The 47,153-nt window shown below is 59.8% G+C and carries 41 protein-coding genes and 1 tRNA gene (1 of these 42 only partly in view); 21 read left to right on the top strand and 21 right to left on the bottom strand.

Translation table 11 applies throughout. The features are described 5' to 3' along the window. Nucleotides 1-344: 344 nt before the first annotated feature. The gene (locus ICL81_RS11520) at nucleotides 345-791 is read left to right on the top strand and encodes a hypothetical protein (protein ID WP_188035014.1); all 447 of its coding nucleotides are present in this window, start codon (nucleotides 345-347) and stop codon (nucleotides 789-791) included. Nucleotides 792-976: 185 nt separating this feature from the next. Here ICL81_RS11520 and ICL81_RS11515 read toward each other — a convergent pair whose 3' ends face one another. Then, complete coding sequence (locus ICL81_RS11515; RefSeq protein WP_188035013.1) at nucleotides 977-1,189, bottom strand: NINE protein; 213 nt, start codon at nucleotides 1,187-1,189, stop codon at nucleotides 977-979. Between the two features lie 149 nt (nucleotides 1,190-1,338). On the opposite strand from ICL81_RS11515, the gene ICL81_RS11510 reads away from it, so the two are divergent. The 3 genes from ICL81_RS11510 to ICL81_RS11500 all read left to right on the top strand — a co-directional run bounded on the left by ICL81_RS11510 (nucleotide 1,339) and on the right by ICL81_RS11500 (nucleotide 2,942). Next, the gene (locus tag ICL81_RS11510; protein WP_188035012.1) at nucleotides 1,339-2,310 is read left to right on the top strand and encodes a hypothetical protein; all 972 of its coding nucleotides are present in this window, start codon (nucleotides 1,339-1,341) and stop codon (nucleotides 2,308-2,310) included. A gap of 70 nt (nucleotides 2,311-2,380) precedes the next feature. Beyond that, nucleotides 2,381-2,755, top strand: a complete 375-nt coding sequence (locus ICL81_RS11505) for a PH domain-containing protein (protein WP_188035011.1) — start codon at nucleotides 2,381-2,383, stop codon at nucleotides 2,753-2,755. 110 nt (nucleotides 2,756-2,865) lie between these two features. After that, nucleotides 2,866-2,942, top strand: a tRNA-Asp gene (locus ICL81_RS11500). 220 nt (nucleotides 2,943-3,162) lie between these two features. Here ICL81_RS11500 and ICL81_RS11495 read toward each other — a convergent pair. Beyond that, entirely contained in the window at nucleotides 3,163-3,519 is a 357-nt protein-coding gene (locus ICL81_RS11495; RefSeq protein ID WP_188035010.1) for a hypothetical protein, read from the bottom strand. A 113-nt stretch (nucleotides 3,520-3,632) separates the two neighbouring features. After that, complete coding sequence (locus ICL81_RS11490; protein ID WP_188035009.1) at nucleotides 3,633-4,547, bottom strand: LysR substrate-binding domain-containing protein; 915 nt, start codon at nucleotides 4,545-4,547, stop codon at nucleotides 3,633-3,635. A gap of 147 nt (nucleotides 4,548-4,694) precedes the next feature. Between ICL81_RS11490 and ICL81_RS11485 the strand changes: the two genes are divergently transcribed. The 4 genes from ICL81_RS11485 (at nucleotide 4,695) to ICL81_RS11470 (ending at nucleotide 12,483) form a co-directional block, all read left to right on the top strand. After that, on the top strand, nucleotides 4,695-8,264 hold the full coding sequence (locus ICL81_RS11485; protein WP_188035008.1) for a proline dehydrogenase family protein: 3,570 nt from the start codon (nucleotides 4,695-4,697) through the stop codon (nucleotides 8,262-8,264). A 58-nt stretch (nucleotides 8,265-8,322) separates the two neighbouring features. Continuing rightward, the gene (gene putP / locus ICL81_RS11480; protein WP_188035007.1) at nucleotides 8,323-9,819 is read left to right on the top strand and encodes a sodium/proline symporter PutP; all 1,497 of its coding nucleotides are present in this window, start codon (nucleotides 8,323-8,325) and stop codon (nucleotides 9,817-9,819) included. A 93-nt stretch (nucleotides 9,820-9,912) separates the two neighbouring features. Then, on the top strand, nucleotides 9,913-10,275 hold the full coding sequence (locus tag ICL81_RS11475) for a hypothetical protein (protein ID WP_188035006.1): 363 nt from the start codon (nucleotides 9,913-9,915) through the stop codon (nucleotides 10,273-10,275). Nucleotides 10,276-10,473: 198 nt separating this feature from the next. Continuing rightward, nucleotides 10,474-12,483: an LPXTG cell wall anchor domain-containing protein gene (locus tag ICL81_RS11470; RefSeq protein ID WP_188035005.1), complete on the top strand. Its 2,010-nt coding sequence runs from the start codon at nucleotides 10,474-10,476 to the stop codon at nucleotides 12,481-12,483. Nucleotides 12,484-12,565: 82 nt separating this feature from the next. Here ICL81_RS11470 and ICL81_RS11465 read toward each other — a convergent pair whose 3' ends face one another. Genes ICL81_RS11465 through ICL81_RS11455 form a run of 3 tightly spaced genes read right to left on the bottom strand, consistent with a single transcriptional unit; the run spans nucleotide 12,566 to nucleotide 15,818 of the window. Further along, complete coding sequence (locus tag ICL81_RS11465) at nucleotides 12,566-14,446, bottom strand: carbohydrate-binding domain-containing protein (protein ID WP_188035004.1); 1,881 nt, start codon at nucleotides 14,444-14,446, stop codon at nucleotides 12,566-12,568. Then, nucleotides 14,443-15,261 carry a polyphosphate polymerase domain-containing protein gene (locus ICL81_RS11460; RefSeq protein ID WP_251382130.1) on the bottom strand — a complete coding sequence of 273 codons (819 nt, stop codon included), beginning with the start codon at nucleotides 15,259-15,261 and terminating at the stop codon, nucleotides 14,443-14,445. The genes ICL81_RS11465 and ICL81_RS11460 overlap by 4 nt, the downstream gene beginning before the upstream one ends. Continuing rightward, nucleotides 15,258-15,818: a DUF4956 domain-containing protein gene (locus tag ICL81_RS11455; RefSeq protein ID WP_188035003.1), complete on the bottom strand. Its 561-nt coding sequence runs from the start codon at nucleotides 15,816-15,818 to the stop codon at nucleotides 15,258-15,260. The genes ICL81_RS11460 and ICL81_RS11455 overlap by 4 nt, the downstream gene beginning before the upstream one ends. A gap of 164 nt (nucleotides 15,819-15,982) precedes the next feature. On the opposite strand from ICL81_RS11455, the gene ICL81_RS11450 reads away from it, so the two are divergent. The 5 genes from ICL81_RS11450 to ICL81_RS11430 all read left to right on the top strand — a co-directional run bounded on the left by ICL81_RS11450 (nucleotide 15,983) and on the right by ICL81_RS11430 (nucleotide 21,808). Continuing rightward, complete coding sequence (locus ICL81_RS11450) at nucleotides 15,983-17,281, top strand: sensor histidine kinase (protein ID WP_188035002.1); 1,299 nt, start codon at nucleotides 15,983-15,985, stop codon at nucleotides 17,279-17,281. Further along, on the top strand, nucleotides 17,278-18,012 hold the full coding sequence (locus ICL81_RS11445; protein WP_188035001.1) for a response regulator transcription factor: 735 nt from the start codon (nucleotides 17,278-17,280) through the stop codon (nucleotides 18,010-18,012). The genes ICL81_RS11450 and ICL81_RS11445 overlap by 4 nt, the downstream gene beginning before the upstream one ends. 90 nt (nucleotides 18,013-18,102) lie before the next feature. Continuing rightward, nucleotides 18,103-18,720: a TetR/AcrR family transcriptional regulator gene (locus tag ICL81_RS11440; protein WP_188023264.1), complete on the top strand. Its 618-nt coding sequence runs from the start codon at nucleotides 18,103-18,105 to the stop codon at nucleotides 18,718-18,720. Between the two features lie 116 nt (nucleotides 18,721-18,836). Further along, complete coding sequence (locus tag ICL81_RS11435) at nucleotides 18,837-20,153, top strand: MFS transporter (protein WP_188035000.1); 1,317 nt, start codon at nucleotides 18,837-18,839, stop codon at nucleotides 20,151-20,153. After that, nucleotides 20,150-21,808 carry an amidohydrolase gene (locus ICL81_RS11430; RefSeq protein WP_188034999.1) on the top strand — a complete coding sequence of 553 codons (1,659 nt, stop codon included), beginning with the start codon at nucleotides 20,150-20,152 and terminating at the stop codon, nucleotides 21,806-21,808. The genes ICL81_RS11435 and ICL81_RS11430 overlap by 4 nt, the downstream gene beginning before the upstream one ends. Before the next feature lie 73 nt (nucleotides 21,809-21,881). Here ICL81_RS11430 and hisD read toward each other — a convergent pair whose 3' ends face one another. Continuing rightward, on the bottom strand, nucleotides 21,882-23,198 hold the full coding sequence (hisD, locus tag ICL81_RS11425) for a histidinol dehydrogenase (RefSeq protein WP_188034998.1): 1,317 nt from the start codon (nucleotides 23,196-23,198) through the stop codon (nucleotides 21,882-21,884). Between the two features lie 71 nt (nucleotides 23,199-23,269). On the opposite strand from hisD, the gene ICL81_RS11420 reads away from it, so the two are divergent. Beyond that, nucleotides 23,270-24,181 (top strand): LysR family transcriptional regulator, encoded by a 912-nt coding sequence (locus ICL81_RS11420; protein WP_188034997.1) that lies wholly within the window; start codon nucleotides 23,270-23,272, stop codon nucleotides 24,179-24,181. A 74-nt stretch (nucleotides 24,182-24,255) separates the two neighbouring features. On the opposite strand, the gene ICL81_RS11415 is transcribed toward ICL81_RS11420, so the two are convergent. From ICL81_RS11415 to ICL81_RS11405, 3 genes are read right to left on the bottom strand one after another with little or no spacing between them, the layout of a single operon-like run. Continuing rightward, a complete protein-coding gene (locus tag ICL81_RS11415; protein WP_370566883.1) occupies nucleotides 24,256-25,140 on the bottom strand; it encodes an amino acid ABC transporter ATP-binding protein in 885 nt (294 codons plus the stop codon). Next, a complete protein-coding gene (locus tag ICL81_RS11410; protein WP_188023259.1) occupies nucleotides 25,133-25,786 on the bottom strand; it encodes an amino acid ABC transporter permease in 654 nt (217 codons plus the stop codon). The genes ICL81_RS11415 and ICL81_RS11410 overlap by 8 nt, the downstream gene beginning before the upstream one ends. Nucleotides 25,787-25,845: 59 nt before the next feature. Further along, on the bottom strand, nucleotides 25,846-26,658 hold the full coding sequence (locus tag ICL81_RS11405) for an ABC transporter substrate-binding protein (RefSeq protein ID WP_188034996.1): 813 nt from the start codon (nucleotides 26,656-26,658) through the stop codon (nucleotides 25,846-25,848). 186 nt (nucleotides 26,659-26,844) lie between these two features. Between ICL81_RS11405 and ICL81_RS11400 the strand changes: the two genes are divergently transcribed. Further along, a complete protein-coding gene (locus tag ICL81_RS11400; protein ID WP_188034995.1) occupies nucleotides 26,845-27,213 on the top strand; it encodes a DUF2200 domain-containing protein in 369 nt (122 codons plus the stop codon). 9 nt (nucleotides 27,214-27,222) lie between these two features. Here ICL81_RS11400 and ICL81_RS11395 read toward each other — a convergent pair whose 3' ends face one another. The 9 genes from ICL81_RS11395 to ICL81_RS11355 form a co-directional block, all read right to left on the bottom strand. Beyond that, entirely contained in the window at nucleotides 27,223-27,969 is a 747-nt protein-coding gene (locus ICL81_RS11395; protein ID WP_188034994.1) for an alpha/beta fold hydrolase, read from the bottom strand. Between the two features lie 47 nt (nucleotides 27,970-28,016). Further along, nucleotides 28,017-28,445: an ester cyclase gene (locus ICL81_RS11390; RefSeq protein ID WP_188034993.1), complete on the bottom strand. Its 429-nt coding sequence runs from the start codon at nucleotides 28,443-28,445 to the stop codon at nucleotides 28,017-28,019. Between the two features lie 99 nt (nucleotides 28,446-28,544). Further along, nucleotides 28,545-29,438: a MurR/RpiR family transcriptional regulator gene (locus tag ICL81_RS11385; protein ID WP_188034992.1), complete on the bottom strand. Its 894-nt coding sequence runs from the start codon at nucleotides 29,436-29,438 to the stop codon at nucleotides 28,545-28,547. After that, nucleotides 29,435-30,256, bottom strand: coding sequence for a phosphonate ABC transporter, permease protein PhnE (phnE, locus tag ICL81_RS11380; protein WP_188034991.1), 822 nt, complete (start codon nucleotides 30,254-30,256; stop codon nucleotides 29,435-29,437). The genes ICL81_RS11385 and phnE (ICL81_RS11380) overlap by 4 nt, the downstream gene beginning before the upstream one ends. After that, nucleotides 30,253-31,065 (bottom strand): phosphonate ABC transporter, permease protein PhnE, encoded by an 813-nt coding sequence (phnE, locus tag ICL81_RS11375; protein WP_251382128.1) that lies wholly within the window; start codon nucleotides 31,063-31,065, stop codon nucleotides 30,253-30,255. The genes phnE (ICL81_RS11380) and phnE (ICL81_RS11375) overlap by 4 nt, the downstream gene beginning before the upstream one ends. Before the next feature lies 1 nt (nucleotide 31,066). Continuing rightward, nucleotides 31,067-31,903 carry a phosphonate ABC transporter ATP-binding protein gene (gene phnC, locus ICL81_RS11370; RefSeq protein WP_188034989.1) on the bottom strand — a complete coding sequence of 279 codons (837 nt, stop codon included), beginning with the start codon at nucleotides 31,901-31,903 and terminating at the stop codon, nucleotides 31,067-31,069. 15 nt (nucleotides 31,904-31,918) lie between these two features. After that, nucleotides 31,919-32,935, bottom strand: coding sequence for a phosphate/phosphite/phosphonate ABC transporter substrate-binding protein (gene phnD / locus ICL81_RS11365; protein ID WP_188034988.1), 1,017 nt, complete (start codon nucleotides 32,933-32,935; stop codon nucleotides 31,919-31,921). A gap of 8 nt (nucleotides 32,936-32,943) precedes the next feature. Continuing rightward, nucleotides 32,944-33,645 carry an HAD family hydrolase gene (locus ICL81_RS11360; protein ID WP_188034987.1) on the bottom strand — a complete coding sequence of 234 codons (702 nt, stop codon included), beginning with the start codon at nucleotides 33,643-33,645 and terminating at the stop codon, nucleotides 32,944-32,946. An 83-nt stretch (nucleotides 33,646-33,728) separates the two neighbouring features. Then, a complete protein-coding gene (locus tag ICL81_RS11355) occupies nucleotides 33,729-34,427 on the bottom strand; it encodes a hypothetical protein (RefSeq protein ID WP_188034986.1) in 699 nt (232 codons plus the stop codon). A 266-nt stretch (nucleotides 34,428-34,693) separates the two neighbouring features. On the opposite strand from ICL81_RS11355, the gene ICL81_RS12235 reads away from it, so the two are divergent. The 3 genes from ICL81_RS12235 (at nucleotide 34,694) to ICL81_RS11340 (ending at nucleotide 41,779) form a co-directional block, all read left to right on the top strand. Further along, the gene (locus tag ICL81_RS12235) at nucleotides 34,694-37,591 is read left to right on the top strand and encodes a Calx-beta domain-containing protein (RefSeq protein ID WP_188034985.1); all 2,898 of its coding nucleotides are present in this window, start codon (nucleotides 34,694-34,696) and stop codon (nucleotides 37,589-37,591) included. 192 nt (nucleotides 37,592-37,783) lie between these two features. After that, a complete protein-coding gene (locus ICL81_RS11345; protein WP_188034984.1) occupies nucleotides 37,784-40,768 on the top strand; it encodes an Ig domain-containing protein in 2,985 nt (994 codons plus the stop codon). Nucleotides 40,769-40,873: 105 nt separating this feature from the next. Next, nucleotides 40,874-41,779: a hypothetical protein gene (locus ICL81_RS11340; protein WP_188034983.1), complete on the top strand. Its 906-nt coding sequence runs from the start codon at nucleotides 40,874-40,876 to the stop codon at nucleotides 41,777-41,779. Between the two features lie 28 nt (nucleotides 41,780-41,807). Here ICL81_RS11340 and ICL81_RS11335 read toward each other — a convergent pair whose 3' ends face one another. Both ICL81_RS11335 and ICL81_RS11330 read right to left on the bottom strand, forming a co-directional pair. Beyond that, nucleotides 41,808-42,716 (bottom strand): carbonic anhydrase, encoded by a 909-nt coding sequence (locus ICL81_RS11335; RefSeq protein ID WP_215394796.1) that lies wholly within the window; start codon nucleotides 42,714-42,716, stop codon nucleotides 41,808-41,810. A 169-nt stretch (nucleotides 42,717-42,885) separates the two neighbouring features. Continuing rightward, entirely contained in the window at nucleotides 42,886-44,709 is a 1,824-nt protein-coding gene (locus ICL81_RS11330; RefSeq protein ID WP_188034982.1) for an alkaline phosphatase family protein, read from the bottom strand. 435 nt (nucleotides 44,710-45,144) lie between these two features. Between ICL81_RS11330 and ICL81_RS11325 the strand changes: the two genes are divergently transcribed. The 3 genes in view from ICL81_RS11325 to ICL81_RS11315 are tightly spaced (each overlapping or abutting the next) and all read left to right on the top strand, a layout consistent with a single transcriptional unit that may run on beyond the window. Next, nucleotides 45,145-46,146: a metal ABC transporter substrate-binding protein gene (locus ICL81_RS11325; protein ID WP_188035021.1), complete on the top strand. Its 1,002-nt coding sequence runs from the start codon at nucleotides 45,145-45,147 to the stop codon at nucleotides 46,144-46,146. Continuing rightward, on the top strand, nucleotides 46,143-46,886 hold the full coding sequence (locus ICL81_RS11320; protein WP_188034981.1) for a metal ABC transporter ATP-binding protein: 744 nt from the start codon (nucleotides 46,143-46,145) through the stop codon (nucleotides 46,884-46,886). Before ICL81_RS11325 ends, ICL81_RS11320 begins: the two co-directional genes overlap by 4 nt. Next, nucleotides 46,883-47,153, top strand: partial view of a metal ABC transporter permease gene (locus tag ICL81_RS11315; RefSeq protein WP_188034980.1) — the start only. Its footprint extends 620 nt past the window's final position; only the first 271 of its 891 coding nucleotides appear in the window; its start codon is at nucleotides 46,883-46,885; the stop codon falls past the right edge of the window. The genes ICL81_RS11320 and ICL81_RS11315 overlap by 4 nt, the downstream gene beginning before the upstream one ends.

Here is a 47,153-nt window from a genome sequence, read left to right as displayed (position 1 = left end):
ATCACGCAATGGGTGGTGTTACTGATTTCCGGCACGGTTAATGGTGCCGGGGTAAGACGGTCCTTGTTTAGGGGCGTGTTTATGCGGCTAGATCAGGATTCGTTACACACGTTTTGTCCTATAACCCCTTCGTAGGCCTCTTTCTGGACTCAATCCCTCGAGATTGATCGTTTCTCTCGAGATGAGCCCTTTCTCGCGCATGAAACTCATGGTTTCGGCAGAATGCCCCGGTTTCGTGGGTTTCGGTAGCCGCCGAAGTGAGTTTCCTTTTCTCATTGGATACTCCGATTCAGCCCGTGTGTCATGGAGCAAAAACAGCAAGCCGTTGCTGAGATAATTCAAAGATGAAGAAGCTTGTTGTAATCGGGTTTGTGTCTTTGTTCGCGCTCACTGGGTGCTCTTCAACGTCTAGCGCACCGTTGACTGAAGGTAGCACTGCATCGCGGGAAGAAGAGACTGCTGCACCGGCAGCGCTCGACCTCAATGGGGCCTGGGAGCAGTCCAATAAGAAGAGTGAAGAAAACTACCACGCTGCAGAAATCATCGACGGTGTTATTACGGTGAATTGGATCGCCCCTGATTCGCGTTCACTGTACTGGGTAGGCTCAGTGCCCAGTGAAAACACGGACGAGGCATTCTCGTGGACGTCGCAGGGCGATACCGAGACAATGGCAAGCGCATTGATGGCTTCAAGCGAGGACACGAAGGAGTTCTCATACGCGGATGGTGTACTCAGCTATGAAGTCACTGCGGTGGGAACGACGATGACTATCAAAATGGAGCGCAAGTAGTCCCACGCGCAAATTTCGGGTCTCTCCCTTCCTGGGCTACGCGTCTCAAATGCAGTTGCTCTGAGAGCCGCTTTCGACCTTCCCTTCCCGCGACGAAGAGCTATCTTCGAAGGAAAAACCTTAGAACGCTAAAGGCCTCAGGGCGCGTCCCAATGTCCGCGCTCTGCGGCCTTGGGCATGTCGGGCTACATCTGCCTATTGACTCGCTCTACCTGTCGACCGATGGTGAACAGATCATAGATGGTGCCGATGAAGAAGAGGCCACCAGTGAAGAACCAAAGCAGTCCTCGGAAGATTCGACCCAGGTAGAAATGCTGCAGCCCCGCACACAAGATAAACCCGAGCAGGGTGAGTCCGAAGGCGATGCCCTTTTCTTTGTGGTTGAAAGTTTTAGCCATATCTGGATTATTCCTTACCGGGCACCGCCGCGGGTGAGTGATTTGTGAGTGCGGCTTCGCGTTCCAGGTTGATCATTGCCGTGCAGAGTATCTTGTTCCTAAACAACGCCCTCAGTGGGTGAATAGCTGAGGACGAGGGTGAGGAGCACATGCAAGACCGGGAAAATACGCCGAAGCGGATCGAACGTGACGACGAGCCGTTCGTGTTTGAACCCGAACCAGAACCTCAGGTCGGCATCCAACACGAGGAATTCACGGGACCGCTGAAGTGGTACCGGATCCTCGGGATTTCGATCGCCATTTTCCTGCTGGTTGCTGCGGTCGTGGCCGTTCCACTCGCGCTGCACTTCGCGAACAAGACTGAGTACCAGAGTGATTTCGAAAGTCTGACAAAGATTCGCACAACGATTGCCAACAATGAGGCGACTCGTGATGCGGCTCATGAACTCCATGGAGCGGCGTACCAGGAAGCCACCAAGCTCGCGGCTGACCTGCAGAACTGGGGATCCGCCAATGCAACTGCCCTCGGAAAGGAAGAGGCAAAGGCCCTCGCTGAAGAGGGCAAAGCGCTCCAAGCGATTCTTGATGAGGCGAAGCCAGCGAGCGATGGCGCAGATCTCTCTGCTGCGCTGAGCGCCCTGCGCGAAGACGAAGCAGCGTATGCAGCTGCCAACCTCCCCGCGAGCCTCATCGATTGGTCGGCGGATCAGGCGGCAAACGTGCTCGGCGTGCTCCCGGTGGCCGAGGTAGAGGTCGAATTCACTGAGACCTACAGCAAAGACAAGCTCGAGAAGCTCCGTACTGCACTTGACGAGGCAAAGGCCGAAGAAAAGACCTCGGCGGCAGAAAGTAACACTGCGATCGAAGAAGTTCGGGCGCTCTCCAAATCTGTGCAGACCGTTCGACCTGCGCTCGTTGCCGCAACGAAGGCACTGCCAAGCAAAATTGCTGGACTCAAGCTTGCGTATGCAAAGGGTGATATCAAGCCTGTCGAAGTCGCCGCAAGTAAGGCGGCTGAGCTGTCTGCTGATTCGAACGCGACGGCGGCAGACCTGAACACTGCCCTCGCCGGGTACTTTGCAGCCGTGAACACAGTGGCAAAGGAGCACTCCGCCAAGTAGCAATGGCAGATAGCATCTTGAATGCTCAGGGAACGGCAAATGGCAACCTGTCAGAACTTAGGAGACCCTCTTGGAAAATCAACCTGCACTGAATTGGACGCTCCGAAACGAGATTCCAGTTCCTCAAGATGTGTTGGCTCTTCTTGCCGAAGGTGAACAGGCTGTTGCCGCGTTCCAGACTTTCCGAGACTCGGCGACGTTCACGACGAAACGACTTATCGTTAAGGACGCGCAGGGGATCACCGGTAAGAAAGTAGAGATCTACTCGCTGCCGTACAGTTCAATCAACATGTGGTCATCTGAGAACGCCGGTGGCATTCTGGACCGCGATGGAGAGATCGAACTTTGGACGCGTGCAGGTCACATCAAAGTAAAACTCGGCAAGGGAGCCGATGTTCGTCGAATCGATAGCCTCATTGCATGGGCCGTGTTGAACTCCCACTAAACGCAGTGCGAAGCGCTGCGTATCTCCGCCCAGATTTTCCAATATTCGGCGTGGCGAACTCCCCTGGATTTGAACCATGAAGGATTTACCGGATAAGCTCTTACCTGTTCGGCCCTGTAGCGCAGTTGGTTAGCGCGCCGCCCTGTCACGGCGGAGGTCGCGGGTTCAAGTCCCGTCAGGGTCGCCAATGCGACGAAAAGCCCCTCGAAAGAGGGGCTTTTCTGATTTTGTGTGCCTGATTGCAAACCTCGTCGGGCCAACCCCTCGAAACAGACGGTTTCTGCCGAGATCACCCCTTTCATGCGCATGAAGAGCCTTGTTTCGGCAGAAACGCCCCTTTTAGCGGGGTTGGTAGAGTTTCCGGGCCGCGGGGTTGGCGGGATTGGGCGCAGTGGGAAAGCAGAGAGCTAGCCGAGCCGCTCCCTGATCCGCGCCCCGAGTGCGTCAGCATCCTGCACCGTGAGCACCACGCGTGCGTAGGCGGCTCCTGGTTTCAGCTCGAGCCGCAGCGACGGGCCGAACCCAGAGACGTTGAAATACATCTTCTCGCCGTCGCGAAAGAATGTGCCGACACGCTTTGCGCCCATGTCGAGGCCGATGCGGGTGGCGAATCCGAGTGGGTACCGCTTCTGATCCGCGTGGACAGACTCGATGTCGGCGTAGGGGATTGCGATCGAGCGACGCAGACCCCAGATGGCATCCATGCCGCGGGGCACGATCGTCACCGAATGATTGCCCAGAATGACACGATTTCTGTTGGTCACGGAGATCCTCTCGGTTGTCCTGCTGCGGTGAAGCACACAGGGCGTGCCTCGATGGTGCCACTAATACGGTCAGAATGACAAGAATTACGCTGAATGGGGAATGGCTGACCTCGTCACTCGAACACCAGGTAGTTTGCCTCGGCTGCCAGCGCCGTACGTACCGCCTGCAACGCTGGACTCTGCGCGCGTGACTTCCGAGCGGCCGTGAAAATAGTGCGAGTTGGCGACCCTGGGAGGTCGAGCATGCGCATCTGGGTGTCAGCGCCGACTCTGGCGAGGCCTGGGAGCAACGCTACGGCCTCGCCAGCTTCGATGAGACGCTGGTGCGCCTGCAGATCAGCGGTTTCGAAGCGGACATCTGGCTCAAATCCAAGCTGACGGCAGGCTTGTTCAGCCCAGTGCCTTGTCGCTGCGCCCTGTGGCTCCATGACCCACGCGGCAGTGGTGAGATCCGCGATCCCTGCCACGTGATCGTAGCGCCCGCCAGCCGCACCGAGCGGCGGGATTCCGAGGCGGATCGGGTCGCTCGTGAGATCCACACGATCGAGCCCCGTGAAGTGCGCTGTGGAGTGATCGGGGTACTGCTCAGCAATCACCAGATCGAAGCCGCGAGCCCATGTCTCTTGCAGCGCGGCTCCAGGTTCGTACTGCATCACCTCGACGCGGAGCTCTGGGTGAGCTGCGCGGATGCGCCGCAGTGCACCGGGAACGACCGTGAGCATCGCCGTTTGAAACGTGGCAACGCGAACCGTGCCGATCACTTCGTCACGCACGCGCTGCATGGCGGCCTCTGCCTGTTCAAGACTGGCGAGGAGCGATTCGGTTTCGGCAACGAGTACTTCGCCCGCTGGCGTGAGTTCGAGAGAGCGCCCGACGCGGCGCAAAAGCTGCACTCCAACCTCGCGTTCAAGAATGCCGAGCTGCTGTGAAACCGCAGACGGACTGAAATTGAGCGCCAAAGCAACCGACGAAATGGTTCCTCGAGCATGGAATTCCCAGAGCAACCGAAGTCGCTTAATCTCAAGCACAGCAACACCTTTCACGACATTGTGAAGTTTTTCTTCACCTTATCTTAAAGATTCTGTCGCTGTACTTCATGCTTTCCACCTGGTCACACTGGCTTGTACCCACCAGTGCCGGCACAGTTGCCGCGCAGTGTTCAAGAAAGGCCTTGAATGAACAGCATCCGTCCCCAGGACCTCGCCGACTCCGCAATTGCGCTTGTAGAGCGGTGGATCAGGGAAGCAGCGGCGTTCCCCACTGACCCCTCGGCAGAGCGGTTGGCGGGTGTGCTCAGAGATCCGAATGGGCTTGAATTCACTGTCGGATTTGTCGACGGAGTGGTAAGGCCAGAAGATCTCAACGCGGCGGCGAAGAAGCTCAACGAGCTGACGCCTCTGACCCCGCAGTTTCTCCCTGCCCCGCTGCGGGCTGCAATCTCGCTGGGTGGTGCCCTGGCAAAACCGATGCCGGGTGTTGTCGTGCCGATCGCCCGAAACGTTCTGCGCCGCATGGTGAGCCACCTCATTATCGATGCGAGCGAAGCGAAGCTCGGCCCCGCGATTGCGAAGATTAAGCGCGAGGGCGTTCGGCTCAACATCAACCTCTTGGGTGAAGCCATTCTCGGCGAACGTGAGGCAGCGCGTCGGCTGGCGGGCACGCACACGCTCCTCGCTCGGGACGATGTGGACTATGTCTCGATCAAGGTGTCGTCAACGGTCGCCCCGCACAACCACTGGGCCTTTGACGAGGCAGTTGAACAGATTGAACAGCAGTTGCGGCCGCTGTTTGAGCGGGCCGCTGCAGCAGTCCCGCACAAGTTCATCAATCTCGACATGGAGGAATACAAAGACCTCGACCTCACTATCGCGGTCTTCACGCAAATGTTGGACCGCCCCGAATTTCTCACGCTTGAGGCTGGCATTGTGCTCCAGGCGTACCTCCCAGATGCGCTAGCCGCGATGATGCGCCTACAAGAGTGGTCTGCGGATCGTGTTGCGCGCGGTGGTGCGCCCATCAAAGTGCGGGTGGTGAAGGGGGCCAACCTGCCGATGGAACACGTTGAAGCAGAGGTCCACGGTTGGCCCGCCGCGACGTGGGAAAGTAAGCAGGCCTCGGACACGAGTTATAAAGCCGTTCTCGACTACGCGCTGACGTCTGATCGGGTGCGCAATGTACGAGTGGGCGTCGCAGGCCACAACCTCTTCGACATCGCGCTCGCGTGGCTCCTGGCGAAGGAACGCGGTGCCGAGTCTGGCATCGAATTCGAGATGCTGCTCGGCATGGCCACGGGCCAAGCAGAGGCCGTTCGTCGGGAAGTCGGGTCGCTGCTGTTGTATACGCCGGTGGTGCACCCGCAGGAGTTTGATGTCGCGATTGCATACTTGATCCGTCGACTGGAGGAAGGCGCGAGCCCAGAGAACTTCATGTCGGCAGTGTTTGAGCTTGACCACAACAAGACGTTGTTCGAGCGAGAGAAGGCGCGTTTCCGGGCATCCCTCGGTGCGCTCGAAGCTATTACTGCTGACGGAAATGACAACAACTATCGGGTACCTACCCCGAACCGTACGCAGGACCGACGCAAGTTCGATGAAGTCGAACTTGAGGCTCGCATCGCTGCCCGTGTACAGGCAGGCCGGAAGGGACGGTTTGAAAACGTTCCTGACTCCGATGCGGATCTTCCCGGCAATCGCGAATGGGGTGCCCAGATTGCGAGTCGAATGACCTCGTCAACACTCGGGGTAGATACCGTTGACGCGTCAACGCTGCAAGACGCAGCGGCCGTTGAATATGTCATCGACCGGAGCGAGCAGGCCGCTGCTGGTTGGCAGGCGCTTGGCGCAGACGAGCGGGCGCGCATTCTGATTCGCGCTGGCGAGTACTTGGAGCGGCGCCGTGGGGACCTCCTCGAAGTCATGGGCTCCGAATGCGGGAAGACACTTGACCAGGGTGATCCCGAGGTGTCTGAGGCGATCGACTTTGCAAACTACTACGCGATGCTCGGGCAGCAGCTCGACAACGTCGACGGTGCGAAGTATGTTCCGAGCTCGGTGACTGCGGTGATTCCACCGTGGAACTTCCCGGTTGCGATCTCTGCCGGTGGAACTTTTGCTGCGCTCGCTTCAGGATCCGCCGTCATTCTGAAACCCGCAGCAACCGCAGCTCGATCGGGCGCCGTGATGGCGGAAGCCTTGTGGGAGGCGGGAGTGCCGCGCGATGTGTTGCAGTTTGTGCAGTTTGATGAGCGCGAGCTTGGCAGTGTGCTGGTCGCAGACGAGCGGGTTGACCGGGTGATTCTCACGGGTGCGTACGAAACAGCTGTGAAGTTCCGCGGATTTAGGAAAGACATGCAGGTGCTTGCTGAGACGAGCGGCAAGAACGCGATCATCGTGACGCCAAACGCTGACCTCGATTTGGCCGCTCGCGACGTCGCCCAGTCAGCATTCGGCCACGCTGGCCAGAAATGTTCAGCGGCATCGCTTGTGGTGCTTGTGGGCTCAGTGGCCAATTCGAAGCGCTTCCGCGGGCAGCTGCTCGACGACATCGCATCGTTGCACGTCGGTACGCCGGAGCAGCTCGGCACACAGATGGGTCCGGTGATTACCGCGCCGGCGGGCAAACTGTTGCGCGGACTCACCCAGCTCGGGGCGGGGGAAACCTGGCTTATTCAGCCGGAGCCAGTGGCAACTGAAAGCTCCCTCGCGCGTGATCGCAATGGTGAACATCGGCTCTGGAGCCCTGGCGTGCGCGACGGCGTACAGCCGGGCAGTGAGTTCCATCTCACTGAGTACTTCGGTCCGATTCTTGGCATCATGACTGCAAAGACTCTCGACGAGGCAATCGATCTGGTGAACGCAACAGACTATGGCCTGACGAGTGGCTTGCATTCGCTTGACGCCGATGAGCTGGAGACCTGGCTTAGTCGTGTCGAGGCGGGCAACCTGTACGTGAACCGCGGGATTACCGGAGCTATCGTGCGACGCCAGTCATTCGGCGGGTGGAAGAAGTCAGCAATTGGCGCGGGGACGAAAGCTGGCGGACCGAACTACTTGTACGGACTTGGCGCGTGGGAGGACGCCCCAGTGCGCGGGGAAGAACTCCCGCTGTCACCACTCGTTTCCCAACTGCATCGCGCCGCCGTTGCCACAGTAACCGCCGGCGGCTCCACGAGCGAAGCTGATCACACTTGGCTCCGGACTGCATTTAGCTCTGATGCTGCCGCACTCGCGAGTGAGTTTGGTGTCACGCATGATGAATCGGGGTTGCAGGCTGAACGTAATATTCTGCGCTACCTCCCGCATGATCACGTCCTCATGCGCCTGACAGCTGACGCGTCAACTTCACATGTGCTGCGAGCACTTGGTGCGGCGCTTGCGGCCAAAGCCATGCCGCTCGTGAGCTCTGAGGCCGAACTGCCGGACGCCGTGCGTGCAACGCTTCAGGCAGCAAAGGTCCTCGTGGTCGTGGAGAGCCGCGACAGCTGGCAGAAACGAATCGCCTCGGTCGCTGCGGTCGAGGGCCCTGCAGCGGGATGCCGCGTCAGACTCGTAGCTGGGGCGTCACGTGAGGCGGCCCTTGCTGACATCTACGAAGCGTCGGGTGGCAAGCCTGATATCGCAGTGTACGGCCGTCCTCCGGTGTCGGCTGGTCGGGTGGAAATGCTGCCGTTCCTCCGCGAACAAGCGGTTTCCCTCACTGCACACCGCTTCGGCACGCCATACAAGTTCTCAGAAAACGTGATCTAACACGGTCATGCGGTCGGCCACCGTCGGCCGCATGACAAACCCTAGAAAGGTGACAACGATGTCCGACCAGATATACCTGTACATCGCCCTCGGGCTGTACTTCTCGCTGATGCTACTCATCGGCTTCCTCGCGTTCCGAAAGACGAACTCACACGAGGGCTACATGCTTGCAGGCCGCGGGCTTCCACCCTGGGTTGCGGCGCTCAGCGCAGGTGCATCTGACATGTCGGGCTGGCTCATCATGGGCCTTCCTGGAGCGATCTACGCGACAGGACTTATCGAAGGCTGGATCGCGGTCGGCCTACTCATCGGTTCCTATCTCAACTGGCGAATCGTCGCACCCCGACTTCGTGCCTACAGTGAGGTTTCCCGGAACTCGATCACTATTCCGAGCTTCTTCGAAAACCGCTTGCGCGACAAGACGCACGTGCTTCGCATCGTTTCGAGCATCATCATTCTGGTGTTCTTCACCATTTACGCATCGAGCGGCATGGTAGCTGGCGGCGTCTTCTTCGAGAGCGCATTCGGCGGCGACTACATCATTGGCATGCTGCTCGTCACCGTCGTGACGCTCGCGTATACGCTCTTCGGCGGCTTCCTTGGAGCATCCCTCACCGATGTGGTGCAGGGACTCATGATGGTCGTTGCACTCATCGTTGTTCCAATCATCGCAATCATCAACATCGGCGGCCTCAGCGAGACCGCAACCATCGTCGAGTCTGTTGGCGCAAGCAACCTGGCCATTTTCGGGGGCGCGGATCTCGGCGCAAGTGCCGCCACCCTCATCGTCGTTTCTGGCCTGGCATGGGGCCTCGGGTACTTTGGTCAGCCGCACATCATCGTGCGGTTCATGGCGCTGCGGAGCCCCGCAGAGGCCGCCAGTGCTCGTCGCATCGGCACAAGCTGGCAGCTCTTGTCATTGGCCGGCGCGGTGGTCTGTGGTCTTGTCGGCATTGCCTACTTCGCAAAGACCGGTGGCGAACTAGGTAACCCAGAGACCGTTGTGCTGTTGATGTCACAGACGCTGTTGCATCCGCTCGTTGCAGGCCTCGTGCTCGCCGCAGTGCTGGCCGCAATTATGAGCACGCTGTCGAGTCAGCTCATCGTGTGCTCGTCGGCCCTGGTCGAAGACATCTATCGGCTTGCGCGTAAGCCAGCTCCGAGCGAGAAGACACTGGTGGTGCTTGGCCGGGGAGGCGTGCTGCTCGTGGCAATCATCGCCGCACTGCTCGCGATCAGCCCGAATGACAACATTCTCGGACTCGTGTCGTTTGCCTGGGCAGGTTTTGGCGCAGCTTTCGGTCCGATCGTTCTGCTGAGTCTGCTGTGGCGCAAACTCACGAACAAGGGTGCGATCGCGGGCATGGTGACGGGTGCGCTCGTTGTCTTCATCTGGAAGCAGCTGGGCACCGGGCTGTACGAGCTGTTGCCCGCATTCGTTCTTGCGACAGTTGTCTCAGTCATCGTGAGCAAACTCACGTACAAGCACAACGCTGAGATCGAGCGCGAATTCGCTGACACAGGCACGCTGCTCGTTGCTTCAAAAGAACGGTAACGGCCGGCGTCATCTGGCGTAATGCTTCTCCCGGGTCGGGTGGTGATCCATAGACTCAGGCTGTCATCCCACCCGACTCAACGAGGAGAAGATATGTCTTTTGATCCGCTCATGCAGACCGCAACTCTGGCAGATATCGAGCCCACTATGTACGGTCGTATTTCGAAGCGCGCGGCTGAATTAAACGGTGTGGATGTGACCCAGGTCACGTTCCACGTCGACGCGAAGTGGAGTGAAGATCTCAAGCCGGTGGCTGGCACGGAACTGTGCGAGCTGCCGCATGTCGCGCTCGTGACCGCGGGCACCCTTGGTGTCGAGATGCAGGACGGCTCCTACCAGGAGTTCTCGGCAGGAGACGCGATGCTGCTTCCGCCCGGACATGATGCGTGGTCGGTCGGTGGCGAAGACTGTACCTTCGTGGAGTTCTCACGCGGAAACGACTACTACGCCGAGTAGTTCGATAACCATTCAGAACTCAGGGGGCGAGCTGCCGAGGCAGCTGGCCCCCTGTCGTATTTGCGCCATGGCGAGTTTTCGCCATGGAACACAGCGCATTTCGCAAGACAACCAGTGTTGTTTCCCAATACCGTTTGCAAGGGTTTTGCCGTCAGCAAGGTGATGCCTATGCCGCAAACATGAGGGATGCTTACGAACATGGTTTTGAAGAAGGGCTTCTGGGTAGCCGGTGCCACCGCAGCATTGCTGCTAGCCGGCGCAGGAACTGCTCAGGCGACACCGACCGCAGTTGGACCATTGCTGCCAAACACCGGTCCAGCTGCTGGTGGAACACGTGTAGTTGTTGAAGTCCCGCAGGGACCGACGTGGGTGTCTGTGGAAACAGGTCGTAGCCACGGTCTTGGCCTTGCCACTGACGGCCTGCTGTACACCTGGGGAAATGATAGTCAGGCTGGTGAGGCCAACCTCTCTCCACAGCGGATTACCACGCCTGAGGGCGTGAAGTTCACCCAGATTGCAGTTGGAACGGTCGGCAACGCGGCCATCGCTGAAGACGGCACGGTGTATGTGTGGGACGCCTTTTCTGGCAACGGAACAAACGACACCGCGGACGTGCCAACCGCTGTTGAGCTTCCAGGAGGTGTCACTGCAGTCCAGGTCGGAGTCGGACGAAACTACGTGAGCGTTCTCGCGGAGGACGGCCTGATTTATGGCTGGGGCGTCAACTCCGAAGGCGTGCTTGGCACGGGTACAACGCGCGCGAGCTACACCCCGGTGGCTGCAACTATGCCCGCAGGGGTTACGAAGTTCGCAAAGATCTCAGCTGGTGGCGAGCACATGCTGGCGCTGACCGACGAGGGCGCACTCTACGGTTGGGGAAATGGCATGTACGGTGCGCTGTCGACCGACGGAAGCGTTGCCTTCCAGCTCACGCCGGCGTTGCTTGTAAGTGACCACGTTCCTGCCGGTACCAAAGTTGTGAACATTAGTGCTTCGCTTGGCGACGGCTCCGGAACTTCCTTGATCACTAAGGAAGATGGTTGGGGCGCCGGCACAGGTCGTCACTCTTATGGGCAGGCGGGTGTTGAAAATAGGACCAGCGAAGTCTATGGTTTCACCCGTGCAACCCCCACGTTGCCGCAGTTCGCAGCGGAGCTCGTCGGTTCCAACGAATTCAGTGCTGCGCTGAGTAGTGAGGGATTCCTATACGTGTGGGGCGATAGCCCCGCGACGCGTTATGACGAAAGCTACAGGCCGTACGAACCTGCGTCAGCACGCCTGCCTGAGGGCCTCCCGAAGCTGCACGATCTTCGTGCTGGCATGGATTCGATTACCGCGATGGGTGACGACGGCGAGGCGTACCTCTGGGGTACGAACCCTGGCGGCGAGACCAGTGGCCTTCCGGTGGCGCTTGATACCCCGGAAGCTGTAGTCACTGGCGTCGACTTCGGGGGAGAAGCGGCAACCGATATCGAACAGATTGATGCGACTCACTGGGAAGTGACTGCTCCTGCTCATACGCCGGCGCAGGTTGATGTGACCACGGAATGGGCCGTCGGCGGTGCTGCACAGAAACCCATCGTTAATGAAACCTATGGCTACGTCGGTGCACCCACACTCGCTGAACTCAAAGACGTGAAGGTACGTCTCGGTGAAACCGCGAAGTTTGAGCTATCGCTGACTGGATTCCCGAACCCCACAGTCGAATGGCAGGTCGACATGCCAGGAGATGCGAATGTTTCACGCGCTGCGGTACGGGGCGCCGAAAACTGGCAGCCGGTTTCTATTGATAAGGCTGCGTCGGTCGCCGCCGACGGTTTGAGCATGAATGTCATTGCCAATAAGGCGCATGATGGTATCCGCTTCCGTGCGGTTGTCACGAACTCTGAGGGAAGCGCAACGACGAATGCCGCGACTCTGGTACTTGATACGAGTGACGAGAACGGCGGCAACGGCGGCAATGGCAATGGCGGTAACGGTAACGGAAACGGTACTGACGGCGGCAGCACTGGCGGCGGATCTGGCACCAACGGTGCAAGTTCCAACGGCGGGGCAGCTGGCACAGGTTCCGTCACTAATGCAGCCGCCAACAATGGTGGATCGCTCGCTCGTACCGGTGGCGCAGAAATGCTGTGGCTCGTGCTTGGCGGTGCAGCAATTGCCGCGGCCGGTGGCACGGTGCTGGTGGCACGTCGCCGCCGCGCATAGCGATGTAGACGCGTAACGCGCAGAGAGGGGCGGGGAGCGCAGCAATTCGCTGCGCTCCCCGCCCCTCTCTGCGCTGTCATCTCTACGACTGCACCACGTCAGCGATATTCGTCGATCCCGCTTGCTCATCGTTCGGGCGTTCAGGCGCACCCTCTGGACGCTCACCGTCGAAGCCCTCGGGCGGCTCCGGCATATCGTCGGGACTCATGCCGTCGGGAAGCGCTGGGCGCTCGCCGTCGGTCGGGGGAGTGCCACCTGGGCCACCGGCGTTGTCGCCACCAGGGCCACCTTGGCCGCCCATGCCGCCTCCACCAGGACCGCCCATGCCGCCCTCGCCAGCGACTGCATCGCCGATTGATTCGCCGTCAACCATGACCGAGTAGGTCTCGCCCTCGACGATCTTGTTATTTGAGAGAATGACCGATGCGGCTGCCTTCAACGAAGTGAACTTACCGACCTCGGTACCTGACGCGTCAACGATGGTGCCGGTCGCACCTGCTGCAAGCGTTGCCTTGATGACGACCCAGTCCTGGTCGCCAGCTGAAGGTGTCTGCTCCATGTCGCCAGGACCGAAGGCCCACACGGTGCCTCCATCCACGGTCATGTCGCCATTGGCATCGAGTGAGCCGTTGCCACCGCGAGTGGGGCCATAGACGGTGGTAGTTCCGCCGGTGATGGTGAGGCTTCCGTTCGAATCGAGGCCGTCTCCTTCGGCATTGACGGTGACCTTGCCGCCGCTGATGTTTAAGACTTCGCCGCTGTCCTGGAACTCACCGCCACCGCCACCAGGTGCGGTTTCGGGGGCGGTCTCGGTTTTGGCTTCGGCCTCTGTCTCGGTTGCGGGCGCCGTCTCAGCTTCGGCCTCAGCGGCATCTGCAGCTGATTCGCCGGCCATGAGCGCCTGCAAATCTGCCATGCCCGAGGCGTTCATGCCGTCATCGCTCGCGGTTACCTTGATCTTGCCAGCGCTGATGCCGATGCTGGCCGCCTCGATGCCCTCGTTCGACTTCGACACGGTCACGGCGGGCTCGCTGGCGTCAGCCTCGGCATCGTCGAGTACGCCGATCGACACGATCGCCTCGCCCTTGATACCGTCATCCGCTGCGGCTACGTTGACCGTGCCGCCCGCGATCACCGTGTCGGTGAACGCCTGAATGCCGTCGTCGCCCGCGGTGATGTCGATGGTGCCGCCTGAGACGTAAATGTAGCCGCGGGTCCAATCGATGTCGGCGGCGTCCTTACTCTGGTCGCCCTTGCTGTACAGGCCGTCGCCCGTGGTTGCGGTGAGGTCCAACGTTCCGCCTTCGACGACGAGTGAGTCCTTGCCGCGCAGTGCGTCTGCTGCGGCGGTGACGGTGATGTCGCCGTCGAGGATGACGAGGTCGTCCTTCGACGTGATGCCGTCGTTGCCGTTGCCGTGGACCGTCAGGGATCCGCCGCCACTGATCGTGAGATCCGCCGCGGAGTAAATGGCGGCATTGGCCGTTGCGTCCTCGGCATACGATGCCGCGTCGGATACGGCGTTCACACTGTCGTCGGCGAGATGGATCGCGACATCATCGGCAGATTGCACGTCGATGACCGATCCGCCGGTGTTCGTGATGACGGCACCGTCGAGGATGAGGACGACTTGTGCATCGTCCGGGGCTGCGACGACGACCTGGCCGGCGAGCGATCCAGACAAGCGGTAGACGCCGGCTGCGGTGATGGTGATGGTGGATCCGCTGACCTTCACGCCGGTGCCAGCGGGCTTCGCGAGGTCGACGGCGATGGAGTCAGCAGTGTCCCACTCGTCGGTATTGACGGTCGTGTAGTCAGCGTTCTCGGCCATGACTGCGGTCGGGGTGAGGTCGGCCGCCGTCGCGGTTGACGTGTCACCAGACGCGTTCGTTGCAGCGGTACAACCGGCGAAAAGGAGTGCGCCGCTGAGGATGGTGATTCCGGCAAGTAACTTGCGATTCATAGTGATTCCAGAGTTGTGGGGATTGCAGATTTGGGAGAGCGGCTGAAGCTGTGGCCGAGCACACGCGCCCACTTGTTGTGGGGCAGCGACGGGTAGAGTGCGGCAGTGCCGACGCCGAACTTGCTGATGCCGCTGGGCCGATGACCCGCACGCCAAAGGGCCCGGTCGAGATCGCTCACGCGCTGGGCTGACTTGGTCTCGATGATGACGTTGCCATCGGCGCGGATCTCTCGCCCATCCGCATCAAGCCAGTGCAGATCGGTGTCGATCGTGGCTCTGCTCCCGCCAGGCAGGAGTAGGGTCGTGCGCTGGTAGCGGCTGGTCATACTGGGGGTGAGCTGCGCGACGAGCGATGCGTCGACGCCGTGCGGCTCGAGCACCGAGGCAGCGAAGTTGCGGCCAGGGGTGGTGAGCTTGGAACGATCCGCCGTGTCCCAGGGGATGCGGGTCTTGATGGTCATTCCGCGACCGTCCTTGGTTTTCACCTCGAGGAAGCAGCCGCCGGTGTCGACGTACGTGCGTGTGCGCAGCTTGAACCGGTGCCGGCGCCGCTGCGCGGTGAGACGGTACACCGCGAAATCATCGGTATCGAAGTAGACCGAGTCATAGGCGAACGTGCGCTGGCCGTCGATCTCGAGCACTCGCGTGTGCGGATCGAGCGAACCGAGCACCTGAGTAGCCGCATCGGCCGGGAGGAGGTACTTGCGGTCCACACGCTGGAGGAGCGCGGCCTCTGACACGATCTCATCGAGGGAAATGGGAGTGAGCCAGGTGAATCCGAGGCGGGCGGTCATGGCGTCACGTGCGCTGATCATGCGCCCTGCTTGAGCTGGTAGCGCACGTCAACGAGGGTGCTGTCGTTAACGAGGTCGATCTGTTGCACGGTGACGGCGGTGACGCGGGCGTTGAGGCGCTCAGCGAGGACGCGAGTGAGCTCGCTCTCATCGGTGATTGCGCGATCAAGCCGCACGACCTGCTGGCGGGAGCCGGCGAGGAGGCGGGGGTGATCCGCGAACCACATCATCGCCACGATCGCGACGATGAGGGCGCTTGGCAGAATGAGGTTTGTGCCGCCAGCGAGGCCGCCGATGAGCCCCATGGCGAGCGCTGCGAAATAGTAAGCGACTTCGCGCTGCGAGATCTCAGACGAACGTAGGCGGATGATGCTGAGAACGCCGAAGAGACCGAGACCGAGGCCAGCCGCGACCTGTGAACTGCCGAGCACCATGGTCACCGCGAGCACGCCAGCATTCACCCCGAGGAACGCGACAACCAGGTCGCGACGACGGTGGCGCCGATAGTAGACGCCGAAGACGAGAACGAGGATAGCGGCGATGTCGATCACCGCGAGGACCAATGTGGTGTTGATCAATGAAGGCTCCTTGAGAGGCATGTTTTCTAGCTGTATCTAGCTTTTCGAGGATCACTGTGGCGCGCGTCACCCCTGCGAGGGCATTCGATGTACTGCGTTTGCAGTACGTGGGATTCCGCGATCGGATGATTCCTTCGCACGGGATGCTTCGACACAATGGAGGTATGCACACGAAACGCGAGCCACCGACTGCCGCTGCGGCAGGACAACACTGGCTTGCGTGCTTCCCCACCTGGGGGAGCGACGTGCTCGCGATTGCGGTTGTGCTCGTCACCTCGTTCTTCGGAGTTCCGATGATGCCGGGCGGCGGCCGGTGGCTCGGCGGCGGTGCTGACGGCGGTGGCCGTCCCACTGATGGGCGGATCGACCCCGGCGACCTGACTGGCCCTGGCGGTATCGATCAGCCGGCGCTGACGTTCCTGCTGCCACTCATCATCGTGCTCGTGGCGTGCGCGCTTATTCCGCTGCGCCGGCGCTGGCCCGTCACGGTCATGGGGACGGGTCTCGCACTGTACTGCCTGACGATCTTGCTGCGAGAACCCGCCATGGGCGTCGGCATCGTGGTCGTGCTCGCCGCATACAACCTCGGCGCAACGCTCACGCGTCGCACGACCCTCATCGTGGGGGGCACCGCGACCGTGATCGTGGTCGCACTGAGTCTCACGAGCTCGGAGTTCGGTGTGATTGATGTGCGCGTCTTCCAAATCGCAGCTGGCATCGCGGTCGCGGCGGCGCTCGGGGACAGCACCCGCTCAAAGCGTGAGGCTGCCGCAGCAGCGACCGAGCGCGCGGAACGAGCCGAGCAGACACGCGAGGCTGAGGCGCAGCAGCGCGTGGCAGAGGAACGACTGCGCATTGCGCAGGACCTCCACGACACGGTCGCACACCAGATCTCGGTCATTAGCCTGAACGCGGGAGTGGCCTCCAGCGCCCTCGACGCCAAGCCAGAGAAAGCCCGGACTGCCTTGCGCACCATCCGCCGATCATCGCGCGAGGTGCTGTCAGAGATTAGTGAGCTCCTCAACTATCTCCGCACAGAGGACGAGACCGGCGCAGCCCCGCCCCAGCCGACCGCCGAAGACATCATGACCCTCACCGACCGGGTACGTGACGCTGGGCTCACGGTTACCCTCACAGGCGCCGAAGCGCTGCCGCAGGTGACCGGCGCGACCGGCCGCGTGCTCTACCGGGTCGTGCAGGAAGGCCTCACGAACGCCCACAAGCACGGCTCGGGCGGCACAGCCTCCGTCACCATCGCAATCGATGGCGGCGACGCGGTCGTCACTATCACCAACCCAGTATCGGCTGCTGGCCGCAACCAACCCGATCCGCTGCGAGGTGGCCTCGGACTCACCGGCATCCGTGAGCGGGTCGCATCAATCGGCGGATCGGTCGACATCGCCACCAACGAAACCTTTACGCTCGCAGCTCGACTGCCGCTCAAACGAGAGGACAACGCATGATTCGCGTACTCGTGGTCGACGATCAGTCGCTCATTCGGCAGGCTGTCGTTGACATTCTGGCGAGTGAAGACGACATTGACGTTGTCGGAGAAGCAACCAACGGGGAGGAAGCGCTCGCGCTCGCCGCAGAGCTGGACCCTGATGTTGTGCTCATGGATATCCGGATGCCGAAGCTCGACGGTATCTCTGCGACTGCAGCACTGTGTGAGGGGGCGGCGGGTGCCGGTGGTACGGGTGGCGCGAGTGCAGTGGGCGCGGGTGATTCCGACTCTGATCGGGCCGGTACACGCGTGCTCATTCTCACAACGTTCGAGGAAGATGAGAACGTCGTCGCGGCGCTCCGGGCCGGCGCGAGCGGGTTTCTCGGCAAGGGCGCAGAGCCAGAAGAAATCGTGCGCGCGGTACAGGCCGTGCACGCCGGTGACGCGCTGCTGTCGCCAGCCGCAACCCGCAGCCTTATCGCGCGATACGTTGCCGCTCCGGCCGCGCCTGCCGTGGACGAGGCCGCGCACCCAGAACTCGCAACGCTGACTGAGCGTGAGCGTGAGGTGCTGCTGCTCGTGGCACGCGGCAAATCGAATCAAGAGATCGCAGATGAGCTCTTCATCTCGCCGCACACCGCGAAAACGCACGTGAACCGCATCATGATGAAGGTGTTTGCGCACGACCGTGCACAGCTCGTGATTCTCGCGTACGAGAGCGGGCTGCTGGTGCCTGGGCTCGGGGGCTAAGCATGGCTGTGGCCTAAACCGAACGACGCTACATTTGTTAAACCGAGCGCCGCTCGGTTATTGTGATTCCAATCGATCGATTGGATTGCAATGGCGCGACCCCACACCCCCATCCTCAGCGAAGAGCGCATCCTCGCTGCCGTCCGTGTGCTCAGCACAGACGGCGACTTCACGCTCGCTCAGCTTGCCCGGGCACTCGATGTGCGTGTGTCTTCGATCTATCACCATGTGCCGTCAAAGGCCGCGATCGTACACCTGCTTCGCCGGGAATGGATCACACAGCTGCGCGCCGAACTCGGGGAAATCACAGGCCGCGAGCGGCTCTCGGCAATCGTCCGCTCGTACGCCGACTTCGCGAGCAGCATTCCCGCGCTCGTGCCGTACCTCGTGACCGAACCGCTCCGCGATGACGAGCTCACCTGGTTCTATGAGGATGTCGCAGAGACACTGCACAGTCTCGGCGTCGCAACCGAACGGATCCTGCCATTCATTGGCACGATCGATGCCGCGGTCGTTGGCGCCGCGTTCGACCTGCTCGCACCGCCGTTCCAGGAAGGGGAGATCTCGTCAGAGGCGCACCCCTACTTGAGTGCGGCGCTCGCGACGCTCCCCGAAGATTTCGATCGCCGCGTGCACCTGCGTTCAACGATCGATGATTTGCTCACTGGCCTGCTGCGTGGGGCGACCAGCACCGAGAGCAAGAACTGACGCGCGCGGTAGCGCACCGGTTCACCCAGCACCACCAACACTCACCTCCCACGCAATTCACGATGCGCGACTCCGTCGTCGCGCAGGCTCTACCCCAACGAAGAGGAAGACCGAGAATGTCCCGACCCACAACCGGCGTAGCTCGCGCCGGTGCTCCCACAATGGGCGCGCTCATCACCACCTGGGTGTTTGCGCTCCTGCCAGCAAACCTAGTTCCCTCGATTGTTGAAAAGCTCGTCTACGAACTGGGCGTATCGGTGACGACCGCCGGGTTCGTCGCTACCGGCATGACCCTCGCGAACGCCGCCGCGGTGCTACTGACTCGTCGCGCTGTGCAGCGAGGAAATCGCGTGGTCATCGCGCGTATCGGTCTCGCGATCATGATGCTCGCGTTCCTGTCCGGCGCAATTTGGCCGGTCGCAAACGTCAGCATGGTCGCCCTGATTGCTGGAGGCATCGGCTCCGGCTTTGTGATCTCGGCAGCGACTGCCGCAGTCTCGGCGACACCCGATCCCGACCGATCGACCACAATTGTCATGATCGTCAACCGTTTCGTTGTCGCGGTTGCCTTCCTGACGATCCCACTCGTTGGCGGCGGCGTGCGCGAGCTGTTCCTTATCCTCGCGATCCCTGGCATCCTCGGCTTCATTGGTGCGCACTGGCTTCCTCGCGTTCCTGAGGCGACCGCCGCGATTGACGTCGTTGGTACCGCAGCGACTGCTGCGGCAGCCGGTGATGCAGCACCCCACGCTCCCGGTTCGCTCGGTGCAGAGGGGAAACCCGTCGCCGAAGCAGTCGACGCGAGCGAGGGGCGGATCCGCCGAATCGGCTGGCTCCTCGCCCTCGGCTTCGGCGCTTGGTCGATCACCGATGATGGCGTCTATGGGCTCGTTGGCGTGATTGTTGGTGAGAGCGATATGCAGGTTTCAGACAGCTTCGTGCCTATGATCTTTGCGCTCTCCGTATTCTGCGGGCTTGCTGGTGCGCTCATGGCGCCGTTCATGCACCGGTGGTTCGGACGCACCGCAACGCTCATCGGATTGCTCAGCGTCAGCGCGATTGCAAAGCTCGGCCTCATGACGCTCGCGACCCCCGTCATGTATGCGACCTCGAGTGCCGTATGGGGCTTCGTGTTCGGCGCAATGCTGCCGCTCATCTTCGGCCTTGCGGCGTCGCTGTCGCGTGACGGCGGCGTGAGTGTGCTCGTCAATGGTGTTTACATTTTCGGTGTCGCCCTTGGCCCACTTGTGTCGACTCAGTTGTTTGACCGCGCAGGCTCAGGCGTGCTTGCAACCGTCATGACGACGATCGCGATCGTGAGCGGTGCCCTCATTATCTACGCGTCGCGCTTCGCAGAGCAGCACCAGAAGCAGACCACCGCATCACCCACTGACGCTGCGCAGGCAGCTGTATCGAATGGAGTTCAGGCATGATCCGCACACTCATTACCAACGCCACCGCGTTTCTCGGCGGTACTCCGGTCGAAGGCCGAGGCGTGCTCATCGCCAACGGCAAGATTGTCGCGGTCGGTGACTCGGCCGCGATTGCCGCACTGCCAGAGGCGGTCGGCGCCGAGCACATCGATGCGCGGGGCGGCCTGTTGCATGCGAGCTTCGCTGACGCCCACGTGCACGCGGTCTTTGGCGGCGTTGAACTTGGACGCTGCGAGCTGAGCGATTGTGACAACGCTGAAGAGACACTCGCGCGCATCGCAGAATACTCGTCAGCGCACGATGGTGAGTGGATCCTTGGCGGCGGCTGGAGCATGTCGCATTTCGAGGGTGGCGCTCCGACGCGCGAAGCGCTCGACGCGATCGTGAGCGACCGACCGGCGTTCCTCATCAACGCGGATCACCACGGTGCCTGGGCGAACTCGCGTGCGTTCGAGCTCGCTGGCATCGACGCGAATACGCCGGATCCCGCTGACGGCCGCTTCGAGCGGCACGAAGACGGTACCCCGAGCGGCACTATGCATGAGGGCGCCCAGGAACTCTTCTCGCATGTGTTGCCCCCGACCACGATCGAGGAATGCCGCGCTGGCCTGCTGCGTGGGCAAGAACTTCTGCACGGCTACGGAATCACCGCCTGGCAGGAAGCGATTCTGGGCGCATACGCGGGATACCCCGACGTCACCCCTGCTTACACTGCTGAGATGGCAGACGGGGTAGACGCTGATGTCTCAGGCGCGCTCTGGGTGACTCGTGACCTGTCGAACCCTGAATCGCCCGTCGACGCCGACGCGATCGTCGCGGACTTCGAGCGGCGTCGCGCTGAGGCCGCCGCACACGGCTTCAACACGAGCACTGCCAAGATTATGGTCGATGGTGTGGCAGAGAACCTCACTGCCGCGATGAACGAGCCGTATGTTGATGGCTGTGACTGCGGCGGCGGATCCGCCAATCGCGGCCTCGCATACTTCAGCGCCGAAGACCTTAAGGCGCTCGTCCCCAAGCTCAACGCGCGCGGATTCAACGCTCACTTCCATGCCATCGGCGATCGCGCAGCTCGGTACGCGCTCGACGCGGTTGCGGCAGTTCCCGCGGCGGATCGTGCCGGGGTGCGCAACCATATCGCGCACCTGCAGGTGGTGGATCCCGCTGACATTCCGCGCTTTGTCGAGCTCGATGTGACCGCCAACTGTCAGGCGCTGTGGGCGGTACTTGAGGCACAGATGGTCGAGCTCACGCTGCCAATTTTGGGCGAAGAACGCGCCGGCTGGCAGTACCCGTTCGGGTCGCTCATGCGTGCCGGGACCGAGGTCGCATTCGGTTCAGACTGGTCAGTCTCGACCCCCGATCCCTGGCAGGCGATGCACGTTGCGGTGAACCGCCGCGCGCCCGGTATCGCTGATTCTGAGCCGCTCCTTCCCAATGAGGCATTGCCCCTCGAGGTCGCCCTCGATGGGTACACTCGTGGTTCGCACTCGCTGCTCGGTACCCCGGGCGGTGCCGGCCACATCACTGCCGGTGCAGTTGCTGACCTTGCGCTCACCGACCGCAACCCGTTCGCGGCGCCCGCGAGCGAGATCTGGCAGACGCGCAACGTACTAACAATGCGTCAGGGGCGGATCGTCGCAGACAACCGCTAACGCCTACACGCAGTGAAGCCCGGGCCATCGCGGTCCGGGCTTCACTGCGTGTAAACCGAGGTTCGAGCAGTTCCTAACGGTTATAGCGATCGAGTCGCATCTGCGCGGTCGCTTCGTGAGCTGACATGCCTTCCGAAGCTGAGATGGTGACGGTCGCGGGAGCCAGAAGCGGCGTTGCCTCGCGCTCAACCCGCTGGAAGGTCAAAGGCTTCAGGAAGCGTGCGACCGAGAGGCCTGCGCTGTGCTTCGCTCCGCCTGCCGTGGGCAGGGTGTGGTTTGTTCCTGCCATTCCCTTGTCTGAGTACGCAACGGTGCTCCACTCGCCAAGGAAAACTGAACCGTAGTTTCGTAGGTTCTCGTGATACCAAGCATCATCAGAGGTGAGTACCTCAAGGTGCTCCGTTGCCAAATCATCCATAAGCGCCACGGCGACTTCGCGGGAGCTTGCCACCGTAACTGAACCGTAGTCACGCCATGCGGGTCCACAAATATGGGCAGTGGAAAGCGTTTGAAGCTGTCGCTCCACCGCTGCAATGACTGCACGGCCGTGAGCTTCATTTGTGGTGACCAGCGCCGCCGGAGAATTCGGGCCGTGTTCTGCCTGGCCAAGCAAGTCAGCGGCGACGAGCTCAGGATCGGCTGTTTCATCTGCGAGTACCGCAATTTCGGATGGGCCCGCAAGCAGATCAATCGCAACCTGCCCGAATAGCTGGCGCTTTGCTTCAGCCACGAAGGCGTTTCCGGCACCAACAAGCATATCTACGGGGAGTTCGTCGATGAGGCCGTATGCCATGGCTGCGAGAGCCTGAACACCGCCCAAAAGGAAGATGCGATCAGCGCCAGAAACCTTTGCAGTGTAGAGCACGGCGTCGTTCGCAAGGCCAGAAGGCTGGGGAGGCGTACACGCGATTACCTGAGGAACGCCTGCCGCCTTTGCGACACCAACTGTCATGAATGCGCTCGCGGTGAGAGGGAAACGGCCTGCAGGCATGTAAGCGCCAACCCGGCCTACAGGTATGTACTTCACCCCTGTGTGCAGTCCGGGCGCGAGCTCAACTTCGAAGTCGCGAAGGCTGGTGCGTTGGTGGCGGGCGAAGGCCTGGGTGCGCTCTGCGCCAAGGTCAATCGCTTCGCGAAGCTCACGGGGAATTCGATCGCCACTGGTTGCGATGGTCTTGTCAGAGATTTCGAAATCTGGGCCCTGCCAGTTGTCGAGGGACTTCGCGTAGTCGCGAACAGCATCTAGGCCACGACGTTCAATGTCGAGGAGCATGCTCGAGACCTTTGAAACGACCTCAGGGTCGCGCTGTGCGGCTGGCACATCGAGGGGAGTCTTCAAACGGGTGAAATGACCGGCGTACTTGTCAAGAATAGGCTGAGTGAACTTCATGATCTGATGCTAGAAAGCGGTTGGGTCTAATACAACGTGGCAACTAGCTCTACATCCCATAGGATCAAGCTATGACACTTACTCAGCTGCGGGCATTCGTATATTCAGTTGATGGCGGGTCCTTCACTGCCGCAGCTGCCAGACTCGATGTCTCTCAGCCCACAGTCTCAGCATTGATTCGGAAGTTGGAAGAGCATCACAAGATGTCTCTCTTCATCCGGACTGGAAGAAAACTGATGCTCACAGCCGCTGGGCAGGAACTCTTGGGATGGGCGCGGCAGATTGTTGAATCTTCAGAGCGCGCAGATGAAGCACTTGTTGAGATGCGGGGTGCCCGTCGTGGATCGATTTCGATCGGTGTGCTCCGTAACGCAAATTTCTACTTCCTCCCCGACATGGTGGAGGAATTCCACCGCAGTCATCCCGAAGTGCAGGTAAGGCTTTTCGGCCAAAACTCGTACGAGGTTGTCGAAGGCGTACGTGAAGGAAAGCTTGAAGCTGGGATCGTGGTGTTGCCGGTGCCAGACGACGAGCTCGAAGTGTTTCCATTGATTAGAGACGAAGTCATGTGGGCCAGCAGTAACCCTGAACATGTAACGAAGCCGGTGAAGGTCGAAGACGTTGCAAGTAAAAAGATCGTGCTTTATGACGCAAGTTATAGCTGGAATGATCCAACGAGGCGTCAGCTCAGTGAACGTGCACAGCGACTCGGCTTGCGGTTGCAGCCACAGTTTGAGGTTGAATACCTGGAAGCGGCGCTGGAGCTGGTGCGACGGGGCGTGGGTGACACCATGGTGTCGCACGCTGTCACCCAGAGTAAGAGCTTTCCGACGGGCATCTACGTTGCCCCATTCGAGCAGCCGCTATATGACACAATTGCGGTAATTCGGAGGAGAAACAGCGTGCTATCTCCGGTGGTTCTAGAACTCATTGATTTAGTGAGTGCGATTCTGAAGAAGCGAGTCGCGAAACCGCTCGACTAGTCAGAACGAACTGCGCGCTTTAGCGTTCCAGCCCGCGGACCAAAACGCCAAAGCGCGCAAAAGTGGATTAATTACTAGACGTCGTCCTCAATTTCTAACGGAACGACTCCTACGACTTCTGTCTCTGGAGTGTCGAGGAGGCCTGAGCGGCGGAGCAAGGCACGGGTCTTCGTGTGCTTCGGGAACTCGAATATCTCATTCGGCGGACCCTGTTCTACGATTCGGCCGTTGTCCATCACGATGACTCGATCAGCGATCTCCTTGGCAAATTGCATCTCGTGAGTCACGATCATCATTGTCGTACCGGTGCTAGCGATTTTCTTAATGACCGCGAGGACCTCGCCGACAAGCTCAGGGTCGAGCGCAGAGGTTGGCTCGTCGAAAAGCATGACGCTTGGTTCCATTGCCATCGCGCGCGCGATAGCCACACGCTGTTTTTGGCCCCCAGAGAGCCGTGAAGGGTAGTTCTCCATGCGATCTGCAAGGCCGACAAGCTCGAGCGCAGGGACGGCCAGATTAATCGCGTCGGCTTTAGACAGCTTTTTAACGTCTCGGAGAGGCGCGACTACGTTTTCCAGTGCGGTCTTATTCATGAAGAGATTGAAATGCTGGAACACCATCGCGATGTCTTGTCGCTTGCGCGCCGTGTCCTTCGCCGATTCCGAAACCAGTTTTCCATCACTTCGTCTGTAGCCGACGAGATGATCGTTGACGAGAATCTCACCGCTGTCGATGACCTCGAGCTTGTTGATGCAACGAAGCAACGTCGATTTTCCGGAGCCGCTCGAACCGATGAGAACCACCACTTCTCCGGGCCTCACTTCGAGATCAACGCCTTTCAAGACTTCAAGTGTTTTACGGGTGGAGGTGCGTCCAACGAGACGTTGCCAGAGTGTCGGCTTTTCCCCGATTTGGAAGCTCTTATGGACGTTTTGGATGCTGATGACCGAATTAGGCACGAGCGCGGACCTTTCGTTCGAGCACAATAACAAGACGCGAGAGTGGGAGCGACAGAGCGAGATACAGCAGAGCCGCAGCCGTATAGATTTCAACGGTTTGGAAAGTCTGTGCGTTCAAAGTGTTGGCAGTCTTGAGGATCTCAGAGACCGCAATGACCGAAGTTAGGGCGGTGTCTTTCACCATTGCTATGAAGTAGTTGCCGATCGGTCCAAGCGCCACCTTAAATGATTGCGGAATCACAATCTTCCATAGTGTTTTTGTTGGAGTGTAGCCGAGAGAAAGCGCAGCCTCTGTCTGGCCCGAGTCGATCGCAAGGATGGAAGTTCGATACACCTCAGAAAGGTATGCTGCGTAGTTCAGCCCAAGACCCACTATGCCTGCCGCGATGGGGTCCAGTGAGATGCCAACGGTTGGGAGTACGAAGTAGATGTACACGAGCTGAACGAGTAACGGGGTGCCGCGTAGTACTTCAACGTAGATTGTTGCAATTGCGCGCAGAATCTTGCTTTGTGAAAGACGCGCCAGCGCTACTAGTAAACCTAGGACTAGAGCAAGAATCATCGCCCCGATTGCGAGCTGAGCGACAACTGGAATCGCTCGAATGAGTGATGGGAAAACGCTAAAGACGCTTTCAAGGAACTCCATGATGGACCTTTCAAATGCTTGAGCGGGGTCCGTTTACAGGTACCCCGCTCAAACGGCGATTATTCTGCTGCGTTATCTTCGGTCAGACCGTACTTCTTAAGAATCTCAAGGTACTTCGGCGTAGCCTTCAAATCTGCAAGAGCGCTGTTGAGGTCGTCAAGCAGCTTCTTGCTGTCATCATCCTGGCGGAATGCGGCAGCGATCGTGCCGGGGAAGTAAGGCTCGTAGGGGGTGACGAGCTTGACCTTCGGGTTCGGGTTCTGTTCGAGGCTCCATGCGACGACTGCCTGGTCTGTGAATGCAGCGTCAACCTGACCGTTGGCCACTGCCTGGAGCATGTTCGCCTGAGAGTCGTACATCTTGATGTTGCCCTCGCCGGTCAGCGATTGCGCGATCTCGAGGTGAGTGGTTCCGGTCATGACGCCGATCGTCTTGTCCTTCGCGTCTTCACGGTTCTTAAGGGTTGAATCCGCAGGGACGAGCATGCCTTCGCCCTGGTAATACCAAGTGTCAGAGAACGCGAGCGTTTTCTTGCGTTCGTCGGTTACGTATAGCCCATCAGCAATGAAGTCTGCTTTTTTCGAAAGAACTGTCTGCGGCATCGTGGCGAAGTCTGTAACTACAACTTCGATGTCCCAATCGAGCTGTTCAGCCATGGCATTGAGCATGTCACCGTCGATGCCAGTCAGTTCACCTGTCGCATCATCGACGAAGGAGAAAGGGGCATCGTTGGAAGTGACAATTGTGACAGTTCGCTGCCCACCGTCTTCAGTGGCAGCATCGCCGTCCTTTGGAGCTGAGCTGCATCCGCTCAAGGTGAGAAGTGCCGCTGCAAAAGCGGCAATTAGAGCAGTCTTTTTACGAGTGATCATTGTCTTTGTATCCCTTGTTCAATACCCGCGTCATTGCTGGCACTTTCAAACAGTCTCGGGAAAGTCAGGAAGCCGCGCAAGCCGAGGGCGGTCTATAGCAGCCATAGGTTTGAGCTATACCATTGCGCCTTGTGCCACGAAGTCGGCTAGAGTTCCGATTCCGAGTTCACTGCGTACAATCTGGGTATGGCTGGACATCGCATTTACAAGCTCGCATTTTCGGATCTCTACCCGAACTACACAGCGAAGGCTGAGCGGAAGGGCCGCACAGCAGCTGAGGTCGACGAGATCATCTGTTGGCTGACGGGCTACTCTCAGGCACAGCTGGCTGAACTGATTACCCCAGGAAACGAGACAAACCTGGAAGAGTTCTTTGACGAGGCTCCCAAACTGAATGAGGCACGTTCGGCAATCAAGGGCGTCATTTGCGGTGTGCGGATCGAAGAGATCGAAGATCCGCTCATGCGTGAGATCCGCTACCTCGACAAGCTCATCGATGAGCTCGCAAAGGGGAAAGCGATGGAAAAGATCTTGCGCGCACCGCAGGCTGGTTAAACCGGCTGGCTAGCGCAGTGGCGTGGTGAATTCCCGCACCATCTCTGCGACAGGTTGCGCACTCTTGATGATCGCTTCGTGGCCGCGGCCGGGGATTTCTTCCATGCGCGCGTGAGGAATCGCCTCAGCCACTTCGCTCACCCATGTTCTGGGACACACACGATCGGTCTCGCCGCGGATCACTAGCGTCGGCACCTGGATGTGCGGGCACAGTCGCTCGAGATGATGGTGCAACATGAACTTCAGCTTGCTTGCAAACCAGCGGGGGCTCGTATGCAAGTACTCCCACATTCCGGTGAAGATAACTTTGGGATCCTCGCCAGTGAGGTCTTGCACCATGCGAAGCGCCTGTTTGGTTGCGGTGCGCTCATACTTATTGACCGTTGGCGCGATGAGTACGAGGCTTGCGACAAGGTCTGGGTGATGCAGCGCGATTTCAGCGACAATTTGCGTGCCCATTGAATGGCCGACAAGATGCACGCGACCGGGTGCCTCACTCCGGATGAACTCGGTAACTACGCGTGCGGTCTCCTCCAAAGATGTGGTGGTGCCAGGCTCTGGTGAATCTCCGAATCCAGGCAGGTCGAGCGCGAGCACCCGGCCGTCAACCGCGAGATCGGATGCAACCTCGGTAAAGGTCACTCGCCCCATCCCAATGCCGTGGATAAGCACGAAAGTCTTGCCCGTCGGACCAGGCGTATCGGTGAATGCGATCTCAATCTCGCCAGCACGGTACGTGCGATCTTGCCCCGTCATGGCTCCACAATAGCTGCGACAGAGACCTTATGGCTGGAACAAACGAGCTATGCGCCCGCGAGCGCCTCAAGCTGTGCACGCAGGCCTACGGACTCCTGTTGAATCCAGTACTCGACGATAAACCCGTCGACCACGCGATAGACGGCGCTCCCGATGCTCTCAAGCGGACGTCCGGTGGGCTCGAACCCATCGATTACGCCGATGTGGTGGCCGTGCTGGATCCACCGTACGTATGCCTTGTCACCGTTGACGAGTAGCTCGTCAATCGTCAGCTCGAAGTGCCCGAACATGTCGATCATCTCGTGCACGTGCTCGGTGTAATTGCTGGGTGTGCGTTCAAGGGTCGTCTGCATGCCTGCTACGACCTGATGCGCGAGTACCTCAGAGGCAAGATAGATGTCGGCTCGCTCGGGGGCTTCGCCACTGCGGATCTCGGCGAGGAAGCCGTGGATAGTTTCTGCGGTGCTTCGCGTCATACCTCAAGGGTACGGTGTGCGAGCAGGCCGAACCTGCACATGCCGTGACACAAGCAGCGGCTCAGTGGTTGGCAGCCGAGAAAACGAGTGCTGCGAGTGCTAGACCTCGTCGGTCATTGCCTTGGCAAGCACGGTGAGCGCCGCGTCACGGGCTGCGCGACCGTGCGCACCGCGACGTGAAACATACATATCGACGAGCTCTTCCGTGAGCAGCATGAGTGCTGCCCGCGACGTGTGAATGAGTTCGTCATGGAAGCTGTTGTTAATCGGAGGAACGACGAGCGCCACATCTGCACGGGCAACAATTGCAGACCGCGCGAATGAGGTGATTGCGATGACCTGCGCACCACCTTCTTGCGCTGCCTCCATCGCATCAAGCGTGGGCCGACTTGCGCCGGAACCAGAGAAGACAACGCACGCAGAACCCGGTCCAAGCTGTCGCGCAGCGATCTGCTGCGCAATCGGATCAGTGAAGTGTTCGACCGAACGGCCTGCGGCGTTGAGCCGCATCACAAGGGCGAGCCCGAGCGGGCCTGAGAGACCATTTGCGACGACCAATAGGCGCTGTGCGTGTTCAAGAGTGGAGAGGAATCCATCGACAGCCTGCGGAGTGAGCGCCGCGAGGGTGTCGTCGAGGCGAGCGCCAATTTGGTGGACTCGTGAACGAAGTGCCGTCAGCGCACTCTCATCTGCGGCTGCATCGTCGACGTGCTCGCTTGCAACATTGATTGCTGCCGATTCAAGAGCGAGTTCTTGCACCAGTGCTACTCGGAGCTGGGGATAGCCGTCGTAGCCCAATGACTGCGCCGCACGAATGACTGTGGTGCGCCCTACTCCTGCCCAGGTGGCAAGGTCTTGGGCGGTAAATTCGACGACACGTTCGCGGTCTGCAGCGATTGCTTCAACCACCTTGCGCTCGGTCTTTTGCAATCCCGGCCCCAGCGTCGCAATACGTGCACTGGGTCGAGCATCTGTAGCGCCTGTCCAAGTCATGATGAGTGGCCTCCTTGCATGAGTCGCCGTCTGATCGAACCTGAGACGGTATCCATCAGCATGGTGGCAACGATGACCACAATGAGCAGCATGCCCACGGTGTCCCATTGCCGATAATTTGTGTAGTTCGAGAGCATGCTGCCGATACCACCCGCGCCAACGAGGCCGAGCACAGCAGAGGTTCGAATGTTGATTTCAAATCGGTAGAGTGCAAACGACATGAGCGCGGGCGCTACTGCTGGCCAGAGTGCCCAGCGCGTTACAGCGGCAGTTGTGCCGCCCGCTGAACGCACAGCCTCAGGTGCGCCGTCGCGCACTGACTCGACGGTCTCGTACACCCATTTCCCTTGCGTGCCGATACCCGCGATGCCGAGTGCGAGCGCGCCAGTGAGCGGAGTGAGCCCTGTCACCGTCAGGAGTACCAGTGCGATGATGACCTCTGGCACAGCGCGAATGACCGCGAACGCGCCTCTGAGTATCGTTCGTAACCACCATGGTCCTACTGAATTCGCGGCGAGCATTCCGAGCGGAACCGAAATGATGACGCAGATCATCGCACCGAGCCATGCCATTGAGATGGAGCGCCACGTTTCGAAGAGTGCGCGCGGTAATTTCTCCCAATTGGGAGATTCGAACATGAGCCAGAGGTAGTTAGCGATCCGCCCTGGCAGCGAAGGGAGGTCAGCCCAGGTGATCTGTAGACCGCTGGCGGCTACAAGCACAATAACTGCGACAGCAAGAGACCAAAGTGTGGCGGCGAGGCGCGAGGGACGAGGAGGTAGCAACGACTCGACCGAAGCCAGGTTAGGTGAGGTCATACGAGTCTCCTGCGCACGAGGTTAGAAAGAAGCTCGATTGCGATGACGACAACGAGAATTTCAAGAATGATGACTGAGACGTCGGAGTAGGCATAGAAACCACGGCGCTCATCGAGCAAACGGCCAATGCCTCCTGCGCCGACGATTCCGAGGATCGCGGAGATACGGACATTCAGTTCCAGGGCGTATAGCCACTGGTTGGTGAAAAGCGGCCAGACTTGTGGGAGCGCGGTGGCATGATTGATCTGGAACTGGGTGCCACCGGCGGCGCGGCCGGCTTCCATGTATTGGTGGTCAGAGGAATCGATCGCTTCAGAAACAAGCTTGACGACGACGCCCAAATTGAACAGCACCAGAGTGACGACGCCGGGGAGCGCACCAACTCCGAGCATGGCGACGAGAACAGTTGCGTACACCAAATCTGGCACCGCGCGAATGACGTTAACGACTGTGCGAACGAGGCCGCGTGTCAGTGCGTTGGGATTGGTGGGGGCTGCGGCCCACAGCGTCACCGGCACCGAAATGAGTGCTGCGATCACTGCACCGATGAGGGCCATCTGCAGGGTTTCAAGCATGGGAGCCCACGTGCGCGGTAAGAACGCGAAGTTGGGCTGCATGAGCTGAGCGACCTTTTCAGCTCCGTTGCGCCAGTTTCGTGCAATCGCGCCGAAATCGATCTCAATGCCACCAATTGCAGGGACGCAAGTAGCGGCGGTGAACAGAGCGACCGCGCTGATGATGAGAGCGAGTCGAAGACCGCGTTTCGGCTTGGGCGGGAGGACAAGCACCTGAGGCATGGTGTCAGACAACTCAGACACTCGTTCCGAGCTGATCACGAGGCTGAATGGGACGCCCATAAATTTCTTCGAAATCTGAGTCGCTGGCTTCGGCAGCAGAGCCGTCGTACACGATGCGACCGTCTCGCAAACCAATCATGCGAGCGGTGTATTGCCGCGCCAGATCCATCAGGTGAATGTTGACGAGCACAGTGAGGCCGCGGTCAGCGTTGATACGTGCGAGGTCAGACATCACGGCATGCGCGGTGGGCGGATCAAGGCTTGCGACCGGCTCATCAGCGAGCATGAGGCTCGGCTCTTGCGTGAGCGCGCGGGCAATCGCGACGCGCTGTTTTTGGCCGCCGGAGAGCGAGCCAGCGCGCGTCCACACCTTTTCGAGCATGCCAACAGAATGAAGCGCAGTGAGTGCGATGTCTCGGTCCTGGGCGCTTGGCATGCCGAGCAATGTGCGATAGCTCGGAGAATGCGCGAACCGTCCGACCAAGGTGTTGCGGTACACATTGGCGCGCTCAGCAAGATTGAATGACTGAAAAATCATGCCGATGTGCCCGCGAGCTTCACGGAGGGCCTTGCCGCGCAAAGCCGAGACACGGTGCGGTCCAACGTGCACTTCGCCTGTGGAGATAGGGACGAGGCCGTTGATGGTGCGAATCAGGGTCGATTTTCCTGAGCCAGACAGGCCAACGATCGACACCATTTCACCGGGTTCCACGGTAAGGGAGACGTCTTGGAGTGCACGCGTGCCGTTGGGGTACGTGACTGAGACGTGGTCAAGGGCGATGCGCCACGAGGCGGCGGCAGCTAAAGCAGGTGCCGTCGCCTCGTGGCGCACATCGGGGTGAAGCGTCATTGTGTTGCGGATGCCTTAGTTACTGAACTGGGTGAGGATCTCGCCGTAGCGCGCGATCTCTGCTTCATCGGTCGTGCTGGTCCAGTCGGAAAGGCCGACAAGATCAAACATGACGGTTTTTGCCTCTTCGGAGGAGTCCGCGTACTCATCCATGAGCTTGGTCAGGTCAGCGACCAAGTCAGCGGGAAGTGTCGAGGAAACAGCGACGCCACCGTTCGGGATCATCTCGGTGTACGCGAATGCCACGACCTTGTCAGCGACATCGGGTGCCTCAGTGGTGACGGTCGTACGAGCATCCCAGTAACCGAAGCTCACTTCTGCGTCACCGTTGTATACGGAAAGTACCGCGTTGTTGTTTCCCTCGACAGGAACCTGCGTGATGTCTTTGTCAGTGTCGATACCCGCGTCACGCATAGCCACAATCGGGTACTGGTAGCCAGCAGGAGATGTCGCTGCCTGCATCGCAACCTTGGTGCCCTTGGAAATCTTGCTCAGCGCCTCGATACCTGCTGGGCCGGCACCTGCTGCATCAACTCCGGCCTGCTCAGTCCCATTGCAGTACGAAAGCTCAATGCCGCTCGCTGCGTAGTTCGCCTGCACTGGTGCGTCTGCGCAGTACTTGTCAGGGTTGTTCGTGTACCCGACTGCCGCGTATGAAGTAGCACCGAACCGAACGTCACGCAGCGCGAGCTTCGCGTCGTATTGCTCCATCGCGTTGTAGAGCGATCCGGCATCGGCGATGATGACCTGTGCCTGATCCGCGCCCAACGCTTCAACAGTTGCTGCGTAGTCACTTGCAACAACACCATCGACCTTGATTCCGAGGTTTTCAGAGAGGTAGGTGGTCAGCGGGTCAAGCGCCTCAGCAAGATCTTCACCCTCAACTGACGGTACGAGTGAGAGCGTGATCGAATCTGGCCATTCAGTGGTGCCGGTCGCGGCATCTGATTCGCCGGTGCCGCTCGTGCTGCAACCGGTGAGAGCGAGTGCCGCGACGGTGAGGGCGCCAGCAGCAAAGAGTGTTTTGCGCATGAGGATGATTACCTTTCGATGGCGGTTTCTGAGTCGAGTGACTCACGGGTACTGGACGCCGCGGTCGCGGCCCAGGCTTCAATTTCGGGGCGGATGTCGGCGAGTGAGGCGCCGCGCATCGTGACCGAAGCAGGGGAGTGCGGCGCGGTCGCGCCGACAAGGGCGGTATCTGCGCCGAGTTCAGATGCTGGCGCAAGATCGAACTCTGCGATGTCACCGATGGCGAGTACGGGGCCTGACTCCCGAAGTCGAGAAACCAAGTGGATCAGTCCAGCTGGCTTCCCGACGACAAAATGTAGTTCGGTGAAATATTCGCGAACGCCCCAACTATCGAGCACACGATCAACACCGACGTTTGGCGCGTTGGTCGCGAGTACGAGAGTCGCAGACTGCGCGAGACCTGCGAGGAACCCTGCGAGATCTGGCATGGTTGAGACGGGAGCCCGCTGAGTTCCAAGTGCCTCGCGGCTGCCGTCGTAGGCTGTCTGAGTCTCGGCAACCGTTATTCCTGATGCACGGGCGAGCGAACCGACGATGTCGTACCCGTCACGATAGCTCGAGAGTCCAGCGTCAAATTGTTCGAGCTCTGTTTCGACACGATCCGCGAACCCTGCGTCTGTGAGCGGCGCAACGATGCGGGCATACTCGCGAACTGGGCCGTGACCTGTGGCTAGGGTGCCATCAAAGTCGAAGACGATACTCGGTGCCATGCGCACTTCCTTCCGATTTGGACGATAAATCCAAACTTAGGAGTGCAAATGGACGAGATGTCGATGAGGCGATGAACGTCAGGTTAAGGGTCGACGACAGCATTCCAACGCGGGCGCGGATCAGTCGTGAAGTCTGTGGCCAGAATCTGCGGATCGCCGGAGAAAGGGAAAGCGGTGATGAGTTGAAACTCAGGGCGTACACCGGTTGGAGAAGGAGTTCCTGGCACGCTCATTGGCGGTGCCGCTGCACTGGCGATGCCGTAGATGAGTGCGGCCGGTTGTAGCGCTGAAGCTTTGGCCGGTGGGCACAGCACGAGACGGCTGTGTCTCGTGCCTGACGCGAGGGTCAGCTGTGCGTCTGCGGTCACCACTCCTGCTGCGGGGGCCTCGAGAACCGGGTGGATCGCGGTAAGCACTCGATCGAGTGCCGTGGTACTTGGATGCTCCGGGCTCTCGATCCAAAATGCATGGGAGGGGAGTTTTAGGGCGTGGGCGAGTGCTCCGTCGCGCCAGCGGTCGAACTTGTATCCAAACGGCGTGAGCACGTCAGAGAACCAATATCCATACACGTGGATCAGGCCAGCGTTGCCCACCGGAAATCGGGCTTGGATTCCGGCCGCTGCGTGCAATGCCTCAAAGATGGGCTGCGAAAAGGACGGGACTTTGGTGTGTTCATCGATGACAGTAGATCTTCCCCACAGCGCAAAACGGTTGGCGGATGCATCGGTACGTACCTGGTCGAGCACGGTGGAAAGCGCAGGCGGGGTCGGCGAAGAAGTCACGGCTTGACTGTGTCACACGAACAGGAGCGCAACGCAGAGCAATGAATGAACGTTTGGAGCTACTTTTCGCTAGCGCTGAGCGGTCTGTCGTTGAAGCTGTTGAATAACTAGTTAAAAACACTGGTAAAGCTATGTGCGTGCCGTTAGTATTGGCCTGAAGTTTGGCTCAAGGACTGCGCTGAAATCGAGGTCTTTGACCTGGGTAACTGCGCGGTGAGCTCAGCGATTCATTCTGGTGAACGATCCTCGAAGGAGCACACGCTCTCGTGAAGAACCAACGTTTGTTGCGCAGCCATCGGCGAAACCGAGGGAGCCGAGTGCTTGCCGGAATCGCGTCACTCGCGCTTGCGGCAGGAATAGGAATTGCGGGAAGTACCTCGGCTGTCGCCGTGGACGGGCCAAATGGCACCGACCCGGTGCCATTTGGCGATCCGCAGCTCGTCAACTGTGTAAACGCCAAGCTTGGCGGGGGTCGAGCGCCTGACAGCGCGATCACGCATGACGAACTCAACACGATTTTTGGCCTGTCGTGCAGCAGTGATTTTGCAGTGACGTCGCTTGATGGAATCGAACACGCAGAGAAGATGACCAGCCTGTTTTTTGCAGGCGGTAAACACGATTTCTCAGCCAGTGGGTCGCTTACCGCGGTGAGCAAGATGCCAAAGATCAACAGTGTCACGCTGAATGATGCCAAGGTGTCGAACTCCGGTCTGACCGGCCTTGCAGGTGCGGCCACGATCTCGACATTGGCGTTGACCGGAAACCCGCAGCTGACTGACATCTCGCCGCTCAGCACGCTGACGAAACTCAGCAAGCTCGACATTTCCAAAAACGAACAGCTTGTAGATCTTTCACCGCTCGCAGGCTCAACAACGCTGAAAGACTTCACGGCATCCCAGAACCCTGAGCTTGCAGATCTCTCACCGCTGGCGAGCATCACAACACTTACCTCAGTGAGCGTATATAAAACGGCGGTCGCTTCGCTTGAGCCGCTCGCGGGACTCACCTCGCTGACAAATCTCAGCGCTGGATACACGAACGTCGCTTCACTTGAGCCGCTCGCTGGTCTCACCAAGATGAAGTTCATCAGCATGGATTACGCGAAACTCACGAGTCTTGCAGGCATCGAAAACATGCCAGACCTTCGTACGATCGAGATCAATTACAACGGTGAGATCGGTGATGCCATCGAAGCGATCCGCAATAAGCCAGAGCTTTACCGCATCCATATGAACGGCATCGGGGCGACCTCGATTGAGCCGCTCTCAGGCCTGACCGGTTTGACCAGCTTGCAGGCAATGGGAAACAGCATTGCTTCGCTCAAGGGACTGCCCGAGGCGCCAGCAGCTGCAGCTCAGGGAGCTTTTGCAGTCACCGCACAGCGCATTTTGCTCGACACGGCTTACGTGCCCAAAGGGGCGAAGACCTACCGTTACAACGTGACAGGGGACCTAGAGCGTCGCAATGGGAGTTTCCCAGACTTCGGAGGCAACCTTGAGCCCGAACTGGATCCGGACCTGCCATTTGTGCAGATCGAAGTGATTCCAGGATGGAACACCGTTGAATACACGTTCGCAGATGAGGCCAAGCAGAACGACCGGTTTACCGGAACTGTCGAACGATCCAGAGTGTGGAGCTCGATTACGAGCCCCGACAGTGCAACTGTTCCCGTCGGCCAGGCTTGGGAGAGCGAGGTAACCTACACGGCAGGTTTCCCCGCTGACTCGGTAACGGTGAGTGACACTGCACCAGCGTGGCTACAGGTTGTGGACGGACGACTCAGCGGTATCCCAGATGCACCTGGTGACTCAGAATTCGAAGTACGTGTCGCTGATGCACTCGGCAATACGATGACTCAGCGATTCAACATCACCGTGCCAGCTCCGGGAATGACCGTGTTTGAAATCGGGGAAGACCAGGCGGTTGAGGCTGGCAGCGATCTTGACTTCGTGATTTCCCGTACCGATGCGGTCCTCAACCCATACACCGGCCAAGCAAGTGTTCGCGTACAGAGCGAAAACGGCACCGCTATTGGCGGAACACACTTCACAGCGGTAGACGAGACACTTACGTGGGGTGCTGGGGAGACTGCAGACAAGTACATCACCGTCAGCACGGTCGATGATGTCACCCTGTCAGGAGAGTTCGGCTTCGAACTTGTGCTTTCAGATCCGACTCCGTCTGGAATGACGGAGCTTGGTGGTGGCTTCTCGAGCGACGGCACGATTACGTACCCAGAGCCAGGGCCGACAAAGTTCTCGATTAGCGCACCGCAGATCGTTGAGGCTGGAAGCAAAGACGTCACCTTCCGAATTACGCGCAATAATGATGTGGCGCGTCCGTACACAGGCGAAGCGAGCGTTCGGGTGGCATCACGCGACGGTAACGCAAAAGCAGGCGAGCACTACGAGGCCATTGACCAGGTGGTGACTTTTGCCGAGGGCGGGCCTGAGGTGCAGACCATTACGGTGAAGACCGAGCCAGGAAAAGCCGGAGATCCGAGCCGCATGTTTGCGCTGTATCTCTCGGGTCAGGGGCAGGATATGGGTCGCGTGAAGATTCCGCCTCGCGGCTGGTTGAGCGGTGTGCGTATGACCTACCCCGCCCCCGAGCCAACCATCCTTTCTCTGGGAGAGCCGGGACAGGCGGCGGCCGGTGCCGAGCTGCACTTTGCGGTGACGCGTGAAAACGCTGAAGTAAATCCTTGGACTGGTGAGGCAACCGTTCGAGTGAGGTCACAGGACAACACCGCGATCGCAGACACTCACTATGTCGCGGTTGACGAGGTACTCACCTGGGCAGCAGACGAGGAAGCGCCCAAGAAAGTGTCTGTGCAGACGTTGCCGAGATCGGGTATCTCTGGCGACTTCGAGTTCAGCCTCAACCTCAGCGAACCAGATCAGTACAGCTTGGTCGGTGAGGCATCCGTCACCGGCTCCGTAACCTACACTGACGACGATGGAAACACCGACGGTGGCGACGATGGATCGGGTGACTCAGGCGGCAATGGAGCCGGTGACGGTCATGGCACCGCCAACGGCGGCACTGGTCTTGCCAATACCGGTGCAGGCGGAACGCTCTGGGGAGTTGCCTTGGGAGGCGTGCTACTTGCGTTGGCTGGTGGATCGGCCCTGATCGCGAAACGTCAACGCAAGCTGAGCTAGTTGCTCGCGATATGAATTGAGGGGCGGTGCGATCTGAAACGATGCGCACCGCCCCTTTCGTATCTGGGAAGCATTGTGCCGAGACGATTTCGTTCGTTCGCTCAAAATGATTGGCAGAAAATCGCCAATCCCGCACGTACCGGGGTCAGCGGGTTTACGATTTTCCTTGTTCCGAAACTTCAAGGAGTTCTCATGCACAGAGTCCACAAGACTCATTCGATTTCGCGCATCAGCAGTAAAACTGTCGTACGCGCGCTGCTTGCAGGCGCTCTTAGCGCCGGGTTGGCGATCTCGCTGGCGATGATGCCAGCTGGTACTCCCGCGCAGGCTGCAGATGGCGAAGGCCCAGGCGGCTCACTCCAGGTTGGTGTGGCGAATGACCATTTCGCCGCATCTCCGAGTAAAAAATGGAGCATGAAGCCGAGCTCTGCTTACCCCGGAACGGTGCGCATTCAAAGCCTTGACGGCAAGAAGTGTCTTGCGACTAAAGGTGGCAAGAATGACGACCACGAACACGGTGTGCAGTGGACCGGCTGCAACAACGACGCAAGCAAATCTTGGGTGGTCGAGCCGCTTGCAATTGGCGCCGATTCTGAGGACCTCAACGATCAGACCGACAGCACCACGTGGGAAGCGAATGGCGGCAGTGCCACCAGCATGCCACGGTTTGTGCTTCGGAGCTGGAAGTACCCCAAGCACTGCTTGTTCAGCACCGGCAACGGCTTTGACGGTGGCCCCTCAAAGAACTCCAACGGTCGTGCACGTGGTGTCACCCCCAATTGCGGTGACGCAAATGCCAACACCAACCCGGAGATGCAGTTCTCCGTCATGAACGACAATGCAAACCATACAGAGTGGTCCTACCTGCAGGAACGCATGGTTCTTGGTGCGGTTGCGTTCCAGTCGCGGCCGAAATCAAGCGCGTTCGCCGGGAAGAATCTCTGGGCCCGCCCGCTCAACAAAGCGAATGAATTTGTTGGTAACCGGGCGGAGGCAACCAAGGACGGGTATTTCCTGCCTGAAGCTATCGTGCTCGATCCGGCGAAGCAAGCAACGGTGTACAACACCAATAGTCTCAGCCTCGATTGCATTGCGAACGACTGGTCGATGGGCATTAACAACAAGGGTGACGCGACTATCACTGAGACCGTGGCCGTTGAGAAGCAGCGTGCACACGAGTGGACTGTCGGCGTAGGCATCGAAGGCTCCTACGAGTTAGAGAGCAAAACCAGCGGCTCAAAAGTGGGTGTGAAGGTCAACGGTCAGTTCCAGTACGCCCACTCGCGTTCAACGACTGTATCGCGCAGCATCGCGATGACGGTCGGACCGAAACTGTGGGGCTCAAGCGTATTCACGCTTCCGTCCGTCAACGCGTACGCGAACTGGAAGACAGGTGCTGCGCTCGGCCGAGTATGGTACTTCAACGGACCGCTCACGGTAGCAGTAGGTACGAGCGACGGCACCATCGTTCCGAACGGTGCGTTCGTCACCTCGCGCGCCGAAAAATCATGCAAAGCGATGCCTGCGACGATGCTCGAACAAGAGTCAGCTTTCCGCGTCGTGATTCCTGATAATCGAAACACGCCTCAGGTCGGTGACGTATTGACCGCGGAGACGCACTTTATTCAGCAGACCGGGTCTCCGAAAAACGATGTTCGCTATCAGTGGTATCTCGACGGCAAGCCATTGGCGACAGCAACGGGCGTGGCACACACCGTGACACAAGCAGAAGTTGGCAAGTCGATTCACTTCACTGCCTACGAGCACGGTGGTCGTGAGCGTTATGAAAGCGAAGATTTCGAGTCGCCCCCGACTCCGGCAGTCGTGAGCGTAGGCCTGGCAGTTGCCCCTGGCGAAACGGTCAAGCTCGCGACCGCTATTTTTGGTCGCGACTACGAAACCAAGCTCTCTGACACCGAGGCATTTGGCGCGCTCACTGTTGAAGAAGGCGTCGTGCCAGGGCTGGTCTTTGACCGGGACACCCAGATCTTCAGCGGTGTACCGACTCGGCCTGGTTCATACACATTCGAGGTGACCGGTGAAAACGAGGAGTCGTTCACTGCGCAGCTCCGTGTCGACCCTGAAGCGACCCTCTTCGCAAACAGTGATGGCTTCTCGGTTCGCGCGGGTACCCCTGTAGACCTTCAAACCGTTGAAGTGTCAGGCACCGAAGCGTCATACTCGGCCAAATACCTAGACGCTGAAGGGAAGTCGAAGCCAGTTCCCGAGGGCCTGAAGACGCGGGCGGATGCAAGCGGAGCATGGTACGTGACCGGAACTCCGGTCGCTGCCGGCACTTACACACTCCGTGTGACTGAGTCCTCCCCGTATGCGATGCCCGCTGATGCGCCGCAGGATTTCAAGGACTTCAGCCTGCAGATCACCGACGAGCCAATCTTCACCGGTGAGGACGGTGAGGAATTCATGTTGCCGCTTGGCCAGGAATCCTCGACGCAGCTCGCGAACATGGTTCCGGGGAGCGAACCCCTAGGAATTTCGGGTGTGTTGCCCGCGGGCATGACCTTTGACGGCGCTACGGGCACGCTCGCAGGAACACCGACTACGGCCGGTTCGACTGAGATCACGATTGGTCGCGGTATTGACGGGCAGTCACGTGCAGCGAATGAAGCCGAGTCGCGGACATTTAAGATCACTGTGTTTGGTGCGCCTCAGATCGAGCTCACGCGAACTGATACCGAGTCGCAGGATGCCCCGATTGTGGTCGGCGAAGACGTCGGCTGGCACGCAACCGCTACCCCGGCAGACAGCACGACCGCGGTCGTGACGGCCGTGGGATCGGACGAGCCAGTTGATTGGGCAAGCATGGCAGCCACTGCGGGTGACGAGATCGACATCGATGGCACCCCGACCAAGCCGGGTAAATACGTTCTGACGGTGACCGCGCAGAATGGGGCAGGCGAAAGTGTCGAGAAGTTCCCGTTCACCGTTGTTGCCGATGACAACGGCGGCGATGACAACGGCGGCGATGACAACGGCGGTAATGGTGGCAATGGCGGATCAGGCCAGGGAGACAAGTCAGGCCCCGGTTCCGACTTGGCTCGCACCGGCTCCGACCTGAACCCGCTCTTGCTCGGTTCGGCTGCTGCGATCGCGATTGCGGCTGGTGCGTGGGGAATGATCCGCGCCCGTCGTCGGAAGGGTCGGGGTGCGAACTAACTGAGGGCTGTGCCAGGGGTAATCCTGGCGGCGATTACGTAACGGCCGGAGAATTCTTCGGCCGTTACGTAATTCCGTGTGCTACACATGTGTTAATTTTTGTCCGTGGATGAAAAGCAGTTTCTCCCGGCTCAGCTACACCGGGAATATGAAGAAATTGGACGCCTTGGCCTGCGTCGCTACCCGGAAGACGCGCGCCTTCGCGGCATCGTTGACGGGCTAATTGAAGCGGGGCTCGGGTACCTGCAGGACGAATACTTCATTCTGCAGCGGCCAGAGTATGGCAAAGTCGACTTCCCTGCGGAGTCATTGCAGCTCCTGCTGTCTTATTACGAAGTTTGGCTGCATGCCGAGGAACTCACCTCCGGTGAGCAAGTGTTGTATGGCCAGGCTGGGTTCTGGCAGCACTGGTTCAACCTGCTGGTTGAGAACCAAGAGGGCCAGCTCAACATGGACCTCGTGATTCCAGATCTGCCGGAGTTCGATGAGCACAACTGGATGAACGATATGCAGCCAGAGCTCATCCAGAGCATCCTGGCGAGTGGCCGGTTCAAACTGCGGCTAATCCTGCCTCCGCGGGACGCGGATGGCACACTCAATACGCTCGCGGAGTACATCACCGCGCTCGGCATTGAGGTGCGCGTGCGCTCATCACCCTTCCTATTTGCGGTGTACAACGGTGCAGCAGCGGTACTGTCGACTGACGAAGGTGACTCTTCGGAAGAGAGCTACTTCCTTACCCGCCGTACCTCGATTGTCGCGCCACTGCAGCGTGTGTTCGACGACCACTGGTCGTCTGGAATTCTGTGGGACTCCTATGCCCGCGGCGCCGCAGACGTGCTCAGTCTGATGTCGCTCGGTTGGACCGATGCGCGGATCGCGGAAGCCCTTGGGCTTTCCATGCGCACCGTGAGCCGCCGTGTGGCAGACGCAATGCTTGCTGCTGGCGTTGGCTCGCGGTTCGAGCTCGGCATCAAGTACGCGCAGTCGCAGGGGCGGATCGGGTCGTAGCGGCAGCGCGCGGGGTCTGGCGCGTGGCTTAGGCCAATCCAGCAGCAGCGAGATGCCCCTCGGCTGCTTCGCGAATGACTGCCGTAAGGTCGGCATCGGTCATTGGAGCCATTCGAAGACCCGCCTCCCAGCCGTCGGCTCGCATGGAGCCGATCGTACGCTCACCGAGGTCATAAATACCGAACGCCGCCTCGCGGCCAAGGTTTCTGGCGACGACGTTTGCGCCGAGTGCAGAGTTTGCTACGGCGCTCACGGCGATGAGTACTTCGCGTAGCTCGGGGGAGTGAGCCGCTGAGATGAAAGTCGCGTTGCCCGTGATCTGTGCGATTGCGTAGGCTGCGAGCCGGACGCTACCGAAGATCGAGTCGACGATCTCGCGCAGCGGTGCGAGCTGTGCGATTGGCAGGTACATGCCGGGGTTGAGCAGTGCATCGACCGCGGCCGTTACCGCTCCGCACTGCGAATGGCCGATGACGGAGAAGAGCTGCACGCGGGGCAGATGCTCAGATGCGTAGTGGAGGCTGCCGAGGCAAGCCGCTCCTGGGACGTTGCCAGCGACCCTAACGACGAACAGATCGTTGGCACCGCGGCCGAGCGCGATCTCGATGGGGACGCGCGCATCGGAGCAGCTGAGCACTGCCGCAAAAGGCTCCTGGTTGAGAATGCCATCATTATCGGAGGTGTTCACGAAGCCGAACGCTTCGGGATCGAGGTGCATCTTGATGACGCCGCCGCGTGAACCGAGTGAGCCGAACGCCCGGCTTCCCGCACTCAGTAGCTCGAGCGCTTCGGCAGGAGTTGCCGCGGCGATCGGAGCCGGCCGATCCGACTGCGCAACCCAGTGGATTTGGAGCACGCGCTCCTCATTGGTGCCCTGCGGAGGCGCTTCGGGGCGGTTGTCGTGGTTTCCGTGCTCGCCGTGCTGTGAGTTGCCCATGACAAGGATCGTAGTCTGCGATGCGCACTTCGGGGAGTCACAGCTTGGTCTCCGGGGCGAGCTCCCAACTTCGCCTCCGTAAGAAATATTGCCTTCGGGAAGCCCGAAACCCTGGGATTGGTCTTCCCGAAGGCACTTTTTACTACCGGCGGCGAGGCTGGTAGCGGTGTTAGCTGTCCACGTTGGTTCGGCGGATCCGCTGCGCGATCAACGCACCAGCACCCGCGAGCAGAGCCGTAATGGATCCGCCAATGACCCAGCCCGAGACCGCGTCTGAGCCAGTGTTTGCGAGTGACGCGTCAGCTGAGTCTGCGCCGGGCTTGGCGTCGTTCGGTGCGGATCCGCCGCCAGTGCCGCTCGCTCCGCCGGTTCCGCCGCCGGTGTTGCCACCGTTGCCGGGCGTCTCGGGTCCGGGCGTCTCGGGGCCAGGGGTCTCCGGCTCGGGCGTGACGGGCGCATCCGGCTGCGTCACGCGCACCTGGTCGATTGCCCACCACGCACTGTTCACGCCGTCATATGAGAAGTGCACGCTCATCGTCTTCGGGAGCTTGCCAGCAGCATCGCGGGGGAGCGAAATGGTCTCGTTCTCGATCTTGTTGACGGGGTTCTCGCGGGTGCCGTCCGAGGGGTACTCGATCAGCTTCTGGCGGGGAATGCCAGACTCAGCATCGAAGTGTAGCCAGACTGCCGCACCCTGTGGGCCGTCGACGGCGTAGTCGGAGACGAAGGAGAGGTCAACGGTGCCTGCGCCATTGAGCTCATATGCGGGAGTCTGCAGCGTTGAGTTGAAGTTGCGGCCGCTCTTCGGATTGACATCGTCCCACTCGTCAGAGTCGGCGACGGCGAACACGTTGCGCGAGAACACGTTGTTTTCACGGAACTGGCCGAGCTCAGTGTTTGAGAAGAAATCGTCGGTCATGAATGTCCAACCGCTGTACTCAGGTGCTCCGCCGGTGGGCATCTTCGAGTTGTCAACGGTCCAGCCTTCGGGTGCCTGCGAGGTCCAGCCGAGCCGATCGCCGGGACCCTGCTCCTGAACTGCGGGCTGCAAGATCGGGCGGAGCGAGTCGAAGTCGTCGGGGACGATCTCATCGACGTTGAGGCCATCGAGTTCCCATGCGGAGTCGGCGGTGATGCCGTTGTGCGCAAGCACCGTCGGCGCGATATCGGTGATCTTGACGTCGTCTCGCCAGGAGCCAGCCGCAAACTCGGCGCCCTTCGCGACGACGAAGGTCTTGCGTTCGAGCTTCGACGATCCGCCATGGCCGCCAGTGGGAGTGTGGCCGTGATCTGAGGTGACCACAATGAGCCAATCCTCCTGGGCATAGGTCGGACGTGCCTCGACAGCGCGCACCATCTCGCCGATCTGTGCGTCTGCTCGCTCCATGGCGGTGACATATGCCTGCGAACTGGATCCGGTGCTGTGGCCAGCGCCGTCCACCTCGTCGAGATGGACGAAGATGTCGTCGGGGTTGCCGGTGGTGAGGCGATCCACAACGGCAGCGGTGGTACCGGCATCGTTTCCGCCAGCAACGCGCTCATCGACCGCAGCGCCGAAGATGGTCTTGGAGATCGGACCCCAGGTTCCGACGACGAGGCTGTTGCGGTCAGCTGCAGCGGCCTCGGTGCGGGTGAGATAGTCGGGGTACTGCGCGTAGTTCGGCGCGGTGAAGTTGTTGTCGTAGACGTTGTGCTTATTCGGCCACACGCCCGTGGCGATGGAGGACCATGCCACACCCGAAACGGTCGGGCCAAGTGGGCTGCCCGCAAGGTTGCTTGGCGAGGTGAGGCCCGCTGCCTGCAGCGCCTGCACGTTGGGCATATTTGCGTTTGCCATCACGTCGAATGAGGCGCCGTCGATGCCGATGACAAGCGTCTTAGTCTTGGGCTCGGTGGTTTCGGCCGCAATGGCTGCAGGGGCGATGCCCGCACAGACGCCCGAGACGCCCAATGCGAATGCGCCGAGTGACGCGACTACCGTCTTTTTCCGCACGATGTACTGCTCCAAAATGTTGAAGGTGGTGACCGCGGCGAAGCTGCCGCGACGTAGCCAAGTGTGAAGAGAAGCCCGGCGTGATGCCACGACACGCCCGAGGAGCACCTACGCTTCGCGGGTGCGTTACCTCGCGTTCAGTTGTATAGACAGCATCTGATTTTCATCCTTAGTGAGGCCTGTATTGACAACTGGGGGGCGTGGTGCAGAGGGTGACCTCGCCATTTGGCCGGGGCTTCTTGGTGTCCCTGTGTGGCAGGGAAATTGGCATTACAAGAAACCGTTTGCAGTCTTGTTTTGCGAAAATACGAGACTGGCGACTTGCAAGTTCGGCACGTCGAACATTAGTGTTGCGAGTGTTGATGTTGATTGGGTGCTTGCTCGAACAGATCCTGATTTGAGTGGGCTTGCCGAGTGAATGAGGGCAGTGAAGTGATGTTCGGAAGTCGAAATCGTAACCAGGGCCAAAACCAAAACGAAATCCAATACCGTCACCTGAGCCGTGGGCGTCGGTTGGCGGGTGCGGGCTGCGCACTCGCACTGCTCGTTGGTGGCGTAACCGCCTGCGCAAATATCGATGTCGCCGGCACTGGGGCTGGCAGTGAAAGTGATGATCGACCGGTCGTCTTGACCACCTTCACGGTGCTTGCAGATGTTGCAGAGAACGTTGCTGGCGAGCACTTGCGGGTTGAGTCGATTACGAAGGTGGGCGCCGAGATTCACGGCTACGAACCCACGCCTGGCGATATTCGACGCGCGGCGGAGGCTGATCTCATTCTCGACAACGGGATGAATCTTGAAGCCTGGTTCGAACAATTTGTGTCAGGCATCGATGTTCCGCACGTGGTTGTGAGCGAAGGGATTGCCGAAATCGATATTCGCGAAGATGCGTACGCTGGCATGCCGAATCCTCACGCGTGGATGAGTCCGACAAATGTGCAGGTCTACGTGGACAACATGGTTGCAGCATTCTCAGAGCTAGACCCGGCACACGCGGCAGATTATGAGACGAACGCGGCGGCCTACAAGCAGGAGCTGCAGGAAGTACAGGATGATCTGATTGCGGCGCTCGCGCCATTGCCCGATGAGCAACGGGCGCTCGTGACGTGCGAAGGTGCGTTCTCGTATCTTGCGCGCGACGCTGGGCTCACTGAGAAATACATCTGGGCGGTGAATGCCGAGCAGCAAGCAACCCCGCGCCAGATCGCCTCGACCATTGAGTTCGTTCAGGAGAATAATGTCCCGGCGGTCTTCTGCGAGTCAACGGTTTCTGCTGCGCCAATGAAGCGAGTCGTAGAAGCAACACCAGCCGAGTTTGGTGGGGTCTTGTATGTCGATTCTCTGTCTGAAGCTTCGGGTCCCGTGCCGACGTACCTTGACATGATTCGGCACGACTCGCACACCATCGCTGCAGCTCTGACGGGAGCAAACAAGTGAGCACTGCTGCAATTGCTGTCTCGGGGGTCACTGTGCACTACGGTGAGGTGCTTGCGCTCGACAGTGCCGAGCTCGAGATTCAACCGGGTCGCGTGTGCGGGCTCATCGGCATGAATGGGTCGGGAAAGTCGACGCTATTCAAGACCATCATGGGAATCGTGCGGCCCGATGCCGGCACAGTGCTCATCAACGGTGAATCGCCAATTCGCGCCAGGAGACGAGGTGTCGTTGGGTACGTGCCGCAGAGTGAGGCAGTGGATTGGGCATTTCCGCTCTCGGTGCGAGAAGTTGTCATGACTGGCCGGTACGGAAAGATGGGGGTGACGCGACGTCCCCGTGCTTCTGATCGTGCGGCGGTCGCTCACGCGCTGGAGCGAGTTGAGCTTACTGAGTTGGCGGATCGGCAGATCGGACAACTCTCTGGCGGGCAAAAGAAGCGCGCATTTGTTGCTCGCGGAATCGCGCAGGAAGCGAAAGTCTTGTTGCTCGACGAACCGTTTGCGGGCGTCGACAAGCGATCGGAGGCAACGATGACGCGGCTATTGCGGGAGCTTGCTTCCGAGGGTGTGACTGTGCTCGTGTCCACCCATGATCTACATGCACTTCCAGAGCTTGCAGACGAGGCGTTGTTGCTCATGCGCAAGGTGCTGATGCATGGTGCTCCGGAAGAAGTATTGCGCCCCGAACACTTGGCGCGGGCGTTTGGGTTGGATGTCATGCGGCGAGGAGTTGGCGAATGAGTGTGATTGATTTTCTGTCTGAGCCCTTTGGGTATGAGTTCATGGTGCGGGCGTTGGCAACGACGCTTATTGCATCTGTGGTGTGCGCGGTGCTTTCGTGCTGGTTGGTCCTAATCGGGTGGTCACTCATGGGCGATGCTGTGTCGCATGCGGTACTTCCTGGGGTTGTGCTTGCGTATATCGCTGGTGTGCCATTCGCGATTGGCGCTGTGGTGTTTGGGTTCATTGCCGTGGGGCTCATTGGTGCGGTACGTGGCACGAGTCGGG

The organism is Leucobacter sp. cx-328, from assembly GCF_014530035.1.
Lineage (GTDB): Bacteria > Actinomycetota > Actinomycetes > Actinomycetales > Microbacteriaceae > Leucobacter.
This window is presented reverse-complemented; position numbering and strand designations above follow the sequence as displayed.

Coding starts and splice junctions, on each gene's coding strand:
- ICL81_RS11520 (WP_188035014.1), top strand. CDS start 345: ATGAAGAAGCTTGTTGTAATCGGGTTTGTGTCTTTGTTCGCGCTCACT.
- ICL81_RS11515 (WP_188035013.1), bottom strand. CDS start 1,189: ATGGCTAAAACTTTCAACCACAAAGAAAAGGGCATCGCCTTCGGACTC.
- ICL81_RS11510 (WP_188035012.1), top strand. CDS start 1,339: ATGCAAGACCGGGAAAATACGCCGAAGCGGATCGAACGTGACGACGAG.
- ICL81_RS11485 (WP_188035008.1), top strand. CDS start 4,695: ATGAACAGCATCCGTCCCCAGGACCTCGCCGACTCCGCAATTGCGCTT.
- putP (WP_188035007.1), top strand. CDS start 8,323: ATGTCCGACCAGATATACCTGTACATCGCCCTCGGGCTGTACTTCTCG.
- ICL81_RS11475 (WP_188035006.1), top strand. CDS start 9,913: ATGTCTTTTGATCCGCTCATGCAGACCGCAACTCTGGCAGATATCGAG.
- ICL81_RS11470 (WP_188035005.1), top strand. CDS start 10,474: ATGGTTTTGAAGAAGGGCTTCTGGGTAGCCGGTGCCACCGCAGCATTG.
- ICL81_RS11465 (WP_188035004.1), bottom strand. CDS start 14,446: ATGAATCGCAAGTTACTTGCCGGAATCACCATCCTCAGCGGCGCACTC.
- ICL81_RS11460 (WP_251382130.1), bottom strand. CDS start 15,261: ATGATCAGCGCACGTGACGCCATGACCGCCCGCCTCGGATTCACCTGG.
- ICL81_RS11450 (WP_188035002.1), top strand. CDS start 15,983: ATGCACACGAAACGCGAGCCACCGACTGCCGCTGCGGCAGGACAACAC.
- ICL81_RS11445 (WP_188035001.1), top strand. CDS start 17,278: ATGATTCGCGTACTCGTGGTCGACGATCAGTCGCTCATTCGGCAGGCT.
- ICL81_RS11440 (WP_188023264.1), top strand. CDS start 18,103: ATGGCGCGACCCCACACCCCCATCCTCAGCGAAGAGCGCATCCTCGCT.
- ICL81_RS11435 (WP_188035000.1), top strand. CDS start 18,837: ATGTCCCGACCCACAACCGGCGTAGCTCGCGCCGGTGCTCCCACAATG.
- ICL81_RS11430 (WP_188034999.1), top strand. CDS start 20,150: ATGATCCGCACACTCATTACCAACGCCACCGCGTTTCTCGGCGGTACT.
- hisD (WP_188034998.1), bottom strand. CDS start 23,198: ATGAAGTTCACTCAGCCTATTCTTGACAAGTACGCCGGTCATTTCACC.
- ICL81_RS11420 (WP_188034997.1), top strand. CDS start 23,270: ATGACACTTACTCAGCTGCGGGCATTCGTATATTCAGTTGATGGCGGG.
- ICL81_RS11410 (WP_188023259.1), bottom strand. CDS start 25,786: ATGGAGTTCCTTGAAAGCGTCTTTAGCGTTTTCCCATCACTCATTCGA.
- ICL81_RS11405 (WP_188034996.1), bottom strand. CDS start 26,658: ATGATCACTCGTAAAAAGACTGCTCTAATTGCCGCTTTTGCAGCGGCA.
- ICL81_RS11400 (WP_188034995.1), top strand. CDS start 26,845: ATGGCTGGACATCGCATTTACAAGCTCGCATTTTCGGATCTCTACCCG.
- ICL81_RS11395 (WP_188034994.1), bottom strand. CDS start 27,969: ATGACGGGGCAAGATCGCACGTACCGTGCTGGCGAGATTGAGATCGCA.
- ICL81_RS11390 (WP_188034993.1), bottom strand. CDS start 28,445: ATGACGCGAAGCACCGCAGAAACTATCCACGGCTTCCTCGCCGAGATC.
- ICL81_RS11385 (WP_188034992.1), bottom strand. CDS start 29,438: ATGACTTGGACAGGCGCTACAGATGCTCGACCCAGTGCACGTATTGCG.
- phnE (WP_188034991.1), bottom strand. CDS start 30,256: ATGACCTCACCTAACCTGGCTTCGGTCGAGTCGTTGCTACCTCCTCGT.
- phnC (WP_188034989.1), bottom strand. CDS start 31,903: ATGACGCTTCACCCCGATGTGCGCCACGAGGCGACGGCACCTGCTTTA.
- phnD (WP_188034988.1), bottom strand. CDS start 32,935: ATGCGCAAAACACTCTTTGCTGCTGGCGCCCTCACCGTCGCGGCACTC.
- ICL81_RS11360 (WP_188034987.1), bottom strand. CDS start 33,645: ATGGCACCGAGTATCGTCTTCGACTTTGATGGCACCCTAGCCACAGGT.
- ICL81_RS11345 (WP_188034984.1), top strand. CDS start 37,784: ATGCACAGAGTCCACAAGACTCATTCGATTTCGCGCATCAGCAGTAAA.
- ICL81_RS11335 (WP_215394796.1), bottom strand. CDS start 42,716: ATGGGCAACTCACAGCACGGCGAGCACGGAAACCACGACAACCGCCCC.
- ICL81_RS11325 (WP_188035021.1), top strand. CDS start 45,145: ATGTTCGGAAGTCGAAATCGTAACCAGGGCCAAAACCAAAACGAAATC.